The 56,994-nt window shown below is 59.9% G+C and carries 54 protein-coding genes (1 of these 54 only partly in view); 27 read left to right on the forward strand and 27 right to left on the reverse strand.

Features of this window, described 5'->3' with window-relative positions:
- Positions 1–219: 219 nt before the first annotated feature.
- Positions 220–1,911 (reverse strand): long-chain-fatty-acid--CoA ligase FadD1, encoded by a 1,692-nt coding sequence (fadD1, locus tag AC6CIA_RS24470; RefSeq protein ID WP_498315686.1) that lies wholly within the window; start codon positions 1,909–1,911, stop codon positions 220–222.
- A 385-nt stretch (positions 1,912–2,296) separates the two neighbouring features.
- Positions 2,297–3,985, reverse strand: coding sequence for a long-chain-fatty-acid--CoA ligase FadD2 (gene fadD2 / locus AC6CIA_RS24475; RefSeq protein ID WP_498315687.1), 1,689 nt, complete (start codon positions 3,983–3,985; stop codon positions 2,297–2,299).
- Between the two features lie 210 nt (positions 3,986–4,195).
- Here fadD2 and AC6CIA_RS24480 point away from each other — a divergent pair, with 210 nt between their 5' ends.
- Both AC6CIA_RS24480 and AC6CIA_RS24485 read left to right on the forward strand, forming a co-directional pair.
- Complete coding sequence (locus AC6CIA_RS24480) at positions 4,196–5,140, forward strand: alpha/beta hydrolase (protein ID WP_498315688.1); 945 nt, start codon at positions 4,196–4,198, stop codon at positions 5,138–5,140.
- Positions 5,141–5,205: 65 nt separating this feature from the next.
- The gene (locus AC6CIA_RS24485; RefSeq protein WP_498315689.1) at positions 5,206–5,676 is read left to right on the forward strand and encodes a MaoC family dehydratase; all 471 of its coding nucleotides are present in this window, start codon (positions 5,206–5,208) and stop codon (positions 5,674–5,676) included.
- 56 nt (positions 5,677–5,732) lie between these two features.
- On the opposite strand, the gene AC6CIA_RS24490 is transcribed toward AC6CIA_RS24485, so the two are convergent.
- A complete protein-coding gene (locus AC6CIA_RS24490; RefSeq protein ID WP_498315690.1) occupies positions 5,733–6,200 on the reverse strand; it encodes a ferritin-like domain-containing protein in 468 nt (155 codons plus the stop codon).
- A gap of 207 nt (positions 6,201–6,407) precedes the next feature.
- Here AC6CIA_RS24490 and AC6CIA_RS24495 point away from each other — a divergent pair, with 207 nt between their 5' ends.
- Positions 6,408–6,644: a DUF3820 family protein gene (locus AC6CIA_RS24495; RefSeq protein ID WP_005790761.1), complete on the forward strand. Its 237-nt coding sequence runs from the start codon at positions 6,408–6,410 to the stop codon at positions 6,642–6,644.
- An 11-nt stretch (positions 6,645–6,655) separates the two neighbouring features.
- On the forward strand, positions 6,656–7,831 hold the full coding sequence (locus tag AC6CIA_RS24500; protein ID WP_498315691.1) for an aminotransferase class V-fold PLP-dependent enzyme: 1,176 nt from the start codon (positions 6,656–6,658) through the stop codon (positions 7,829–7,831).
- 204 nt (positions 7,832–8,035) lie between these two features.
- Here AC6CIA_RS24500 and AC6CIA_RS24505 read toward each other — a convergent pair whose 3' ends face one another.
- The 3 genes from AC6CIA_RS24505 to zwf are packed head-to-tail and all read right to left on the reverse strand — an operon-like array spanning position 8,036 to position 10,885.
- On the reverse strand, positions 8,036–8,701 hold the full coding sequence (locus AC6CIA_RS24505) for a bifunctional 4-hydroxy-2-oxoglutarate aldolase/2-dehydro-3-deoxy-phosphogluconate aldolase (protein WP_498315692.1): 666 nt from the start codon (positions 8,699–8,701) through the stop codon (positions 8,036–8,038).
- A 17-nt stretch (positions 8,702–8,718) separates the two neighbouring features.
- Positions 8,719–9,432, reverse strand: coding sequence for a 6-phosphogluconolactonase (gene pgl / locus AC6CIA_RS24510; protein WP_498315693.1), 714 nt, complete (start codon positions 9,430–9,432; stop codon positions 8,719–8,721).
- Positions 9,419–10,885, reverse strand: a complete 1,467-nt coding sequence (zwf, locus tag AC6CIA_RS24515; protein WP_498315694.1) for a glucose-6-phosphate dehydrogenase — start codon at positions 10,883–10,885, stop codon at positions 9,419–9,421. Before zwf ends, pgl begins: the two co-directional genes overlap by 14 nt.
- Before the next feature lie 218 nt (positions 10,886–11,103).
- Between zwf and AC6CIA_RS24520 the strand changes: the two genes are divergently transcribed.
- Positions 11,104–11,964 carry a MurR/RpiR family transcriptional regulator gene (locus AC6CIA_RS24520; RefSeq protein WP_339530898.1) on the forward strand — a complete coding sequence of 287 codons (861 nt, stop codon included), beginning with the start codon at positions 11,104–11,106 and terminating at the stop codon, positions 11,962–11,964.
- Between the two features lie 123 nt (positions 11,965–12,087).
- On the opposite strand, the gene AC6CIA_RS24525 is transcribed toward AC6CIA_RS24520, so the two are convergent.
- The 10 genes from AC6CIA_RS24525 to AC6CIA_RS24570 form a co-directional block, all read right to left on the reverse strand.
- Positions 12,088–12,933: a D-hexose-6-phosphate mutarotase gene (locus tag AC6CIA_RS24525; RefSeq protein ID WP_498315695.1), complete on the reverse strand. Its 846-nt coding sequence runs from the start codon at positions 12,931–12,933 to the stop codon at positions 12,088–12,090.
- Positions 12,934–13,161: 228 nt separating this feature from the next.
- A complete protein-coding gene (locus AC6CIA_RS24530) occupies positions 13,162–14,511 on the reverse strand; it encodes a carbohydrate porin (RefSeq protein ID WP_339530807.1) in 1,350 nt (449 codons plus the stop codon).
- 76 nt (positions 14,512–14,587) lie between these two features.
- Complete coding sequence (locus AC6CIA_RS24535; RefSeq protein WP_339530805.1) at positions 14,588–15,745, reverse strand: ABC transporter ATP-binding protein; 1,158 nt, start codon at positions 15,743–15,745, stop codon at positions 14,588–14,590.
- Positions 15,746–15,747: 2 nt separating this feature from the next.
- Positions 15,748–16,590, reverse strand: a complete 843-nt coding sequence (locus AC6CIA_RS24540) for a carbohydrate ABC transporter permease (protein ID WP_498315696.1) — start codon at positions 16,588–16,590, stop codon at positions 15,748–15,750.
- Positions 16,583–17,491 (reverse strand): carbohydrate ABC transporter permease, encoded by a 909-nt coding sequence (locus AC6CIA_RS24545; RefSeq protein WP_498315697.1) that lies wholly within the window; start codon positions 17,489–17,491, stop codon positions 16,583–16,585. The genes AC6CIA_RS24540 and AC6CIA_RS24545 overlap by 8 nt, the downstream gene beginning before the upstream one ends.
- 165 nt (positions 17,492–17,656) lie before the next feature.
- Positions 17,657–18,943 (reverse strand): ABC transporter substrate-binding protein, encoded by a 1,287-nt coding sequence (locus AC6CIA_RS24550; RefSeq protein ID WP_498315698.1) that lies wholly within the window; start codon positions 18,941–18,943, stop codon positions 17,657–17,659.
- Between the two features lie 104 nt (positions 18,944–19,047).
- Positions 19,048–20,307: a D-mannose isomerase gene (locus tag AC6CIA_RS24555; protein ID WP_498315699.1), complete on the reverse strand. Its 1,260-nt coding sequence runs from the start codon at positions 20,305–20,307 to the stop codon at positions 19,048–19,050.
- A gap of 122 nt (positions 20,308–20,429) precedes the next feature.
- Positions 20,430–21,269 carry an ATPase gene (locus tag AC6CIA_RS24560; RefSeq protein WP_498315700.1) on the reverse strand — a complete coding sequence of 280 codons (840 nt, stop codon included), beginning with the start codon at positions 21,267–21,269 and terminating at the stop codon, positions 20,430–20,432.
- A 116-nt stretch (positions 21,270–21,385) separates the two neighbouring features.
- On the reverse strand, positions 21,386–22,384 hold the full coding sequence (locus AC6CIA_RS24565; protein WP_498315701.1) for an NAD-dependent epimerase/dehydratase family protein: 999 nt from the start codon (positions 22,382–22,384) through the stop codon (positions 21,386–21,388).
- Between the two features lie 105 nt (positions 22,385–22,489).
- Positions 22,490–23,380: a LysR family transcriptional regulator ArgP gene (locus AC6CIA_RS24570; RefSeq protein ID WP_498315702.1), complete on the reverse strand. Its 891-nt coding sequence runs from the start codon at positions 23,378–23,380 to the stop codon at positions 22,490–22,492.
- 95 nt (positions 23,381–23,475) lie between these two features.
- Between AC6CIA_RS24570 and AC6CIA_RS24575 the strand changes: the two genes are divergently transcribed.
- The 5 genes from AC6CIA_RS24575 to AC6CIA_RS24595 all read left to right on the forward strand — a co-directional run bounded on the left by AC6CIA_RS24575 (position 23,476) and on the right by AC6CIA_RS24595 (position 30,508).
- Positions 23,476–24,087, forward strand: coding sequence for a LysE/ArgO family amino acid transporter (locus AC6CIA_RS24575; RefSeq protein ID WP_498315703.1), 612 nt, complete (start codon positions 23,476–23,478; stop codon positions 24,085–24,087).
- 177 nt (positions 24,088–24,264) lie between these two features.
- Entirely contained in the window at positions 24,265–24,861 is a 597-nt protein-coding gene (locus AC6CIA_RS24580; RefSeq protein ID WP_084381081.1) for a superoxide dismutase, read from the forward strand.
- Positions 24,862–25,220: 359 nt separating this feature from the next.
- Positions 25,221–27,272, forward strand: coding sequence for a putative bifunctional diguanylate cyclase/phosphodiesterase (locus tag AC6CIA_RS24585; protein ID WP_498315704.1), 2,052 nt, complete (start codon positions 25,221–25,223; stop codon positions 27,270–27,272).
- A 161-nt stretch (positions 27,273–27,433) separates the two neighbouring features.
- Positions 27,434–28,771 carry an imelysin family protein gene (locus AC6CIA_RS24590; protein ID WP_498315705.1) on the forward strand — a complete coding sequence of 446 codons (1,338 nt, stop codon included), beginning with the start codon at positions 27,434–27,436 and terminating at the stop codon, positions 28,769–28,771.
- 282 nt (positions 28,772–29,053) lie between these two features.
- Positions 29,054–30,508 carry a TrkH family potassium uptake protein gene (locus tag AC6CIA_RS24595; protein ID WP_498315734.1) on the forward strand — a complete coding sequence of 485 codons (1,455 nt, stop codon included), beginning with the start codon at positions 29,054–29,056 and terminating at the stop codon, positions 30,506–30,508.
- Here the strand turns inward: AC6CIA_RS24595 and AC6CIA_RS24600 are convergent.
- On the reverse strand, positions 30,465–31,523 hold the full coding sequence (locus tag AC6CIA_RS24600; RefSeq protein ID WP_498315706.1) for an AraC family transcriptional regulator: 1,059 nt from the start codon (positions 31,521–31,523) through the stop codon (positions 30,465–30,467). The genes AC6CIA_RS24595 and AC6CIA_RS24600 overlap by 44 nt on opposite strands.
- Before the next feature lie 172 nt (positions 31,524–31,695).
- Here AC6CIA_RS24600 and AC6CIA_RS24605 point away from each other — a divergent pair, with 172 nt between their 5' ends.
- The 4 genes from AC6CIA_RS24605 (at position 31,696) to AC6CIA_RS24620 (ending at position 33,974) form a co-directional block, all read left to right on the forward strand.
- Entirely contained in the window at positions 31,696–32,007 is a 312-nt protein-coding gene (locus tag AC6CIA_RS24605; protein WP_498315707.1) for an Mpo1-like protein, read from the forward strand.
- A gap of 206 nt (positions 32,008–32,213) precedes the next feature.
- The gene (locus AC6CIA_RS24610; protein WP_255313284.1) at positions 32,214–32,342 is read left to right on the forward strand and encodes a hypothetical protein; all 129 of its coding nucleotides are present in this window, start codon (positions 32,214–32,216) and stop codon (positions 32,340–32,342) included.
- Positions 32,343–32,423: 81 nt separating this feature from the next.
- Complete coding sequence (locus tag AC6CIA_RS24615; RefSeq protein WP_084381087.1) at positions 32,424–32,606, forward strand: hypothetical protein; 183 nt, start codon at positions 32,424–32,426, stop codon at positions 32,604–32,606.
- A gap of 168 nt (positions 32,607–32,774) precedes the next feature.
- On the forward strand, positions 32,775–33,974 hold the full coding sequence (locus AC6CIA_RS24620; RefSeq protein ID WP_498315708.1) for an MFS transporter: 1,200 nt from the start codon (positions 32,775–32,777) through the stop codon (positions 33,972–33,974).
- Here the strand turns inward: AC6CIA_RS24620 and arfB are convergent.
- From arfB to AC6CIA_RS24665, 9 genes are all read right to left on the reverse strand, one after another.
- Positions 33,971–34,384: an alternative ribosome rescue aminoacyl-tRNA hydrolase ArfB gene (gene arfB, locus AC6CIA_RS24625; protein ID WP_339530897.1), complete on the reverse strand. Its 414-nt coding sequence runs from the start codon at positions 34,382–34,384 to the stop codon at positions 33,971–33,973. The two genes, AC6CIA_RS24620 and arfB, sit on opposite strands and share 4 nt — an antisense overlap.
- 97 nt (positions 34,385–34,481) lie before the next feature.
- Positions 34,482–35,645 carry a hypothetical protein gene (locus AC6CIA_RS24630; protein WP_498315709.1) on the reverse strand — a complete coding sequence of 388 codons (1,164 nt, stop codon included), beginning with the start codon at positions 35,643–35,645 and terminating at the stop codon, positions 34,482–34,484.
- 297 nt (positions 35,646–35,942) lie between these two features.
- The gene (locus tag AC6CIA_RS24635; protein ID WP_498315710.1) at positions 35,943–37,364 is read right to left on the reverse strand and encodes an amino acid permease; all 1,422 of its coding nucleotides are present in this window, start codon (positions 37,362–37,364) and stop codon (positions 35,943–35,945) included.
- 547 nt (positions 37,365–37,911) lie between these two features.
- Positions 37,912–39,156: a 23S rRNA pseudouridine(2605) synthase RluB gene (gene rluB / locus AC6CIA_RS24640; RefSeq protein WP_339530773.1), complete on the reverse strand. Its 1,245-nt coding sequence runs from the start codon at positions 39,154–39,156 to the stop codon at positions 37,912–37,914.
- Between the two features lie 144 nt (positions 39,157–39,300).
- Complete coding sequence (locus tag AC6CIA_RS24645; protein WP_498315711.1) at positions 39,301–39,492, reverse strand: DUF1289 domain-containing protein; 192 nt, start codon at positions 39,490–39,492, stop codon at positions 39,301–39,303.
- Positions 39,493–39,623: 131 nt separating this feature from the next.
- The gene (gene scpB, locus AC6CIA_RS24650) at positions 39,624–40,553 is read right to left on the reverse strand and encodes an SMC-Scp complex subunit ScpB (protein WP_498315712.1); all 930 of its coding nucleotides are present in this window, start codon (positions 40,551–40,553) and stop codon (positions 39,624–39,626) included.
- Positions 40,554–40,565: 12 nt separating this feature from the next.
- The gene (locus tag AC6CIA_RS24655; RefSeq protein WP_498315713.1) at positions 40,566–41,384 is read right to left on the reverse strand and encodes a segregation and condensation protein A; all 819 of its coding nucleotides are present in this window, start codon (positions 41,382–41,384) and stop codon (positions 40,566–40,568) included.
- Positions 41,385–42,014, reverse strand: a complete 630-nt coding sequence (locus AC6CIA_RS24660) for an L-threonylcarbamoyladenylate synthase (RefSeq protein ID WP_090221361.1) — start codon at positions 42,012–42,014, stop codon at positions 41,385–41,387.
- A gap of 13 nt (positions 42,015–42,027) precedes the next feature.
- Positions 42,028–42,891, reverse strand: coding sequence for a PHP domain-containing protein (locus tag AC6CIA_RS24665; protein WP_498315714.1), 864 nt, complete (start codon positions 42,889–42,891; stop codon positions 42,028–42,030).
- Positions 42,892–42,978: 87 nt separating this feature from the next.
- Between AC6CIA_RS24665 and AC6CIA_RS24670 the strand changes: the two genes are divergently transcribed.
- From AC6CIA_RS24670 to AC6CIA_RS24700, 7 genes are all read left to right on the forward strand, one after another.
- Entirely contained in the window at positions 42,979–43,575 is a 597-nt protein-coding gene (locus AC6CIA_RS24670; RefSeq protein ID WP_498315715.1) for a septation protein A, read from the forward strand.
- A gap of 1 nt (position 43,576) precedes the next feature.
- On the forward strand, positions 43,577–43,876 hold the full coding sequence (locus AC6CIA_RS24675; RefSeq protein ID WP_498315716.1) for a YciI family protein: 300 nt from the start codon (positions 43,577–43,579) through the stop codon (positions 43,874–43,876).
- Positions 43,877–43,982: 106 nt separating this feature from the next.
- Entirely contained in the window at positions 43,983–44,390 is a 408-nt protein-coding gene (locus AC6CIA_RS24680; RefSeq protein ID WP_498315717.1) for an SH3 domain-containing protein, read from the forward strand.
- A 7-nt stretch (positions 44,391–44,397) separates the two neighbouring features.
- Entirely contained in the window at positions 44,398–45,075 is a 678-nt protein-coding gene (locus tag AC6CIA_RS24685; RefSeq protein ID WP_339530762.1) for a response regulator transcription factor, read from the forward strand.
- 190 nt (positions 45,076–45,265) lie between these two features.
- On the forward strand, positions 45,266–45,718 hold the full coding sequence (locus AC6CIA_RS24690) for a Spy/CpxP family protein refolding chaperone (protein ID WP_339530760.1): 453 nt from the start codon (positions 45,266–45,268) through the stop codon (positions 45,716–45,718).
- Positions 45,719–45,782: 64 nt separating this feature from the next.
- Positions 45,783–47,126, forward strand: a complete 1,344-nt coding sequence (locus AC6CIA_RS24695) for a sensor histidine kinase (RefSeq protein ID WP_498315718.1) — start codon at positions 45,783–45,785, stop codon at positions 47,124–47,126.
- 40 nt (positions 47,127–47,166) lie between these two features.
- Positions 47,167–48,516, forward strand: a complete 1,350-nt coding sequence (locus AC6CIA_RS24700; RefSeq protein ID WP_498315719.1) for a CoA transferase — start codon at positions 47,167–47,169, stop codon at positions 48,514–48,516.
- Between the two features lie 41 nt (positions 48,517–48,557).
- Here the strand turns inward: AC6CIA_RS24700 and arcD (AC6CIA_RS24705) are convergent, their stop codons facing one another.
- Positions 48,558–49,985: an arginine-ornithine antiporter gene (gene arcD / locus AC6CIA_RS24705; protein WP_498315720.1), complete on the reverse strand. Its 1,428-nt coding sequence runs from the start codon at positions 49,983–49,985 to the stop codon at positions 48,558–48,560.
- Positions 49,986–50,435: 450 nt separating this feature from the next.
- Here arcD (AC6CIA_RS24705) and arcD (AC6CIA_RS24710) point away from each other — a divergent pair, with 450 nt between their 5' ends.
- The 6 genes from arcD (AC6CIA_RS24710) to gcsR all read left to right on the forward strand — a co-directional run.
- The gene (gene arcD, locus AC6CIA_RS24710; RefSeq protein WP_498315721.1) at positions 50,436–51,863 is read left to right on the forward strand and encodes an arginine-ornithine antiporter; all 1,428 of its coding nucleotides are present in this window, start codon (positions 50,436–50,438) and stop codon (positions 51,861–51,863) included.
- 24 nt (positions 51,864–51,887) lie between these two features.
- Complete coding sequence (arcA, locus tag AC6CIA_RS24715; protein WP_498315722.1) at positions 51,888–53,144, forward strand: arginine deiminase; 1,257 nt, start codon at positions 51,888–51,890, stop codon at positions 53,142–53,144.
- 69 nt (positions 53,145–53,213) lie between these two features.
- On the forward strand, positions 53,214–54,224 hold the full coding sequence (locus AC6CIA_RS24720) for an ornithine carbamoyltransferase (protein ID WP_498315723.1): 1,011 nt from the start codon (positions 53,214–53,216) through the stop codon (positions 54,222–54,224).
- 147 nt (positions 54,225–54,371) lie between these two features.
- Complete coding sequence (arcC, locus tag AC6CIA_RS24725) at positions 54,372–55,301, forward strand: carbamate kinase (RefSeq protein WP_498315724.1); 930 nt, start codon at positions 54,372–54,374, stop codon at positions 55,299–55,301.
- A gap of 59 nt (positions 55,302–55,360) precedes the next feature.
- Positions 55,361–55,723: a DUF5064 family protein gene (locus tag AC6CIA_RS24730; protein WP_498315725.1), complete on the forward strand. Its 363-nt coding sequence runs from the start codon at positions 55,361–55,363 to the stop codon at positions 55,721–55,723.
- A gap of 195 nt (positions 55,724–55,918) precedes the next feature.
- Positions 55,919–56,994, forward strand: the 5' portion of a protein-coding gene (gcsR, locus tag AC6CIA_RS24735) for a transcriptional regulator GcsR (protein WP_339530744.1). The gene runs 433 nt beyond the window's last position; only the first 1,076 of its 1,509 coding nucleotides appear in the window; its start codon is at positions 55,919–55,921; its stop codon lies off the right edge, out of view.

A 56,994-nucleotide genomic window follows, 5' to 3' on the forward strand; every position in this document is an offset into this window, starting at 1 on the left:
GTCCTGTGGCGAGGGGGCTTGTCCCCCGTTGGGCTGCGCAGCAGCCCCTAAAAGGCCTCTCCGGTCCTCCAGTCAAACCCAGGCGGCAGGTTTCAGGGCTGCTAGCGCAGCCCAACGGGGGACAAGCCCCCTCGCCACAGAACAAGCCCCTCGCCACGGATTACTTGGCCTTGACTGAACAGTATTACCGGCGGTGCGGGGCTTTTGTTTAGGATCGGATTACTTTTTCAGCCCGAGCTTTTTCAGTTCTTCGTCGCGCAACTCACGGCGCAGGATCTTGCCGACGTTGGTGGTCGGCAACGCATCGCGGAACTCAACGGCCTTCGGCACCTTGTAGCCGGTGACGTTGGCGCGCATATGTTCCATCACTTGCTCCTTGGTCAGCGTCGCACCCGGTTTGACCACGATGAAGAGCTTGATGTGCTCCCCCGATTTCTCGTCCGGCACACCAATGGCTGCGCATTGCAGTACGCCCGGAAGCCCCGCCAGTACATCTTCCAGCTCGTTGGGATAGACGTTGAAACCGGAGACCAGAATCATGTCCTTCTTGCGGTCGACAATGCGCATGTAGCCGTCAGGCTGGATGATCGCGATATCCCCGGTCTTCAACCAGCCTTCGCTGTCGAGGATTTCGGCGGTGGCATCTTCACGCTGCCAGTAGCCCTTCATCACTTGTGGGCCCTTGACGCACAGCTCGCCGATTTCGCCCAGTGGCAACTCGGCACCGTCATCGGAGATGACTTTGCACAGGGTCGACGGCACCGGAATACCGATGGTACCGATCTGGATATGCTGGATCGGGTTGACGGTGGCCACCGGGCTGGTTTCGGTCATGCCGTAACCTTCGCAAATGGAGCAGCCGGTGACCGCTTTCCAGCGCTCCGCCGCTGCCAATTGCAGGGCCATGCCGCCCGACAGAGTGACTTTCAGCGCCGAAAAATCCAGCTTGCGGAAGGCGTCGTTGTTGCACAGGGCCACGAACAAGGTGTTCAGCCCGACAAACCCGCTGAACTTCCACTTCGACAGTTCCTTGACCATCGCCGGCAGGTCGCGCGGGTTGCTGATCAGGATGTTGTGGTTGCCGATCAACATCATCGCCATGCAATGAAAGGTGAAGGCATAGATGTGATACAGCGGCAACGGCGTGATCAGGATCTCGCACCCTTCGTGCAAGTTGGAGCCCATCAGCGCCTTGCACTGCAGCATGTTCGCCACCAGGTTGCGGTGGGTCAGCATCGCGCCCTTGGCCACGCCGGTGGTACCGCCAGTGTATTGCAGCACTGCGACATCATCGCTGTCGGGATTGGCTTCGTTGATGGGCTTGCCATGTCCCTTGGCCAGGACATCATTGAACTTGAGGGCCTGGGGCAAATGATAGGCCGGGACCATTTTCTTCACGTACTTGATGACACTGTTGATCAACAACCGCTTGAGCGGTGGCAACAGGTCGGCTACTTCGGTGACGATCACATGCTTGACGGAGGTCTTGGGAACGACTTTTTCAGCCAGATGCGCCATGTTCGCCAGACAGACCAAAGCCTTGGCGCCGGAATCATTGAACTGGTGTTCCATTTCCCGCGCGGTGTACAGCGGGTTGGTGTTAACCACGATCAGGCCGGCACGGATAGCGCCGAATACCGCAACCGGGTATTGCAGGACGTTGGGCAATTGCACCGCGATTCGATCACCGGGCTGCAAGTCGGTATGCTGTTGCAGATACGCGGCAAAAGCGCCGGACAACTCAAACAACTCACCGTAGGTGATTGTCTTGCCCAGGTTGCTGAAAGCCGGTTTGTTGGCGAAGCGCTGGCAGGACTGTTTCAGTACCGCCTGAATATTTGGATACTCGTCTGGATTGATCTGTGCAGCAATCCCGGCGGGGTACTTATCCTTCCAAAAGTCTTCGATCATGGAAGCCCACTCCTCAGCGACGCGAATTCGTTCACCGCATTTGATGCGATTATTATTTGTTTGTCTTTTTCAGGGTGATTCCGGCTGTTTCAAGCAAGCCGAGAGGTCACAAAGCGCGCCGAGAGTAGCAGCTTTGCCAGGAGCCGCCTAGAGCCAAAAGAAGCCCCCACAGTCATAAACATGACTCAAGAATATTTAGTAGTCATTTTTAGAGCAAAAATTCTATATTGCTGAAATCCGCTCTGGAATGGGCCTTACTGGGCGAAAAACCACACATGTGGGAGCGAGCTTGCTCGCGAATGCGCTGAGTCAGTCACCCGATATATCGACTGAACCAACGCATTCGCGAGCAAGCCCGCTCCCACACTTTTGACCCTATTTCACTTCAGGCGATGTCGCGTAGCTCGCGGCGCAGAATTTTCCCCACCGGCGTCATCGGCAACGATTCTCTTAACACAATGTGTTTGGGCACTTTGTAACCGGTGAAGTTGGCCTTGCAGTAAGCCTTTAACTCTTCAAGGCTCACACCTTCGGCGCGAGGTACCACAAACAGCTTCACCGCTTCGCCGGTACGCTCGTCAGGCACGCCAATCACCGCGCAGTTGGCAACAGCCGGATGGCCCATCACCACGTCTTCGATCTCGTTGGGATAGACATTGAAGCCCGAGACAATGATCAAGTCCTTCTTGCGGTCGACAATGCGTACAAAGCCGTCCGGGTCGATCACCGCGATATCACCGGTCTTGAGCCAGCCTTCGGCATCCAGGGTCTCGGCAGTGGCGTCCGGTTGCTGCCAGTAGCCCTTCATCACCTGTGGCCCCTTGATGCACAATTCGCCGCGTTCCCCCAAGGGCAACTCGCTGCCGTCATCATCGATCACCTTCATCGCCGTGCCCGGCACCGGAATGCCGACCGTCCCCAGGCGTGACTGACTGCCGTAAGGATTGGTGCTGGCCACCGGCGATGTTTCGGTCAGCCCATAGCCCTCACCGATGGAGCAACCGGTGATCTGCTCCCAGCGCTCCGCGGTAGCCTTGACCAGGGCGGTGCCCCCGGAATTGGTAATCTTCAGGCTGGAAAAATCCAGGGTCTTGAAGTCGGGATGATCCATCAGCGCGACGAAAAGCGTGTTAAGCCCCAGCAGCGCGGAGAAACGCCATTTCTTCAGCTCCTTGATAAAGCCACCAATGTCGCGGGGATTGGTGATCAGCACGTTGTGGTTACCCGTCACCATCATGCACATGCAATTCGCGGTGAATGCATAGATGTGATACAGCGGCAGCGGTGCGATCATCACCTCCTGCCCTTCCTTGATCAACGAATGACCGTTCTCGTCGACCTGCGACATGCAGGCTCGAACCTGTTGCATGTTGGCCACCAGGTTACCGTGGGTCAGCATTGCTCCCTTGGCCAGCCCGGTTGTGCCGCCGGTATACTGCAGCACGGCGATATCATCCAGGGTCACTGGATGCCGCGTGATGCTCAGGCCTGCGCCCATCCGCAACGCCCGCTTGAACGATACCGCCCGGGGCAGGTTGTAGGCCGGAACCATTTTCTTCACCTTGTCGACCACGGTGTTGATCAGCCAGCCTTTGGCGGCGGGCATGAAATCCCCCATCCTGGCTTCGATCAGGTATTCGATCTCGGTGTCAGCCGCCACCTCCTCGACCCGCGAACCGAACAGATTGAGGTAGACCAGCGCACGAATGCCAGCATCCCTGAACTGATGACGCATCTCCCGCGGGGTGTACAACGGATTGGTATTGACCACGGTCAGTCCGGCACGCAGGGCGCCAAACACAGCAATCGGATAGTGCAAAACGTTGGGCATCTGCACCGCAATGCGATCGCCCGGTTTGAGATCGGTCTGGTGTTGCAGGTAACCGGCGAACGCTGCACTTTGGCGTTCAAGGTCGGCATACGTCAGGGTGATCCCCATGTTGCTGAATGCCGGACGGTCGGCAAAGGCTTTGCAGGAACGCTCGAAGACTTCGATCACCGACTTGTACGCCGTCAGGTCAAGCTCGCTGGAAACACCCTTCGCGCGTTTGTCATTCCAGAAATCAGGTTGCATTATTCTTGTCCTCTTACCTGAATGTGCCCGGCCGCCTCCTGCTACTTAGAGGAAGCGGAGCTTCAGGGACGTTAGCAGCTATGACTAAACAGGCAAATACACAGAACCGTGTCATTGATTGTATGAATCTTGCGCCTGAGGCCAGGGCTGATCAGACGCCTGCCCAAGGATGAGCTATACACTGCAACGACCCTGAGCAAAGGAAGCGCCATGAACCACACCACTTTCTGGCTGGCCGCCAACGACCACAGTCGTCTCTACGTCAACCAATGGCTGCCGGATGCGCCACCCAAGGCGTTGATCATGCTGGCCCATGGCATGGCCGAACACAGCGGTCGCTACGCACGCCTGGCGCAGGCCCTGTGCGACGCGGGTTATGGCCTGTACGCCATGGACCAGCGCGGCCACGGACGTAGCGCCGACGCAGGCACCCTCGGATTGTTTGCCGAGCGTGATGGCTGGAACAAAGTGGTCGGCGACCTGGCCAGCCTCAACCAGCATATCGGCCAGCAAGCGCCTGGGGTGCCGATCATCTTGCTGGGCCACAGCATGGGCAGCTACATCGCACAGGCTTATCTGCTGCACCACAGCGCAAGCCTGCATGGAGTGATTCTCAGTGGTTCGAATTTCCAGCCGGTGGCGCTGTACCGCGTGGCGCGCCTGATCGCCCGCGCAGAGCGTCTGCGCCAAGGGCCCAGGGGCCGAAGCGCGCTGATCGAGTTTCTGTCGTTCGGCTCGTTCAACAAAGCTTTCAAGCCCAACCGCACCGCATTCGACTGGCTCAGCCGCGACCCGGACGAGGTCGACAAGTACATCAACGACCCGTTGTGCGGCTTCCGTTGCACCAACCAGTTGTGGATCGACCTGCTGGGCGGCTTGCAGCAAATCAGCAAAGCGTCCAATCTCGTCCAGATCGATCACGGCCTGCCGATCCTGGTGATGGGCGGCGAATGTGATCCGGTCAGTGAGGGCAAGCGTCTCAAGAGTCTCGTCGAGGCATTGCGTGATGCCGGTTGCCAGAATCTGCAACTGAACATTTACCCGCAGGCGCGCCACGAAGTGTTCAACGAGACCAACCGCGACGCGGTGACCGCCGATGTGCTGGCATGGCTGGCACAGGCCGTGACCCGTGGCAGGCCGGCGCGCTGCGAATGAACGTATGTTTTTTGTTTAGAATCAACAAATTAAGATTATCGATTAGCCACAGGATGTACCCATAGATGACCCAGGTTACCAACACCCCGTATGAAGCCCTCGAAGTTGGCCAGAAAGCCAGCTACAGCAAAACCGTTGAAGAGCGCGATATCCAACTGTTCGCCGCCATGTCCGGGGACCACAATCCGGTACACCTGGATGCCGAATTCGCCAAGGCCAGCATGTTCAAGGAGCGTATTGCCCACGGCATGTTCAGCGGCGCCCTGATCAGTGCCGCCGTGGCGTGCGAGCTGCCTGGGCCCGGCACCATCTATATCGGTCAACAGATGAGCTTCCAGAAACCGGTAAAAATCGGCGACACCCTGACCGTGCGTCTGGAAATTCTCGAGAAGCTGCCAAAATTCCGTGTGCGGATTGCCACGCAAGTCTTCAACCAGCGCGATGAGCTGGTGGTGGACGGCGAGGCGGAGATTCTCGCGCCGCGCAAGCAACAGGTGGTGACCTTGACCGAGCTGCCAGCCATCAGCATCGGCTGATCCGGCGGCATGAAAAAGCCCCGCATCAGCGGGGCTTTTTTATTTCCAGCGACGACTCAAGACTGAGCGCGCGCCTGGTTACGCAGGGCCTTGACTTGATCATGGTTGCGTTGCGCGCCGTGGAACTGACGCTCGACCAGATCACGGATGCCGACCAGATTGTGCTTGTTGATCTTCTCGATCGCTTCCTTGTAAGCCTTCAGTGCGTGGTCTTCACCGCGCTCGGCTTCGTTCAGCACAGCTTCTTCGTCTTTACCGGTCACCATCGACTTCACGTCGACCCAGCCACGGTGCAGTGCACCCGCGACGCTGCCGGAATCTTCCGGATCGCCGCCCATGGCGCGCACGGCAGCCTGCAGTTCAGCAGCCGCGGTAGCGCAGTCAGCGGCACGTTTTACGAAAAGCTCTTTGAGTTGCGGATGCTTGATGTCTTCAGCACATGTCTTGAAGCCTTCCTGACCGTCTTTGCTGGTCTGGATCAGGTCGTTCAGAACAGAGATCGATTCTTTGTTGATGTCAGTCATTTTTCAATTCCTTATGCAGGTTGATGAAGGTTGCAATAGAGATTGCAGCACCCGTGCCAGGTTTTTTAAAAACAACTAACCCATAAAAATCAATGAGTTAAAAATAATCGAAAAATCTGTATGCGCGCTATTTGCATGATCTGTCATTTGGCCTTCATGCAGAATGCCTGTATTTTTGAAGTCCTCGACTCAAACGCCTGAAGTCCCATGAATCCCGAAAAACTTGAACTGCTGATCACCCGCGAAATGCCGTTCGGCAAATACAAGGGCCGAATCATTGCCGACCTCCCCGGCCCGTACCTGAATTGGTTCGCTCGCGAGGGGTTTCCCCATGGCGAGCTGGGCGGCCTGCTGGCGTTGATGCAGGAAATCGATCACAACGGCTTGGCCGAGCTGCTGGAACCGTTGCGCGCCAAACACGGCAAGCCCGCCCCTCGTCACTAAGAGCGCACTTCATGCCATGCAATGCAGACAATGAGCGTCACTGGCAGGCCATCGCCCAGGGTTATGACGTTGAGCCCGGCCCGATCAACCTGGAGAACGGTTACTTCGGGCGCATGAGCCGTGAGGTGCTGGCGCACTATCAAGCACACGTTGCCTTTATCAACCGCAGCAACTCGGTGCATGTACGCCAACGTTTCGAGCAAGGGGAAAATGTCGCGATCCGCAGACTGCTGGCGCAAATGCTGGATACCGAGCCGGACGCTGTCGCGTTCACCCGCTGCGCGTCCGATGCCTTGCAATCGCTGATTCGCAACTACAATCGCCTGCAGCCCGGCGATCAGGTCCTGATCAGCGACCTCGAATACGACACGGTCAAAGGCGCCATGCGCTGGCTGGCCCGTCATCGTGGGGTGGAAGTCATCGAGCTTGCCCACGCCCATCCCGCCAGTTTCGAGAGCTTGCTGCAGACCTACCGTGACGCCTTCACCCGCTATCCACGCCTCAAGCTCATGGCGCTGACTTACGTGACTCATCGCACCGGCCTGGTGATGCCGGTGGAAGCCATTGCCACCGCAGCCCGGGAACACGGGGTCGATATCATCCTGGATGGCGCCCACGCGCTGGGCCAGATCGAGTTTAACCTTGCGCGGCTGGGCATCGCGTTTGCCGGCTTCAACCTGCACAAATGGATTGGCGCGCCCCTGACCCTGGGCTTTATCTACATCGCACCTGAACGGTTGGAGGACATCGATCCGGACATGGGTGAGTTCCATTACCCAGCCACCGATGTTCGCGCGCGCACGCCCTACAGCACGCCCAATATCCCTGCATTGATGACCTTGCCGCAGGTATTCGAAGAGCACCGGGCCTTGGGTGGCGCGGCGGCCAAAGGTGCGCGGATGAACTACCTGCGCAATCTTTGGGTGAGCCAGGTGCGGGCATTGCCTGGGGTTGAGGTGCTGACCTCGGATGATCCAAGGCTGTATTGCGCGATTACGGCGTTCAAGTTTGTCGGGCGGGATCAGCAGGTGATGGCCCAGCGTTTGCTCGAGGATTACAACCTGTTCACCACTACTCGCGTCGGCGCGGCGTTCGGCACCTGTATACGGGTGACGCCGGGGTTGCTGACCTCTGCTGCGGACATCAATGCACTGGTTAACGCCATTACCGAGTTGAACACTGGTTGAACATGTGGGAGCGGGCTTGCTCGCGAATGCGGTGGTTCAGTTGAATCATCTGTGGCTGACACACCGCATTCGCGAGCAAGCCCGCTCCCACATTCAGTTGTGGAGTGGTCTCAGGCTTTCTATAGGCAAAAAAAAGCGGTACACCGACCAAGTGCACCGCAAAAAATGCCGTTAAGCACAGCACCAACGATTCGGTAAATCCAATCAGTCCAGCAGCGCCAGCGCCTCGGCGGTGACTTCCTGGATGCGCGCCCAGTCGCCGTTCCTGATCCATTCGGGATCCAGCATCCAGCTACCGCCCACGCACATCACGTTTTTCAACGCCATGTAGCTCTTGATGTTGGCCGGGCCGACGCCGCCAGTCGGGCAGAATTTCACTTCGCCAAACGGACCACCCAAGGCCTTGATCGCGGCCACGCCACCGCTGACTTCCGCCGGGAACAACTTGAAACGACGATAGCCCAGGCCATAGCCTTCCATGATGCCGGAGGCATTGCTGATGCCGGGCAACAGCGGGATCGGGCTGTGCACCGAAGCTTCCAGCAGGTCACGGGTAATGCCTGGGGTAACGATAAATTGCGAACCGGCCACCTCCGCCGCTTCCAGCATGTGACGATCCAGCACGGTGCCGGCGCCGGTGCACAGCTCAGGGCGTTGCTCGCGCAGCACTTGGATGGCCTTGAGGCCGAACTCCGAGCGCAGGGTCACTTCCAACGCGGTCAAACCACCGGCTGCCAAGGCGTCGGCCAACGGCAGAATGTCCTGTTCGCGGGCAATGGTGATCACCGGCAGAATTCGCGCCTTGGCGCAGAGACTGTCGATCAGGGCAACTTTGTCCGCCATGGAAACGGTCGATTGGGGGCTTTTCATAGCGGCTGATCCTTGGCTCATGGGCACCAGTAAATCTCTAAAGTAGGTTGCAAAAACGCGCGAATCGGCATGGCAGCGACATCGTCACTGGCCAGCGCGGCGCTCAAGGTGGTCAATTTCGAACTGCCGGAGATCGACAGCACGGTGTAATTGGCACTCGCCAGCAGCGCGCGACTCATGGTCAGGCGCTGGTGCGGCACGGTGGGTGCCAGCATTGGCCAGCAACGGCGGGTACCGTCGACCTGCAAGGCTTCGCCCAGGTTCGGGCTATTCGGGAACAGCGATGCGGTGTGGCCGTCATCGCCCATGCCCAACACCAGCACATCAATCGCTGGCAGTTCGGCCAGCAGGCGATCGGCCTGCTCGGCTGCATCTTCCACACTCGCGCTGGCACTGTACAAGCTGAGGAACCTGGCGTTGGCCGCCGGACCTTGCAGCAGATGCTTCTTCAGCAAGCCAGCGTTGCTGTCGGCGTGCTCTACCGGCACCCAGCGCTCGTCGGCCAGGGTGATCGTCACGTTGGACCAGTCCAGGCCTTGTTTGGCCAGATGCTGGAAGAACGCCACCGGACTGCGTCCGCCGGACACCACCAAGGTCGCTTCGCCACGCGCACTGATGGCCGCGCGCAGTTGTTCGGCCACGTCACTGGCCAAGCCTTCAGCCAGCAGCACGGGAGAACGGTACTCATGGGCCGTTACGCCCTGGGGCAGTTTCAATTCAGATATCGCCATACCACGACCTCCCATCCCGCGTGATCAGTGCAATGGAACTCATTGGCCCCCAGGACCCCGCCGCATACGGCTTGGGCGCATCACCGGACTTCTTCCACCCGGCGATCAACTGGTCACACCACTTCCACGCGGCTTCGATTTCATCTTTGCGAACAAACAGGTTCTGATTGCCGCGCATCACTTCCAGCAACAACCGCTCGTAGGCATCGGGAATCCGCGCGCTGCGATAGGTGTCGGAAAAATTCAGTTGCAGTGGGCCGCTGCGCAGTTGCATGCCCTTGTCCAGGCCTTGTTCCTTGGTCATCACCCGCAAGGAAATACCTTCGTCCGGTTGCAGGCGGATGATCAGCTTGTTGCTGATCTGCAAGCGCTGCTCGGGGGCAAAGATGTAGTGGGACGGTTCCTTGAAGTGGATCACGATCTGCGACAGCTTCTGCGGCATGCGCTTGCCGGTCCGCAGGTAGAACGGCACTCCGGCCCAACGCCAATTGCGAATATCGGCCCGCAGGGCGACGAACGTCTCAGTGTCGCTCTGGGTGTTGGAGTTCTCTTCGTCGAGGTAACCCGGCACCGGTTTGCCGGCGCTGTAGCCGGCGATGTACTGGCCGCGCACAACCTGCGTGGTCAAGCCTTCCGGGCTGATGGGCGCCAAGGCCTTGAGCACTTTGACCTTTTCGTCGCGAATACTGTCGGCGGACAGATCGGCGGGCGGGTCCATGGCGATCAGGCACAGCAGCTGCAGCAGGTGATTCTGGATCATGTCGCGCAGTTGCCCGGCCTTGTCGAAATAACCCCAGCGCCCTTCGATGCCGACCTGCTCGGCCACGGTGATTTCCACGTGGGAAATGTAGTTCTGGTTCCACTGGGTTTCGAACAGGCTATTGGCAAAACGCAGGGCGATCAGGTTCTGGACGGTTTCCTTGCCCAGGTAGTGATCGATGCGGTAGGTGCGATTTTCCGGGAAAAACTGCGCCACGGCGTCGTTGACCTTGCGCGAGGACTCCAGGTCCGAACCGATGGGTTTTTCCAGTACCACCCGGGTGTTTTCCGCCAGGCCAACCTTGGACAGGTTCTCGCAGATCGCGCCATACACCGCCGCAGGTGTGGCGAAGTAGGCAATCAAAGGCTGTTCGGCGGACACCTGTTCGGCCAGGGCGACATAATCGTCAGTCTTCAAAAAGTCGACATGCAGGTACGTCAGGCGCGCCAGGAAGCGTTGGGCGACGGCTTCGTCGAGTTCTTGACCGACATACTTGCGCAGTTCTTTCTCGATGAAACTCAGGTGCTGCTGCTCGGAACCGGCTTCGCGGGCCAGGGCCAGGATGCGCGTGTCGTCGTGCAGGAGCCCGGCGCCATCGAGTTGATAGAGGGCAGGAAATAACTTGCGCAGCGCCAGATCACCCAAGGCGCCGAACAGGGCAAAGGTGCAGGGTTCTACGGTTATCGAAGGCATGATGTTTGTTCTTTTATCAAGTTAAGCTACAAATACCTTTTTTCAAGGCATCACTCAAGGAAAAATGTAGTAATAACCACAACATTTTGCCGAAATGCGCATTCCGTGTGGTGGTGTTCAGCTACGCTCAGTAGGATAGGCCACCTTAAAGGGCCGCTCATCGATTGGTTACCGGCCTTATTTGCATCGTCGCCCGAAGGAAAGACTGAATGGACCGCGTGCGAAATCTTCTGGAACAGATCCAGAACCGCCTCGAAGAATTGAACAAGGCTGAGCGAAAAGTCGCCGAGGTCATCCTGCTCAACCCGCAGCAGGCCACCCGCTTCTCTATCGCCGCCCTGGCCCAGGCTGCCTCGGTCAGTGAACCAACGGTCAACCGCTTCTGCCGCTCGTTCGGTGTCAGTGGGTACCCGGAACTCAAATTGCAACTGGCGCAAAGCCTCGCCAGTGGCGCCGCGTATGTCAGCCGTGCGGTGGAGGCCGATGATAACCCGGAGGCCTACACCCAGAAGATCTTCGGCAGCGCCATCGCGTCGCTGGACAGCGCCTGCCAGGCCCTGGACCCGAACCTGATCAGCAAGGCCGTGGATCTGTTGATCCAGGCCCGGCAGATCCACTTCTTTGGCCTGGGCGCTTCAGCGCCGGTGGCCATGGACGCCTTGCACAAGTTTTTCCGCTTCAACCTGTCGGTGACCGCCCATGCCGATGTGCTGATGCAGCGGATGATTGCCTCGGTGGCGCATACCGGCGAGCTGTTCGTGATCATTTCCTACACCGGACGCACCCGCGAGCTGGTGGAGGTGGCGCGCATCGCCCGTGGAAACGGCGCATCGGTGCTGGGCGTGACCGCCGAGAACTCGCCACTGGCCAAGGCCAGCACCGTGAGCCTGAACATTCCGCTGCCCGAAGACACTGACATCTATATGCCGATGACCTCGCGGATCATTCAACTGACGGTACTGGATGTGCTGGCAACGGGCATGACCTTGCGTCGGGGCGTGGATTTCCAGCCGCATTTGCGCAAGATCAAGGAGAGTCTGAATGACAGCCGGTACCCGGTGGGGGATGAGTTCAACTAAGCCTGGAATCTTTACCAGCAGGGCCGGCGCTTTCGCGAGCAAGCCCGCTCCCACATTCGGCCGCCTTTCACGGTAAGGCATGTGGAAGCCGGCTTGCTCGCGAAGAAGTCATCAGCAATACCGCTAAACCCCAGCCCGAGCCTGCAAACTCAAATGCGCCCTCTCCCCCGGCGCCAGGCTGGCGCCCGCCATTGCCGACTCGACACACACAAACCCCGACGCCTCGTTAAAACTCACCCCCAGCAATGGCCGACTGCCCGGATGCCACACCACCGTGTCCGCGCTGTCACCCGTATCAATGCACAACTCACGCTGCCAGGCGTGATCCTTGAGCTGCAATTCGCCCTCGTGCTGGAACACCCGTTGGCAGCCGCCATCGACCCGCAATTCACCCTCCTGCTGACAAGCCTGTCGACTCAACTGATCGTAGCCCTGCGCCCCGTCCAGTCCGGACAGCGCTATCTCACCGACGTGACCAATGCGCCAATAAGCGTGCAATGCATGGCTCAGTTGGCAAGGCAGTTCGTCTTGATGCTCGGTACACAGGCGCAACTCCAGGCTTTCACCCAAATGCGCATGCAGGTCCACTTGCCAATCGCATAACTGCAATCGCCAGTGCAGATACACACCTTCGTCGTCGGCACTGCTGTCCAGCAGTTTCCAATCAATCAGCCGCGCCCAGCCATGGGACGGCCAGGCATTTTCGCTGGGATGGCGGCCGTACCACGGCCAACACACCGGCACACCACCACGAATCGCCCCCACCTGCGGCCATTTCGCCGCGCACCACAACCAGGGTTTTTGCCCCCTGGGCTGAAAGTGCAGCAACTGCGCGCCCTGGCGACTGAACACCGCTTGGCACAGCGGATGGTCAATCACCAACACGTCGCGCATTTGAAAGCGCTCCCAAGCGAACACCGGACGCTCCCGCAGGGATTTGAAAAAGCGTTGCAGCGGATGCTCATGCATGTGCCACGGTCCTGTAAATCATGTCGCGCAAATGCGCATCTCACTGTAGGAGCGAACTTGCTCGCGGAGGCCGTAAACGAAAACGCGGGAGGCCTGTTTCAACGCGGCGCTCTCAGGTTCTTCGCGAGCAAGCTCGCTCCTACAGTGAGATGCCCCACCCGAAAAAAAAGCGGATAGCCAAGGCTATCCGCAAAATGCGCACAGAGAGAAGAGCTTATCGCAACCGCGTTAGAACACCGACTGAATTTTCAGGCCGGCGACCAAGGCGTTGTCGACTTGTTCCACGCCACCCGGATGGGTGATGTATTGCAGGTTGGGACGCACGGTCAGCCAGTTGGTCACGTGGAAGCCGTAGTTGATTTCGTAGTTGTACTCAGTGTCACGCAGCGGCGAGTACAGCACGTTGTCATAGTCGGAGACACCAATGGCGGCGTTGGCCAACTGGGCGTTTTTCTTCACGTCATCGTTGACATGGATACGCGAGAAACCGATACCGACATCATCCTTCGGACGTGCGTCGAATGGCCCCTTGTACACGAACATCAGCGACTGGTAGTTGTCGACGACGTTGGTGTCCTTGTCGTGGAAGGTGGCGTTAGCCGCGATATTCAGGCCGCGGGTAGCGTCGCCGTTATGCGTGGTGAGTTGTTGCTGAGCCACGAACCAGTAACCGCTCTTGCTATCGTGGGAACGATAAGCGGCGCCGGTGGTTGCCGCATCGCCACCATTGATGTCCTCACGGACGTCATCGGCCTTGGCGGTGCTTTTGTAGTAACCCACGCGGTATTCGCCCGGCAGGTTGTTGACCTTCGGCGACCAGACCAGCTCGACTGGCAGCACGGTGCCCTTGGTACCGCTGCCGCTGAGTTTGAAACCGTTACCGTGTTCGGTTTGCGACGGGTTCTGGTTGTAGGCACCGATCTGCGCATACAGCTCGGGATTGATGTGGTACTTCACACGCAACGCAGCCTGCATGACCGGCCAGTTGTACCAGATGTTGGTTGCCCAGTTACCCACTTGTGAGCCGCAGAACGCCAGGTTCTGGAACTCGCAGGGGAAGGTATTGAAGTCTTCGCCTTCGCCGAAGTAACCGGCCTTGACGTCCAGCTTGCCGTCGAGGAACTGGTGCTGGATCCACAATTGGGTCAGACGCACCATGTGGCCACGACCCCAGACTTCCTGGGAGGAACTCAAGGTGCCGGCACGCGGATCGCCAACGCGGTCGTTGGAGATGTTGTAGCCGTTACGATTGGTCAGCTGGATCTTCGCCTGGGTGTTATCCCAGCCCCAGAGTTTTTCCAGGTCCAGCGCCACGCCCAGGCCAAACTGATCGGCGTAACGACCGGTCTTGTCGTCGTTGTAGCCGCCGTGCAGATTGGCGCCCATTTCCCCGACATAATCCGCCTTGATGTCGATACCTTGCTCGATCAGCTTGGTCCGCTCACCACCCCAATCGCCCGTCATCCATTTGGAATCGGCGCTGAATGCTTCGTCAGCCATCGCATTGGCGGACAAAACCAGAGCTGCTACTGCTGACAGTTGGCAGAGCAGCCGAGTGTTGTTGTGTTGCTTTTTCATCCCTACATCCTCGTCTTTATTGTTATTAAACTGTTTTTATCTAACGCGGTTTACTTTTTTTATCTAAAACAACAACTTAATTTACTTCACCAACTTGGGAACGGGCTGGCGCACTGGCCGGCGATGCAGCCTGTGTGCCCAGTCGCTCACCGGTCTTGGCGTCGAACAGCAACACTTTGGCCGGATCGAACTGCAGGGTCAGGGTCTCGCCCACTTGCGGTGCCACATCGGGCGCCAGGCGGCAGCAGACCTTGGTGTCATTGAGCTGGACGAATACCAACGTGTCCGGCCCGGTAGGTTCGGTGACCTGGACTTCGGCACGAATGCTCGAAGAGCCGTCGCCTTCACCCGCCGCCAGGGCGATTTGCTCCGGGCGCAGGCCAAGGATCACGTCACGCTCTTCAAGACCTGCGTCGTTCATGCTCAATGGCAATTCACAACGCCCCTGGCCGCTGTCGAGCAGCGCCAGCAGGCGGCCTTCCTTGCGCTGCAAACGCAGCGGAATGAAGTTCATCGGCGGCGAACCGATGAAGCTGGCGACAAACTGGTTGGCCGGGTTGTTGTAGATCTCTTTCGGCGTACCGAACTGTTGGATGATGCCGTCCTTCATCACCGCCACTTTGTCGCCCAGGGTCATCGCTTCGATCTGGTCGTGAGTCACGTAGACCGTGGTGGTTTTCAGGCGCTGGTGCATCAGTTTCATTTCGGTGCGCATCTCGACCCGCAGCTTGGCGTCGAGGTTGGAGAGTGGCTCATCGAACAGGTAGATCTTCGGTCGCCGCGCCAGGGCACGGCCCATTGCCACGCGCTGTTGCTGACCGCCCGAGAGTTGGCCCGGCTTGCGATTGAGCAGGTGTTCGATCTGCAATAATTTGGCGACCCGCGCCACTTCCTCATCAATGGCCGACTGGCTCATCTTGCGGATCTTCAAGCCGAACTCGATGTTCTCGCGCACGCTCATGGTCGGGTACAGCGCGTAGGACTGGAACACCATGGCGATGTCGCGATCCTTGGGGCTCATGCCGCTGACGTCCTGATCACCGATCATGATCGCGCCGCCGGTGATGTTTTCCAGGCCGGCGATGCAATTCATCAAGGTCGACTTGCCGCACCCTGAGGGGCCGACGAGGATCAGGAACTCACCGTCCTTGATCGACAGTTCAATGTTCTTCAAGGTGTCCGGCAGGGCGGAACCGTAGGACTTGTTTACATTGCGAAGTTCGAGCGTTGCCATGATTACCCCTTGACCGCGCCGGCCGTCAGGCCGCGCACGAAATACTTGCCTGCGACCACATAGACCAGCAGGGTCGGCAGCCCGGCGATCATCGCCGCCGCCATGTCCACGTTATATTCCTTGGCCCCGGTGCTGGTGTTGACCAGGTTATTCAGGGCCACGGTGATCGGCTGGGAGTCACCGCTGGAGAACACCACACCGAACAGGAAGTCGTTCCAGATCTGGGTGAACTGCCAGATCAGGCAGACCATGATGATCGGCGTCGACATCGGCAGAATGATCCGGCGGAAAATCGTGAAAAAACCGGCGCCATCGAGGCGCGCAGCCTTGACCAATGCATCCGGAATACTGACGTAGTAGTTACGGAAGAACAGCGTGGTAAACGCCAGGCCATACACGACGTGTATGAACACCAGGCCGGTGGTGGTGCTTGCCAGGCCCATCTTGCCAAGGGTGAACGAAGCCGGCAGCAGCACCGTCTGGAACGGCAGGAAGCAGCCGAACAGCAACAGGCCGAAGAACAACTGCGAACCGCGAAAGCGCCACATCGACAGCACATAGCCGTTCAACGCGCCGATGGTGGTCGAGATCAGGACTGCCGGAACGGTGATCAGGATCGAGTTCCAGAAGTAACCGTTGACCGTGGCCCAGGCCTTGACCCAGCCAATACCGCTGACCACCGTGGGCCAGCTCAGCAGGTTGCCGTTGCTGATGTCTTGCGGGGTCTTGAAGCTGGTGAGCAGCATGACCACCAGCGGCACCAGGTACAGCAGCACAGCCACGAACAGCACGCCGTGGATCGCGAGGCGACTCAGGCTGATCGAGGGTTTGGCGAGACTAGTCATTACGCTTGGTCCTCAGCTCGGAATACAGGTAAGGCACAATGATCGCGAGGATCGCACCGAGCATCAGAATCGCACTGGCCGAACCTATGCCCATCTGGCCGCGACTGAAGGTGAAGGAATACATGAACATCGCTGGCAAGTCAGACGAATACCCCGGCCCACCGGCCGTCATCGCCGCCACCAGGTCAAAACTCTTGATCGCGATGTGCGCGAGGATCATCACCGCACTGAAGAACACCGGACGCAGGCTTGGCAGCACCACTTTCCAGTAAATGCGCGGCAGGCTCGCGCCGTCGATCTGCGCGGCGCGGATGATCGATTGATCGACACCCCGCAGGCCGGCCAGGAACATCGCCATGATAAAGCCGGAGGCTTGCCAGACGGCGGCGATCACCAGGCAATACACCACACGATCCGGATCGATCAGCCAGTCGAGGCGAAAGCCTTCCCAACCCCAATCGCGCATCAGTTTGTCCAGGCCCATGCCCGGGTTGAGCAGCCATTTCCAGGCGGTACCGGTGACGATCATCGAGAGCGCCATCGGATACAGGTAAATAGTGCGGATAAACCCTTCGCGGCGGATGCGCTGGTCGAGGAACACCGCCAACAGCACGCCGATCACCAGGGTAATGCCGATAAACATGCCGCCGAACAGCGCCAGGTTTTTACTCGCCACCCACCAGCGATCGTTGTTTAACAACCGCTCGTATTGCGCCAGGCCGACCCATTTGTAGGTCGGCAGGAACGTCGAGTTGGTGAACGACAGAACGAACGTCCACAGGATGTAGCCGTAAAAGCCCACCAGAACGATGAACATGCTGGGTGCCAGTACCAGTTTGGGTAGCCAGCGCTGCAGTGCATCTAACGGCGAGGCCTTGCTGAACACAGCAACAGAACTCATGGGAAAATCCAATACAGTGAAAAAAGACTAGCGAATGAACATTGTGAAGCTGGCTTTATGTGGGAGCGGGCTTGCTCGCGATGCAGGCGCTGCGGTGTATCAGTTACACCGCAGTGACGCTTTCGCGAGCAAGCCCGCTCCCACACAAGCCCACCCTCACATGTGTTACATAGCCGACTTGATCGCCGCGCCGAGTTGTTTGGCGGTCTCGGCAGGATCGGCTTTCGGGTCGTTGATGTAGTTGGTCACGACGTCAAAGAACGCGCCCTGGACAGCCAGTGTGGTTGCCATGTTGTGCGCCATGCTCGGCTGCAGGCCACCCGTCTTGGAATCCGCGAGGAAGTCCTTGGCAGCGGTCTGGGCGCAGCTGTCGAAGCCGTATTTACCCATGTCGGCCAGCATGTCGTTGCGAACCGGGATCGAGCCTTTGTTGATGCTGAAGACTTTCTGGAAGTTCTCACCCGACACGACTTTGGCGATGTCCTGCTGACCCGCGGCGGTGCCTTTGTCTTTCTGCTTGAACACCGCCAGGGAGTCGATGTTGTAGGTGAAGGCTTTATCGGTGCCCGGGAAGGCTACGCACTGGTAGTCCTTGCCCGCGATTTTCTTGGCCGCGGTCCACTCGCTCTTGGCCCAGTCACCCATGATTTGCATGCCGGCCTTGCCGTTGATGACCTTGGCCGCTTCCAGGTTCCAGTCCTGGCCCTTGCCGTCGGGGTCCATATAGGTCGCGACTTTCTTCAGTTCGGTCAGCGCCTTGACCATTTCCGGACCGGTCAGGGTGGCATTGTCCAGGTCCACAAGGGCTTTCTTGTAGCCGTCCACGCCCATGACCGAGAGCACGACCGCTTCAAACACGGTGCTGTCCTGCCACGGCTGGCCACCGTGGGCCAACGGAATGAAACCCGCGGCCTTGAGCTTGTCGGCGGCTGCGTAGAATTCTTCGAGGGTGGTCGGGTTCTTCTCGATACCGGCTTTCTTGAAGACCTCAGGGTTGATCCACAGCCAGTTGACGCGGTGAATGTTCACCGGCACGGCGACGTAATCACCCTCGTACTTCACGGTATCGGAGACTTTCTTGTCGAGCAGGCTGTCCCACTTCTCGGCTTTGGCTACGTCCTTCAGCACTTCGGTGTCGAGCAGTCCGATGGATGCCCATTCCTGGATGTCGGGACCTTTGATCTGGGCAACGCCGGGCGGGTTGCCGGCGACCGCGCGGCTTTTCAGCACGGTCATGGCGGTGGCGCCACCGCCACCTGCGACGGCACCGTCTTTCCAGGTGAAGCCGTCTTTCTCAACTTGGGCCTTCAGGACATCTACTGCCGCTTTCTCACCGCCCGAGGTCCACCAATGCACAACTTCAACCGTCCCTTTCGAGTCGGCGGCAACAGCACTGAGGGGAAACAACGAGGCAATGGAAATAGCAACGGCGAGGCGATTAATCGCGTTCATCTGAGTACCTTTTTTGTTGTTATGCATGCAAGTCTAGAGCTTGCGCTGCACGGGATTTTAAACAGGGATCTTTGACTGACAGGTAACAAAGGGACGGGCAAATGTCACCAGGTGGTGACATAAGCACCTGCAGCCAGGGCGCTGGTCATGCTCGGTGCCAAGGGCAGCCCGGGCAGGACCACCGCTTGCCAGGCGTGGTACAGGTCCGGCTTGCCACCCCAGATTTTGCTGCTGGGCTGGTTCTGCGCGCTGAGCTCGTGGTGCCAACTGCCGTGGATGCGGTCGATAAAATGGGTCTCGCAAAACTCCCAGAAACGCCGGTACCAGGTTTCGTAATGCCGCTCGCCGGTGCGCTTGAGCAGGGCCTGGGCAGCGGCGCTGGCCTCGGCATGAGTCCAGTGCAGACGCTCGCGTACCACCGGGCGCTGATGCCAATCCAGGGTGTAGACGATGCCGGGGGCGCCATCCACGGCCCAGGCGTATTCACAAGCGCTGGCGAACAAGCCCTTGGCATCGCTCAGCAGCCATTGCGGTGTCGCCAGTCCGGCGTGCAGGCGCGCGGCTTCCAGGTGCAGCAACAGCCGCGCCCACTCGAAACCATGGCCGGGGGTGATGCCATAAGGACGAAAGCCATCGGCGCGGTTGTCCTCGTTGTAACCCGGCAGCGGCTGCCATTGACGGTCGAAATGCTCGATCACCATGAACTGATTGCCTGCCGCATGGCTGTGGATCAGGCGTTCCACAATGCGCAGCGCACGTTCCAGCCAGCGGGTATCCCCCGTGACATCAGCCAGGGCGAGAAAGGCTTCGGTGGCGTGCATGTTGCTGTTGGCCCCGCGATAAGCCTCTTCGCCAGTCCAGTCTCGCGCGAAGGACTCGAGCATCACGCCCTCCTCCTCGCTCCAGAAGAACTGCTCGATGATGTGGATCGCGTCATTCAACAGCGTCTGCGCACCGGGCGCGCCGGCCACCACCGCCGAACTCGCGGCCAGGGCCACAAAGGCGTGCAGGTACGCCGCCTTGCCGCTGTTGCCGTCGCGGGCCTGGGCCACGGCGAACCAACCACCGTGCTCGCTATCACGCAACGGACCGCCGAGTGCCGCCACGCCGTGCTCGACCAACTCGGCATAGCCTGGCAACCCCATGGCATGGGCCATGGCAAAACTGTGGGTCATGCGGGCGGTGTTCATGGTTTCGGCACAGGCATCGGCTGGGAGGCGGCCTTGTTCATCCAGATTGCCGAAACCGTCTGGCAGCCTGGCGGACTTGGCGAACATCAACAGGCGCTGCCCTTCGGCGGCAAGCCAAGTGTGATGGGCAGGTGCGTTCAGCCAACTGCTGGCAGGCAGTGGTTGCATGGTCATGGTCGGCCCTTTTTGTTTTTGTGGGATGACGGGAGTCTAAACAAGGGCCAGGGCGGCACACGTAACGAAGGGCAAGGGAAATGTCACCGAGCGGTGACATTTCCCGCATTGCAGCGGCGCGATCATTGCGCGGGCGGTGTGGCTCCCACCTGCGCGCCAAGCTTGCGCTGCAAGGTCTGCATCTGCGTCTGCAAGGTGGTGATGTTGCGCGTGGTCTGGATCCGGAACACATCAAATTCCTTATTGGTCGGCCCTTCGCTGGCGGCGCGATTGTCCAGCTCGCTCTTGACCACCAACAGATCCTGCTCCAGACGGGCGATGGCCGACGCCGGATTGCCTTGCTTCTTCAAGGCCGCCACGTCGGTTGCCAGGCCCTTGACCTCGGCATCCAGCTTGGCCGCTTCGGCCTGTGCGGCCTTGAGCGTCGCCAATTCACTGGTGAGTGCCTGGACCTGCGCTTGCAACTGCGTATTGACGGTCGCCAGTTCCGTGGTGCTGGCACTCATTTGTGCCAGGCGCTTGTCCAGGTCCGAAGCCTGGCCCGCCACGCCCACCTGCTGTTTGCCTTGCTCAAGCAATTGGGCCTGCAACTGCTTGATCTGCATTTTCAACGCTTCACTGCCGGTATTGACGCTGGCCTCACTGGCCACCACCTTGCCGGAAATAGCCTGCAAACGCCCAGCGGCTTCCTCGCTGATACGGGCGAAGCTTTCCTGAGTCGCCACCAATTGCTGCCCCATCAGGGAAATCTGCTGGAAACTCCACCAGGCCAGGCCGGCGAAAGCAAACAGCAGCGCGCCCACCAAGGCCCACAAAGGCCCGGTGCTGGCGCCCTTGGCCTTGACCACCGGCGCCGGGCGCGAGCGCACGGAGGTTGCGGAGGTCGGCACAAAGTCATCGTCGCCAAGGTCGGCGCGAAGGCTCGGCACTGTGTCGAAGTCGTCGTTAGCATCGTTACGCATGAATCAACCTTAAATCCTGAGGTAGCCACATGAAAAGCCAAGCGGCGCGAGTATAAACCCCTTGCCTGTCGCGGTGATTGATCCGAACACGGAAAAACCGGTTCCGCCCGCCGATTCTATCGATTGCCCGGGTCCTGGGCCTTCCACCAATGGCAAAATTCATCGAGGGCCGCCCACAGGCTGACCGTGGGCTGATAGTCGAGATAATGCCGGGCACGGCTGATATCGAGGGTAAAGTCCTTGTTCATCACCTGCATCCCCAACCGTGACAGCGACGGCTCCGGGCGCCCCGGCCAGAGGGCGCAGAAGGCTTCGTTGAGCGCTGCGACACTGTAGGACAAACCGTAGGAGCGGTAACGCCTGACCTCAGGCATCTGCATGTGCCGCATGACGTAGTTGACTACATCCCACACCGGCACCGGCGCGCCGTTACTGATGTTGTAAGCCTTGCCCAACGCGGAACCGGTGGCCAGCAAACTGCTGAGCAATGCCTCGTTGAGGTTGTGGATGCTGGTGAAATCGACCTTGTTCAAACCGTCGCCGACAATTGCCAGACGATTCTTGCGCTGCATGTTCAACAAGCGCGGAAAGATGCTCATGTCACCGGCACCCGTGACAAAACGCGGGCGCAGGGCCAGCACCTCCAAACCAAACTCCTGGGCACCGAAGACCTTTTGCTCGGCCAGGTACTTAGTCGCGGCATAAGGATGCCTGAAGCGCTTGGGGACTTGCTCCTCGGTCAATCCAAGGTGGTCACGCCCATCAAAATAGATCGACGGCGACGACAGATGCACCAGGCGCCCGACACGTTGTTTGAGACAGGCTTCGACGACGTTCTCTGTCACCAGCACATTGCCTTGGTGAAAGTCCTGGTAACGCCCCCATAACCCCACGGCGCCGGCACAATGCACCACGGCGTCAACGTCGCGGCAGAGGTTGCGCACCAGGTCCGGATCATTCAGATCCCCCTGAATAAACTCGGCGCCGCGCCGTACCAGGTGCTCGACCCCTTCTGCCCGCCGCCCGTTGACCCGCACATCCAGGCCTTGCTCCAGGGCAAAACGCGCAAAGCGCCCGCCGATGAAGCCGCTTGCGCCGGTGACCAGAATTTTCATGCAGCCTCCTACGGGTGCAGCCTTGAGCGTCAGGCCTCAAGCTGCAAGTTAAAAACAATCTGCCGCCTCTTTAGCTTGCAGCCTGGAGCTTGACGCTCGAGACGGCTAGAACGGCACCAACAACTGGCCGGTTGCCCGCGCCAGGTGTTCGGTCAACAAACCGAGCAATTGCCCGCCACTGCGCCAATGATGCCAGTACAACGGCACATCGATGGGTTTATCTGGCAACAGCTCAACCAGAATGCCCGCCTGGAGTTGGTCGCGGACCTGGAGTTCCGGCACCAGCCCCCAGCCCAACCCGGCTTCCGTCAAACGGATAAAACCTTCGGACGACGGGCATAAATGGTGCTGAAAACCTCCATCGACGCCCAGCGATGCCAAATAGCGGTGTTGCAAAAAGTCATCGGGACCAAACACCAGCGCGGGTGTACGCGCCACTTGATCCGCTTGCACTCCGTGCGGAAAGTGGCGGGCGATAAACCCCGGGCTGGCCAGCGCACGGTAGCGCATGGCGCCGAGCAGCAAGCTCCGGGCCCCGGCGACAGGCCGCTCGCTGGCGCATACGCAGGCGGCCACTTCGCCAGCCCGCATGCGCTTGAGGCCCACAGTCTGGTCTTCCACCACCAGGTCCAGCAACAAGTGCTGATCAGCGCAAAAGTCACTCACCGCCTGCGCCCACCACGTCGCCAGGCTGTCGGCGTTCAAGGCGATGCGCAGACGTTCGGGCACGCCCTCCTCATCCAGGGCCGGGACCTGGCTTTGCAGATCGCGCTCAAGCAACCGTACCTGTTGCACATGGTTAAGCAGCCGCCGGCCGATTTCCGTCGGCGTCGGCGGTGTCGCGCGCACCAACACTGGCTGACCGATTCGTGCCTCGAGCAATTTGATGCGTTGGGAGATCGCCGATTGCGACACGCCGAGTACCTGGGCGCCGCGTTCGAAACCGGCCTGCTCCACCACCGCCGCCAGGGCAGAAAGCAACTTATAGTCAAACATCAGTTTTCCTAATGAGCGATCAGCAATATTTGTTTTTCTTATACAGCTTCAACCGCGACAATCGCCAGTATTGATCGACAGGTAGAGTAAATTTCATGTGGCAGAGTTATGTAAACGGCTTGCTGGTGGCCCTTGGACTGATCATGGCTATCGGCACGCAAAACGCGTTTGTCCTGGCCCAGAGTCTGCGTCGCGAACACCACCTGCCCGTGGCGGCGTTGTGCGTGGTATGTGATGCATTGCTGGTGGCCGCCGGGGTGTTCGGCCTGGCAACCGTGCTGGCGCACAACCCGCTGTTGCTGGCGATTGCGCGCTGGGGCGGCGCAGCCTTCCTGTTGTGGTATGGCGCCCTGGCGCTGCGCCGCGCCTGCTCGCGGCAAAGCCTGGGGCAAGGCGAGGGGCAAAATGTGCGGTCGCTGCGCGCGGTGATGCTCAGCGCGCTGGCCGTTACCCTGCTCAATCCCCATGTGTACCTGGACACGGTGTTGTTGATCGGTTCCCTGGGCGCCCAGCAAACCGAGCCAGGCGCCTATGTCGCAGGCGCCGCCAGTGCTTCATTCCTGTGGTTCTCCACGCTGGCCCTCGGCGCCGCCTGGCTCGCACCGTGGCTGGCGCGCCCGGCGACCTGGCGTCTGCTGGATTTGCTGGTGGCGGTGATGATGTTCTCCGTGGCTTACCAATTAATACGCATCCCTGAACTTATTTGAAGAACCGGCAAAAGACTCTGGAACCTCTTTCCCACACAGTTGTTGCGTGGTTTTGCCGCACCCCCGGTGCTATGATCCAGCCCCTGCGCCGCAAAGAGTACAAACTCCCCGGCGCATGTTTGGCCGCCCGTGATCGGCCTTGCGCTCACCGCAACTGACCTGATTAGGAGAATTATCATGGCTTTCGAATTGCCGCCGCTGCCGTACGCACACGATGCCCTGCAGCCGCACATCTCCAAGGAAACCTTGGAATATCACCACGACAAGCACCACAACACCTATGTCGTGAACCTGAACAACCTGGTGCCAGGCACCGAGTTCGAAGGCAAGTCCCTGGAAGAGATCGTCAAATCCTCTTCGGGCGGCATCTTCAACAACGCCGCTCAGGTCTGGAACCACACCTTCTACTGGAACTGCCTGGCGCCAAACGCCGGTGGTCAACCGACCGGCGCACTGGCGGAAGCCATCAACGCCGCGTTCGGTTCGTTCGACAAGTTCAAGGAAGAGTTCACCAAGACTTCGGTCGGGACCTTCGGTTCCGGTTGGGGCTGGCTGGTGAAAAAAGCTGACGGTTCCCTGGCCCTGGCCAGCACCATCGGCGCCGGCAACCCGCTGACCAGCGGCGACACCCCGCTGCTGACCTGCGACGTCTGGGAGCACGCCTACTACATCGACTATCGCAACGTGCGTCCAAAGTATGTGGAAGCGTTCTGGAACCTGGTCAACTGGAAGTTCGTTGCCGAGCAATTCGAAGGCAAGACCTTCACTGCTTAAGCACGCCTTGCAGTAGAAAAAGCCCGGCCCTTGCCGGGCTTTTTCATGGGCGCAATTCGGCAAAAAACACCGCGACGCGGGATTCAAGCAACGGCCGCGCGCCTCATGGCACAAGCGGAACCACCCTGCGGAGTGAATAGTGGAGAGCGACTGAATTCGCCGCCAGCGCGATTCAGCAGGCGAAAACACCAAGTCGACGCTGCTTCCCGCCCCGCACCACTATCGACTCGGCCACACCGAAGTGCATCCCTCCATGACAGCAAATTATCAACACCGATAATGTCCCTTTGACTGCCATCACGGGATTGCCAATACTCATGGCATCTTGAGGCTACCCGAATGGAACAAGGAATGACCCTTTGAAGCTGGAACTCAAAAACAGCTTGTCGGTGAAGTTGCTCCGGGTTGTGCTGCTTTCGGCACTCATAGTCGGGGTGGTACTGAGTGCGGCCCAGATTGTCTTTGACGCCTATAAAACCCGTCAGGCGGTGGCTGGGGATGCCCAGCGCATCCTCGACATGTTTCGCGACCCATCCACTCAGGCGGTCTACAGCCTGGATCGTGAGATGGGCATGCAGGTGATTGAAGGCCTCTTCCAAGATGAATCCGTGCGCATGGCTTCCATCGGTCATCCCAACGAACCGATGCTCGCCGAAAAGAGCCGCGCCCTGCAGCACTCTTCCAGCCGCTGGCTCACCGACCTGATCCTCGGCCAGCAACGCACCTTCACCACACCGCTGGTGGGGCGTGGGCCGTACAGCGAATATTACGGCGACCTGAGCATCACCCTCGACACCGCCATTTACGGCAACAGCTTCATTGTCAGCTCGGTGATCATCTTCATCTCCGGCGTATTGCGCGCCCTGGCCATGGGCCTGGTGTTGTACCTGGTCTATCACTGGCTGCTGACCAAGCCGCTGTCGCGGATCATCGGGCACCTGAGTTCGATCAACCCCGACCGCCCGAGCGAACACAAGATTCCGCTGCTCAAAGGACACGAAAACAACGAGCTGGGACATTGGATCAACACCGCCAACCAGTTGCTGGCCTCCATCGAGCGCAACACCCACCTGCGTCACGAAGCCGAAAACAGCCTGCTGCGCATGGCTCAGTATGACTTTCTGACCGGGCTGCCGAATCGCCAGAAACTCCAGGAGCAGTTGGACAAGATCCTCATTGATGCCGGTCGCCGGCAACGTCGGGTCGCGGTGTTATGCGTCGGCCTGGACGACTTCAAAAGCGTCAACGAGCAGTTCACCTACCAGGCGGGCGATCAGTTATTGCTGGCCCTGGCCGACCGCCTGCGCGCTCACAGTGGCCGCCTCGGAGCCCTCGCCCGCCTGGGAGGCGACCAGTTCGCCCTGGTCCAGCCCGACATCGAACAGCCCTACGAGGCGGCCGAACTGGCCCAGAGCATCCTTGATGACCTGGACGCCGAATTCGCCCTCGATCACCAGCAAATCCGCCTGCGGGCCACCATTGGCATTACCTTGTTCCCGGAAGACGGCGACAGCACCGAGAAGCTGCTGCAAAAAGCCGAGCAAACCATGACGCTGGCCAAGAGCCGCTCGCGCAGTCGCTACCAGTTCTATATCGCCAGCGTCGACAGTGAAATGCGCCGTCGCCGCGAACTGGAGAAAGACCTGCGCGAGGCCTTGAACCGCGATCAACTGCACTTGGTGTATCAACCGCAGATCAGTTACCGCGACCACCACGTGGTCGGCGTCGAGGCGCTGCTGCGCTGGCAACATCCGGAACACGGCCTGGTGCCGCCGGACCTGTTCATTCCCTTGGCTGAACAGAACGGCACGATTATCAAGATTGGCGAATGGGTACTGGACCAGGCCTGCCGGCAACTGCGCGAATGGCATGACCTGGGGTTCCCCGCGCTGCGGATGGCCGTCAACCTGTCCACGGTGCAACTGCACCACGCCGAGCTGCCACGGGTGGTCAACAATCTGCTGCAGATTTATCGCCTGCCGCCCGGCAGCCTCGAGCTGGAGGTCACTGAAACCGGTCTGATGGAAGACATCAGTACCGCCGCCCAGCACCTGCTGAGCCTGCGGCGTTCCGGTGCGCTGATCGCTATCGATGACTTCGGTACCGGGTATTCCTCCCTCAGCTACCTGAAAAGCCTGCCCCTGGACAAGATCAAGATCGACAAGAGCTTCGTCCAGGACCTGCTGGAGGACGACGACGATGCGAGCATCGTGCGTGCGATCATCCAACTGGGCAAAAGCCTGGGGATGCAGGTGATCGCCGAAGGCGTGGAAACCGTCGAGCAGGAAGCCTATGTCATCGCCGAAGGTTGCCATGAAGGCCAGGGCTATCACTACAGCAAACCGCTGCCGGCGCGCGAGTTGGCGGCGTACCTGAAGCAATCCGCACGCAATAACGCCGCGATTCTGTAGCACGATGATGGCCACCCGAGGCGCGGTCTTGGGCGGTCGGCATCCTAATGTTAAATTTTTACCGCGCCAACCCTTTACAGAAAATGCAAATCTTTCGCATTATGTTGCAGTTTTGCGCGCCACGGTGCGCCCCAGTCATCTACCGAAGCAGGATGTTCGCCATGATTCGTATGCCCCTGGCCACCGCCAGTCTGCTGGCCATCGCCATTTCTCTCGCCGGTTGCGGCGAGGGCAAGGACAAGGCCGCCGCTCCTCAGGCACCTACGCCCGCTGCCAGCACTCCAGCTGCCGCCGCTCCCGCTGGCCAGGTCGACGAGGCCGCCGCCAAGGCGGTCGTCGCGCATTACGCAGACATGGTGTTCGCTGTCTACAGCGATTCCCTGGACACCGCGAAAACCCTGCAGACCGCTATCGACACGTTCCTCGCCAACCCCAACGACGAGACGCTGAAGGCCGCCCGTACCGCCTGGATCGCGTCCCGCGTGCCTTACCTGCAGAGCGAAGTGTTCCGCTTCGGCAACACCATCATCGATGACTGGGAAGGCCAGGTGAATGCCTGGCCGCTGGACGAAGGCCTGATCGACTATGTCGACAAATCCTACGCCCATGCACTCGGCAACCCGGGCGCCACCGCCAACATCATCGCCAACACCGAAATCCAGGTCGGCGAAGACAAAATCGACGTCAAGGAAATCACTGCTGAAAAACTCGCCAGCCTCAATGAGCTGGGCGGTTCCGAAGCCAACGTCGCCACTGGCTACCATGCCATCGAATTCCTGCTCTGGGGCCAGGACCTGAACGGTACAGGCCCTGGCGCCGGTAACCGTCCGGCTTCGGACTACCTGCAAGGTGAAGGCGCCACCGGTGGCCATAACGAGCGTCGCCGTGCCTACTTGAACGCCGTGACCCAACTGCTGGTCAGCGACCTGGAAGAAATGGTCGGCAACTGGAAACCCGACGTCGCAGACAACTACCGCGCCACGCTGGAAGCAGAACCTGCCACCGACGGCCTGCGCAAGATGCTGTTCGGCATGGGCAGCCTGTCCCTGGGCGAACTGGCGGGCGAGCGCATGAAAGTATCCCTGGAAGCCAACTCGCCAGAAGACGAGCACGACTGCTTCAGCGATAACACGCATAACTCGCAGTTCTACGACGCCAAAGGCATCCGCAACGTGTACCTGGGCGAATACACCCGCGTTGATGGCACCAAGATGACCGGCGCCAGCCTGTCGTCCCTGGTAGCCAAGGTCGATCCGGCCGCCGACGCAGCCCTCAAGGCTGACCTGGCTGCCACCGAAGCCAAGATCCAGGTCATGGTTGACCACGCCGACAAGGGCGAGCACTACGATCAACTGATCGCCGCCGGCAACGAAGCGGGCAACCAGATCGTGCGCGACGCCATTGCTTCGCTGGTCAAGCAGACCGGCGCCATCGAACAGGTGGCCGGCAAGCTGGGGATCGGCGACCTGAACCCGGACAACGCTGAACACGATTTCTGATCAGCGCGGTTCGAGTGAGTCAATGAGGCGGCCTTCGGGTCGCCTTTTTTATAGCGATCATTTGCAGTCGCACACATACCGCAAAACCCTGTGGGAGTGGGCTTGCTCGCGATTACGCTGGGCCCGCCAATACATCCGGGCCTCACCCACTGCAATCGCGAGCAAGCCCGCTCCCACACAAGCCCGTTCCACATTTCCACCGTAGAGCCTTTACAGCCCCCGGTTTACAAGACCTGTACCGCAGGTAGAATGGCGCCTCTTCCTGTCACCCGAGCGGACTTCATGGCGCTGCCGACCTTACGGATCATTGGTTTCATCATCGGCATCTTCCTGATCACCCTCGCGATCGCCATGGTGGTACCGATGGCGACCCTGGTGTTTTTCGAACGCACCAGCGACCTGCCGTCCTTTCTCTGGGCAAGCATGATCACCTTTGTCGCCGGCGTGGCCCTGGTAATCCCCGGCCGCCCGGAACATGTACACCTGCGCCCCAGGGACATGTACCTGCTGACGGTCAGCAGTTGGGTGGTGGTGTGCATCTTCGCCGCGCTGCCATTCCTGCTGACCCAGCACATCAGCTACACCGACTCGTTCTTCGAAAGCATGTCCGGCATCACGGCCACCGGCGCCACCGTGCTCAGCGGCCTGGACACCATGTCACCGGGTATTCTGATCTGGCGCTCACTGCTGCACTGGCTCGGCGGCATCGGCTTTATCGCCATGGCGGTGGCAATTCTGCCGCTGCTGCGGATCGGTGGCATGCGCCTGTTCCAGACCGAATCCTCGGACCGCTCGGAGAAAGTCATGCCCCGCTCCCATATGGTGGCGCGGCTGATCGTGGCGGCGTATGTCGGCATTACCATCTTCGGCAGCCTGGCATTCTGGTGGGCCGGCATGGGCTTGTTCGATGCGATCAACCACGCCATGTCGGCGATTTCCACCGGTGGGTTCTCCACCTCGGACCAATCCCTGGCCCACTGGAACCAGCCGGCGGTGCACTGGGTGGCCGTGGTGGTGATGATTCTGGGCAGTTTGCCATTTGCCCTGTATGTCGCCACCTTGCGTGGCAATCGCAAGGCACTGATCAAGGACCAACAGGTACAAGGCCTGCTCGCCCTGCTGCTGGTCACCTGGCTGGTACTCGGCAGTTGGTATTGGTGGACCACCAACCTGCATTGGCTCGAAGCCTTGCGTCATGTCGCGCTGAACGTCACGTCCATTGTGACCACCACCGGCTTTGCGCTCGGGGACTACAGCATGTGGGGCAACTTCTCACTGATGCTGTTTTTCTACCTGGGCTTTATCGGCGGTTGCTCGGGTTCCACCGCAGGCGGGATCAAGATATTTCGCTTCCAGGTCGCCTACATCCTGCTCAAGGCTAACTTGAATCAACTGATTCACCCGCGGGCGGTGATCAAGCAGAAGTACAACGGTCATCGCCTGGATGAAGAAATCGTCCGCTCGATCCTGACCTTTTCGTTCTTCTTCGCCATTACCATCTGCGTGATTGCCCTGGCGCTGTCGCTGCTCGGCCTTGACTGGATGACCGCCTTGACCGGCGCCGCCAGTACCGTCTCCGGCGTCGGTCCCGGCCTGGGCGAAACCATTGGCCCGGCCGGCAACTTCGCCACATTGCCGGACGCGGCCAAGTGGATTCTGTCGCTTGGCATGCTGCTGGGACGTCTGGAGATCATTACGGTGTTCGTGTTGTGTATCCCGGCATTCTGGCGTCACTGAGAGCCGCGCCCTTGAGCATCCGCGCCCGGTACACACCGGGCGTGGCATCGAACCAGCGACGGAACGCGCGGAAAAAATTGCTCGGGTCGGCGAACCCCAGCAAGTAGGCAATTTCCAGCAGCGTCATGCTCGGCTGCGCCAGGTATTGCTCGGCCAATTCGCGGCGTGTGTCATCGAGCAAGGTCTGGAAGCTGGTGCCCTCCTCGTGCAGACGCCGCTGCAAGGTGCGTTGGGACAAGTGCAGCGTCTGCGCCACCACCTCGCGCTTGGGCTCGCCCTGGGGCAACAGTCGACACAGCACCTGACGCGCCTTGTGGGTGACCCGACTCTCAGAAAAGCGCGCCAGGTACTCTCCGGCAAAACGATCATGCAGCAACGCCATCGCCTCATTTGCCGTCGGCAATGGTGCTTCCATATCCGCATGCTCGAAAATCAGCGCGTCATAGGGCGCGTTGAACACCAACGGTGCATGGAAGGCTTGCCTGTAGGGCTCCAGGTCCGCCGGCTGGTCGCCCTGCACCAGCACTTTGTGCGGTTGCAGGGTGCGACCGGTCAACCAGCCGCACAACGCCAACGCGCTGGCCAGAGAGGCCTCGGCGCTTTGCCGGGTGGGTGGCAGATGGTCACCATGCACGGTCAGGATCAACGCATAGCCTTCGGGTAACAGGCGAAAGCTCAATTCGGCGCTTTCGGCGATGATTCGCTGATAACGGACCAGACGCATAAACCCCTCGGCGAGCGTACGACTGGACATCAAGGCATAGCCCACCACATGAAAGGACGCCGGGCGCGCCACCTTACCCATGTTCAGGCCAATCGCCGGGTTGCCCGACAACTCCACCGCCCGCTGCCAGAGCCGGGTCATCGAATCCTGGGGGAAGCGCGCGTCCGGGTCATTCAGGGCCGCGTAATCCAGGCCGATCTGCTTGAACAAGGCTCGGCAATCCAGGCCCTCCATCTCCAGCGCCCTGACTATCCCCATCGCCCAGCTTGCAGAAGTCGTTCGTTCGCTCATGACGTTTTCTTGGCTTGCGTTCTATAAAGGGAAGGCCGAAACCGCAGCCAGGCATCAAAGGATACTAAAGTGGCATCTATTGTCACTGGCCGTTAGAGCTGATGACTCTAGACTCAAATAAGCTCCCCACCGAACACCGATTCGATGGAACAACAACAGAGGGCCGGCTATCATGGAAAATGTAAGAAAATTCAATAGCTTCGCTGAGTTCTATCCGTATTACCTGAGCGAACACGGCAACAGCACCTGCCGACGCCTGCACTTTATCGGCACCAGCCTGGTAATTTTCATTTTCGCCTTGGCCGTCGGCAAAGGTGCCTGGTGGCTATTGCTCGCACTGCCGCTGGCTGGCTACAGCTTTGCGTGGGCCGGGCATTTCTTTTTTGAAAAAAATCGTCCGGCGACTTTTCAGCATCCGTTCTACAGCCTGCTGGGAGATTTCGTCATGTATCGCGACATGATTCTAGGCAAAGTGCCGTTTTGAGCCCTTCACGTCAAAACAATAAAAGCCACGCCGATGAGCAGAGCGCCGCAGTGTGACGTTATGTCCCTTGCTTCTCGGCCATCAAGGTTTATCCATTCGGGGAATAAAAGTCTTTTTGTCATTTACAGTGCTGTATGCTGCCCGGGCTTTGTTAAAAGCGTGGAATACCTGCAATTCATCAACAGACCTTGCGAGGAGCGACGACGATGCACGAGATCCCTAATCTCCCCTTCCCAAGCCTGCACGAGACCGAGCAGCCAACCCCGCAACAGGCCGGCAGCGACAAGGCCGAGCCCAAAGAAGCAGCACCTGTCGACAGCGAAAGCCAAGACTGACGCAATACCCAGACCGTGTGGAAAGCGTGACATTGCGCGCTTTCCACACTGCCTGAAATACCCGTAGCAGAGATTCGCAACATGACCGATCGCCCCCAGCCCGACCCTGACGACGCCTTGCTCGGCGCGGCCATGCAAATGGTCGACGTGTGGAGTCGCCTCAGCCCTGAAAAACAAGCGTTGCTGCTCAAGCGCTTCGGCACCCAGGAAAATGCCCTGGCCGCCCTGGTAACGACCCGCCTGCTCAACCCCGCCGATAGCTGATCGCCTTCCTGGCTCATGCGTGGCGCAGCGGCTCGATAAGCGTCGGTGTCTCGTCCTTCCCCTGACACCACTGATCCAGAGTTTTGTGTTTTGCCGCCCTACGTGAGCCAAAGCACCGGTATCATAAGCAGGCTATCTTTTTTTTGCCGCGACAGTGGATCTCTTCCCATGCCAGAAACCCAGCGCCCCATGGCGGTCACGCTGCAAGTCGTTTCCATCGTTTTGTTCACCTTTATCGGTTACTTGAATATCGGCATTCCCTTGGCCGTACTGCCGGGCTACGTCCACAGCGAGCTGGGATTTGGCGCGGTCGTCGCCGGGCTGGTGATCAGCGTGCAATACCTCGCCACCCTGCTGAGCCGGCCTTACGCCGGACGTATCATCGATAACCGGGGCAGCAAGCGCGCGGTGATGTACGGCTTGGCAGGCTGCGGCTTGAGCGGCGTATTCATGTTGCTCTCGACCTGGCTGACACACCTGCCCGTCCTGAGCCTGACCAGCCTGTTGATCGGCCGCCTGGTGTTGGGCAGCGCCGAAAGCCTGGTAGGTTCAGGCTCGATCGGCTGGGGCATCGGGCGGGTCGGCGCGACGCACACCGCCAAAGTCATCTCCTGGAATGGCATCGCCAGCTACGGCGCCCTGGCCATTGGCGCACCGTTGGGGGTGTGGCTGGTCAATCGACTGGGGCTGTGGAGCATGGGCCTGAGCATTATTTTGCTGGCGCTGCTGGGGTTGCTGCTGGCCTGGCCGAAACGCGCGGCGCCAGTGGTCGCAGGCGAACGCTTGCCGTTCATGCATGTGCTGGGCCGCGTTCTGCCCCACGGCTGCGGGTTGGCGCTGGGCTCCATTGGCTTTGGCACCATCGCGACCTTTATCACTCTGTATTACGCCACCCAGCATTGGGACAACGCCGTACTGTGCCTGAGCCTGTTCGGGGCGAGCTTTATCGGCGCACGCCTGCTGTTTGGCAACCTGATCAACCGGATAGGTGGCTTTCGCGTGGCGATCGCCTGCCTGGCGGTGGAAAGCCTGGGCCTGTTGTTGCTGTGGCTGGCGCCGAACGCCGAATGGGCACTGGCCGGCGCAGCGTTGAGCGGGCTCGGTTTTTCCCTGGTGTTTCCCGCGCTTGGCGTGGAAGCGGTCAACCTGGTGCCAGCCTCCAGCCGGGGGGCGGCGGTGGGCGCATATTCGCTGTTTGTCGACCTGTCGCTGGGCATCACCGGGCCGCTGGCAGGAGCGATTGCAGCGGGTTTCGGCTTTGCCTCGATCTTTCTGTTCGCCGCGCTCGCTGCCTTCGCCGGGCTGCTGCTCAGCCTGTATTTATATCGACAGGCCCCCAAATACCGCGAAGAACGCAACGCAGGCTAGAAATCCACCTTGCCACGCCCGGCCTTGATACTGCCGCGCTTGGTCTTCGATTCCAGGCGTCGCTTTTTCGAGCCCAGGGTCGGTTTGGTGGGGCGGCGTTTTTTCTCCACCTTGGTCGCGCTGAGGATCAACTCCACCAAGCGTTCCAGGGCATCGGCGCGATTCTGCTCCTGGGTCCGATATTGCTGGGCCTTGAGTACCAGCACCCCTTCGCTGGTGATACGACTGTCGCGCAGCGCCAGCAATCGTTCCTTGTAGAACGGCGGCAGGGACGAGGCCGGGATGTCGAAACGCAGATGCACGGCACTGGAGACCTTGTTGACGTTCTGGCCACCGGCGCCTTGGGCACGGATGGCGGTCAACTCGATCTCGGCGTCGGGCAGATGCACGTTGTTGGAAATCACCAGCATGGAAAGCAAGGTCCGCGATTCGAGGGGGTCACTCAGGATACGCGAATGCATCACTGCCATGTACCGGCTTGCCATGGGCGTTACTTATCCAGGACTGTCAGGCATCTCTATCGGCAAAGGCCTTGTCCAGCAGCACTTTGGCAAGCTGTGTCGACCTGATCATCGCGTCACGCTCGGTTGGCTTTTCGTTGTTCAGGGTCATCTCCACACCGGTCACCACTTCAGGGAACGAGTGGGAGAAAATCAGCGTCGGCTCGACCTTCTTGGAAGGCAGGCCATGCAAGTCACGTCTCATCTTGTCGTAAAACGCCTGGGCATTGTCTGTCACCTGATGGCGCATCAGGTGAAACACCAATCCCATCATGGCTTCCCGCCCCTGGTTCTCGCTCATTGCGCCTGGCCACATGGATTGCTGTTGCGACTCGGCGGCATGCCGCAGCGTGGAAGCCACATCCGAAGCACCACCCGAGGTTCCCAGCATGACCGGCACGCCCGACTGGTCGCGAATTTGCGTGCCCAGGTCGTTACGCAGGTCCGTGCCGTGGGGACTGGTGAAATGGTGGGTCTTCACCCCATCGACGACACGGTTGGAGCCGACTCGATGTTTGGCGGTGTAGGCCTCGAGCCCCGCAAGCATCGAATCCTGACTGCTCATCGCCTCGGCCATGGCTTTTATGCCAAACGCCATTTCGGCCCCCTGCTGCGCGTCTTCACGGGTCAACGGGCCTTGCTCGCCGTTGACCAACATGGCGTGCAGGTGCTTCATTCCCAGGTACAGCCCACCTTTGCCCTCACCCGTCAGTAAAACGCGATCGGGGTCGTTGCTGGGAGCCAACAGTTCTTTATGCAGTTGCTCGCGAAAAGCCCGGTCACTTTGGGCATTCATCCACAAACCGCGAACCAGATGTACCATATGCGAAGACAGTTGCGAGACCGGGGAGTCGTCACGTTGCAAGTCCTTTTCAACGCCCAGGCAAATAGCCATTTCGGACTCGATGTGCTTAAAAAAATTCTTCGCCCGCCGCTCCAGGTTCTCTTTATTTTCATAGTTTGAATTTTGCAGGGTGTCTTTGACGAAGGCCCTTACCAGCGCGCTCGCCTCGGCCGGAGAGTAATTTTTCCCGGCAACGGACACGCCTGTATGCGGTATTTCTTGCGCCTTCTCGGTTTCGAGGCTTTTGCACTGGGCACGCGTGTCTGACAAGGAATCAGCACCGTTTAACAGACCAGACGGATTCAACGCGCCAACAGGAACACGCATAACTCAACTCCCAAGCTATCAGATAGGAAAAATCGGCTGACAACGCCAGCCATCCTATGTGGTTCACTTCGCCACCCGGTTCCCTGTCCCACGGTGCAAGCTGTAACAACCGACGCCAGATCCGCATAACGTCTTCTGGCAGACCAAAAAAACCCGGAACATGTCCGCAATGCCGTTCAGTTAAGGCTGAAACTCTCCCGTGGCGAGGGGGCTTGCCACAAGCGGGTGTTCGGCACGCGACTTTCTTAACTGAATAGCATTAGGAACATGTCCGGGTTTTTCTTCAGCGGCAGCGAATTACTTTACCGCCGGGCTCTGCACGCGGGTATAGGCGGAAGCCTTGCGCTTGTTCTTGAAGTAGTAGCACACCCCCATGAACACCAGCCACACCGGGATCGCATACACCGACACCTGAATGCCCGGAATCATCAGCATGACGCCCAGGATAAACACCACGAATGCCAGGCAAACATAGTTGCCATAGGGATACCACAACGCCTTGAACAACGACACCTGGCCGGTACGGTTCATGTGCTGGCGGAACTTGAAGTGGGAAAAACTGATCATCGCCCAGTTGATCACCAACGTGGCCACGACCAGGGACATCAGCAGTTCCAGCGCGTGCTGCGGAATCAGGTAGTTCATCAGCACCGCCACCACCGTGATCGCCGCCGATGCCAGGATCGACCGCACCGGCACGCCACGCTTGTCGATCTTCGCCAACGCCGCCGGCGCATCGCCTTGTTCGGCCATGCCCAGCAACATGCGGCTGGTGCAGTACGTCCCGCTGTTGTACACCGACAGGGCCGCCGTCAACACCACGAAGTTGAGGATGTGCGCGGCGGTGTTGCTGCCCAGCATCGAGAACACCTGGACAAACGGGCTGCCGCTGTAAGCATCGCCGGATGCGTTCAAGGTTACCAGCAGGCTGTCCCAAGGTATCAGCGAGAGCAACACCACCAGGGCGCCGATGTAGAAGATCAGGATCCGGTAGATCACCTGGTTGATGGCCTTGGGGATAACAGTACGTGGCTGGTCCGCTTCCGCGGCGGTAAAGCCAAGCATTTCCAGGCCACCGAACGAAAACATGATGAACGCCATGGCCATCACCAGACCGCCGACGCCGTGGGGGAAGAACCCGCCATGCTCCCACAGGTTGCTCACCGAGGCCTGGGGCCCGCCGCTGCCGCTGACCAGCAGGTAACTGCCCAGGGCAATCATGCCGACGATGGCCACGACCTTGATGATCGCAAACCAGAATTCAGCCTCGCCGAACACTTTGACGTTGGTCAGGTTAATCACGTTGATCAGCACGAAAAACGCCGCGGCCGAGACCCAGGTCGGAATCTCCGGCCACCAGTAATGCACGTACTTGCCGACGGCCGTCAGCTCCGACATGCCCACCAGAATGTACAGGATCCAGCAGTTCCAGCCCGACAGGAAACCCGCGAAACCGCCCCAATACTTATGGGCAAAGTGGCTGAAGGAGCCAGCCACCGGCTCTTCCACGATCATTTCGCCCAATTGGCGCATGATCATGAACGCAATGAAACCGCAAATGGCGTACCCCAGGATCATTGACGGGCCAGCTGACTTCAGCACCCCCGCCGAGCCCAGGAACAAGCCGGTACCGATTGCGCCACCGAGGGCGATCAATTGAATATGACGATTTTTAAGGCCGCGCTTCAGTTCACCTGAATGCGAATGGGGTCCACTCATGAAAAGGGTCTCACGCAAGGTTTGATGATGTTCATTGCACGTTGCTGCTTTGTCAGTCGACTCAAGCAGCGCCGATCAAACCCCAGCGCAGGCACCAGGAGTTCAGCGTTTTTCTAACGGTCATGCGTCACCTGTTTGTTTTTATCTGTGACGAAATCGAACCCGTCCGGCTTTTGGCCGGGCGGAGTTAACAAGGCGGATAGCCTTGAAGGTTGGCCTATTGCGTGGATACGCAAGGGGGTCACAGTAAAACGCGGCGCATTGTACACCGCTCGACCGGTTCGGACCGAGCGCGGACACACTCGCCCACCTGCTGTCAGGTAACTTTTACACTACACACGACAGCAGATTGACCGAGTGATCCCAGGCAGTAATCGTCAGCTTTGCGTTACAGCCAGGCAAAAAAACCTGCCAACAGCCAGCAGCCCGCAAGGGTATCGGACGAACGTACAGGTGCTGAAACACTGCTGTCCGCTGCAAAAAAAACGCCGACCCATGAGAGTCGGCGCTTTTCTTGTGGCTCGCAGCTTAAAACTTGCGGCTGCCCTTAAGGCTTCTTGCGACCAAAGCCCGGACGCTGACCCGAACCGGCTGGCGCGCCTCGGCGCTTGCCCGATGGCTCGTCGTCCACCAACTTCAGGCCTGGGCGCTTTTTCGGCGCGGGCTTGGCTGGGCGCTTGGTATTCGCACTATCAGCCGGACGATCCGACGCCGGTGCGCCACGGCCAGATTCGCCACGGTTGCCGCGACCCGCGCCTGGCGCCTCGCCACGACCCGCAGGGCGTGGCGTGCGTGGCGCACGTTCGCCGTCCTGACGCGCGGGCGCCGATGGACGACGCTCACCTTCCAGCTGCGGTTCGCGGGAGATGCGGCCACCGGAAGCCGGTGCATTCAACGCCGGGCGCACGGTGCGCGCCACGCGTTCAGTACGGGCCACCGGACGCGACGATTTGCGCTGCATACGCTCCAGCTTGTCTTTGCTCTTGGCGTTCATCTGCGGCATGGCCACAGGCGTCAGGCCAACTTCAGCACTCAGAATGTCAACTTCGTACTGGCTCATTTCGCGCCAGCGGCCCATCGGCAGGTCGGAGTTAAGAAACACCGGACCAAAACGCACGCGCTTCAGGCGGCTGACCACCAGGCCCTGGGATTCCCACAGGCGACGCACTTCACGGTTACGGCCTTCCATCACCACGCAGTGGTACCAATGGTTGAAACCTTCGCCGCCGGGCGCCTGCTTGATGTCGGTGAAGCGCGCCGGACCATCTTCCAGCACAACACCGGCCTTGAGACGCTCGATCATCTCGTCGTCGACTTCGCCACGCACACGCACCGCGTATTCGCGGTCCATTTCGTAGGACGGGTGCATCAGGCGATTGGCCAGCTCACCGTCAGTGGTGAACATCAGCAAACCGGTGGTGTTGATATCGAGACGGCCGATGTTGATCCAGCGCCCCTCTTTCGGGCGCGGCATCTTGTCGAATACGGTTGGACGCCCTTCCGGGTCGTCACGGGTGCAGATCTCGCCGTCCGGCTTGTTGTACATGATCACGCGGCGCACCGATTCGGCGGCCTCTTCACGCTTGATGACCTTGCCATCAATGGTGATCGCATCATGCAAGTCGACGCGCTGCCCCAAGGTGGCTTCGACGCCGTTGACCTTGATGCGCTTCTGGGTGATCCAGGCTTCTACGTCACGGCGCGAGCCGACGCCGATACGGGCGAGGACTTTCTGCAGTTTTTCGCCTGCCGGGCCGATTTCCTGGGTGTCGTTCTGGTCTTGCTCATTCATCTTAAGCACCTCCCGGTGTGTCGATTCAGGCGTGGCCTGAAGAGTGTTCAACGCTGGGTCTTGGGCGAACGTATCGCCAAAGGGTCGCGAATCATACGCGCATGACGCACGTAGCGCATCAGAGAGTAGTCGATAAGTGCCTGCTCATTTGCTTTTCCGCCGACCGGTGGCGCCCAGCGCGATCAACCGCAACTGGGCTTCGGCGAGCACGGCACGCTTGTCGATCTTGTCGAGCTTCTTCCAGGCGCGGATCTCACGCTTGCTGCGGCCGCAGCCGACACAGATATCGTCGCTGAATCGACAGATGCTGATACACGGATCCTTGGTGGAACTCATAGGCATTCTCCCAGGCGACGATAATCAAATGTGGGAGCGGGCTTGCTCGCGATGGCGGTGAATCAGTCGAGGCATTCGGTGACTGAACCACCGCCATCGCGAGCAAGCCCGCTCCCACATTCTGGCTTGTGTCAGTCGTCGAACTGACGGCGTTCGTTTTCGATGGCTTCGGCCAGCGCCCGCGCTTCGTCTTCCTCGTCGCTCAACGGCGCCTGTTCGAGGGCCGCGACGGCGGCCAGGAGTTTCTCGCGGGCCTGCGCCACGCCGAGACTATCTTCCTCGGGTTCGGCTTCCGGGACCGTTGGCAGCGTCTCGACGTGCGTCTGCGCGTCGGGTTCGGCCACCCCATCACGCAACACGTCATCAAAGTCAGTCTTGATCCCCTGCTCCATATCATCCAGTTCCAGCAACAAGGTGTGGAAGCTGGTTTCGTCCTTGGGTTCTTCCGGCTCGGCGCTGGCGTCGGCCAACGCCTGAAGGCCCGGCGGCACCGGCACATCGTCGAAATCCAGGACCGGTTCGGCCTCGATCTCCCGCAGTTCGGCCAATGGCGGCAGATCGTCGAGGTTTTTCAGGTTGAAGTGATCGAGAAACACCTTGGTAGTCGCGAACATCGCCGGCTTTCCGGGCACATCGCGGTAGCCGACGATGCGGATCCATTCACGTTCAAGCAGCGTCTTGACGATATGACTGTTGACCGCCACGCCCCGCACGTCTTCGATTTCGCCGCGGGTAATGGGCTGGCGATAGGCGATCAATGCCATGGTTTCCAGCATCGCCCGTGAATAGCGTTGCGGGCGCTCTTCCCACAAACGGCCCACCCACGGCGAAAACTTCTCGCGGATTTGCAGGCGATAGCCCGAGGCAACTTCTCTCAACTCAAAGGCCCGGCCTTCGCAGGATTTGCGCAGGGTTTCCAGCGCTTTCTTGAACACCGCGGGTTCCGGACGCTCGGCCTCTTCGAACAGTTCGTACAAGCGCTCCAGCGATTGCGGTTTACCCGAGGCCAAGAGGAAAGCTTCCAACAACGGAGCCAGTTCGCGGGGTTCAGTCAGATTCATCGATTCAGCTCTTTATTCGGCTCGCGCCCGCACGTGGATAGCCGCGAAAGGCTCATTCTGCACCAGCTCGACCAAGGACTCCTTGACCAACTCAAGGATTGCCATAAACGTCACCACCACGCCAAGACGGCCTTCCTCGGCCGTGAACAGCTCGACAAACGGCACAAAACCGCCGCCTTTGAGACGTTCCAGCACATCGCTCATGCGCTCGCGAGTGGATAAGGCTTCGCGACTGACCTGGTGGCTTTCAAACATGTCGCCACGGCGCAGCACTTCGGCCATGGACATCAGCAATTCCTCCAGACTCACGTCCGGCAACAATTTACGCGCACGCGCTTCGGGCGCGTCGAGTTTGGGCACCACCACATCTCGGCCGACCCGGCTCAAGCCGTCGATACCTTCGGCGGCAGCCTTGAAACGCTCGTATTCCTGCAAGCGGCGGATCAGTTCAGCGCGGGGATCGTCTTCTTCAGCCTCGACAGTCTCGGAGCGCGGCAACAGCATCCGCGACTTGATCTCCGCCAGCATGGCGGCCATTACCAGATATTCGGCGGCCAGTTCCAGACGCACCGTTTGCATCAATTCGACATAGCCCATGTACTGGCGGGTGATTTCGGCCACCGGGATGTCGAGGATGTTGATGTTCTGCTTGCGGATCAGATACAGCAGCAAGTCCAACGGGCCTTCGAACGCTTCGAGAAAGACCTCCAGGGCGTCCGGCGGAATGTACAAGTCCAACGGCATTTCCATGACCGCCTGGCCATAGACCATGGCGAATGGCAGCTCCTGCTGGGCGCCCGCCTGGCTGTCGACGGTTTCCACCACCGACATTCAGGCCTCAACCATGAACGGTGCCGGATCACCGCAACCGACCCGCACCACTTCCGGCTCGCCATCGGCCAGGTTGATCACGGTGGAGGCTTTGCCGCCGCCGAAACCGCCGTCGATGATCAGGTCCACCTGTTTTTCCAGCAACTGGCGCATCTCGTAGGGATCTTCGAGTGGCTCGGCGTCACCGGGCATGATCAGCGACACGCTCATCAGCGGTTCACCCAACTCAGCCAGCAACGCCAAGGCGATGGGATGCTCCGGCACGCGCAGACCAATGGTACGTTTCTTGGGGTGCAGCAGCAGGCGCGGCACTTCGCGGGTGGCGTTCAGGATAAAGGTGTAAGGTCCCGGCGTGTGGGCCTTGAGCAGACGGAAAGTGCCGGTATCGACCTTGGCGAACAGGCCCAACTGCGACAGATCGCTGCAGATCAACGCGAAGTTATGGTTCTTGTCCAAAGCTCGCAGACGCCTTACGCGCTCCACCGCATTTTTGTCACCGATCTGACAACCGATAGCGTAGGAGGAGTCCGTGGGATAGATCACCACACCACCGGCGCGAATGATTTCCACCGCCTGTTTGATCAGGCGCGCCTGCGGGTTTTCCGGATGAATCTGGAAAAATTGACTCACGTTTTCTACCTGTTCAAACGCTGGAAGTAATGGGGTCATGCTTGAATCGCCCCGACAAGAGCGGCAGATCTTCCGGGACCGGGCGATACTCGCCGATCTCGGACCAGCCGCCCGGGCCATGAAAATCACTGCCGGCGGTCACCAGCAGACCAAATTCGCGGGCCAATATCGACAGGCTGCCGACCTGTTCGGCAGGTTGATGCCCGTTGACCACTTCAATCGCGTGGCCGCCCGCTTCAATATAGTCGCCAATCAGCTTGCGACGCTTGCTGCGGGTGAAATCGTAATGCCACGGATGCGCCAGGCTGACCCAGGCACCCGACGCTCGCAAGGTAGCGACGGTGTCCTCCAAGGTCGGCCAGTGCAACTTGACGTCCCCCAACTTGCCGGCACCCAGCCATTTACGAAACGCTTCGGCCCGATCCTTCACATGCCCGGCACGCACCATCCAGTCCGCGAAATGCGGGCGCGCCGGGGCGTTGCCGCTGTCACCCAGTTCCTGCTGAACCGCCCGCGCGCCCTCGAGCGCGCCGGGCATGCCCTTGAGGGCCAGCTTGCGGCTTATTTCCTCGGACCGCAGCCAGCGGCCATCGTGCAATGTGGCAATGGCCTCCACCAGCGGCGGGGCCTGGACGTCGAAGCCGTAGCCGAGGACATGAATGGTTGCGCCGCCCCAGGTGCAGGACAACTCAACGCCATTGACCAGTTGCATGCCCAGTCCGGTGGCGGCAATGCGTGCCTCTTCCAGGCCTTCAAGGGTGTCGTGATCGGTCAACGCCAAGACTCGCACGCCTTTTTCATAGGCACGCGCAACCAGAACCGCTGGCGCCAGGGCGCCGTCGGAGGCCGTGCTGTGGCAGTGCAGATCAACATTCACGGAAGTGTGTAACCTCAAGTCAGCTGGCGCTTTCGCTACCAAGGATGTTTGGTATTATGCCGCCACATCCAGCTTCTGGCTCTTACTGTGAAACAATTCATCGACTTCATCCCGCTGTTGCTGTTTTTCATCGTTTACAAACTCGACCCACGGATCATCGATATTGGCGGCCATGAGCTGTCGTTCGGCGGTATCTACAGTGCCACGGCGATGCTGATCATCAGCTCCCTGGTGGTCTACGGTGCGATCTTCATCTCCCAGCGCAAGCTGGAAAAAAGCCAATGGCTGACCCTGATCGCCTGCCTGGTCTTTGGCAGCCTGACCTTGGCGTTCCACAGCGAAACCTTCCTCAAATGGAAAGCGCCGGTGGTCAACTGGCTGTTCGCCCTGGCCTTCATCGGCAGCCACTTCATCGGTGATCGCCTGCTGATCAAGCGGATCATGGGCCATGCGCTGACACTGCCGGAGCCCGTGTGGACTCGCCTGAATATCGCCTGGATCGCGTTTTTCCTGTTCTGCGGCGCGGCCAATCTGTTCGTAGCCTTTACCTTTCAGGACTACTGGGTCGACTTCAAGGTCTTCGGCAGCCTGGGCATGACCGTGGTCTTCCTGGTTGCCCAGGGCATCTACCTGTCGCGCCACCTGCATGACACCGACGCAACCACGCCAAAAACCGAGGACTGACATGCTCTACGCCATCATTGCCACCGACGTCGCCAACTCTTTGGAAAAACGCCTCGCCGCACGCCCGGCTCACGTGGACCGGCTCAAGGCGCTGCAAACCGAAGGACGCGTGGTGCTTGCGGGACCGCACCCGGCCGTCGACAGCAATGATCCGGGAGAGGCCGGTTTCACTGGCAGCCTGATCGTCGCCGAGTTTGCGTCCTTGGCGGATGCCCAGGCCTGGGCCAAGGCAGACCCGTATGTGGCGGCAGGTGTCTATGCCGATGTCGTGATCAAACCGTTCAAACAAGTCTTGCCCTGATCCGGCTGGCGCTGAACCTATCCGGCCGGGCGCACGCCTAATCGCTCAATATTCTCGGTAACCTGCCGACAACATTCTGAATATTCGTGTGGAATCAGGAGTTCCGATGCGCTTAAGTCAGTTGTGTCTGTTGGCAGTGTTAACAATCGGGGCTACGGCCCACGCTGAAGAAGCCTCAAGCACCGGCAGCTCCACGCCCCTGTCCTTGAGCGATGGCGCCCAGATCACCGAGCTGCAGCAACGCTTGAAAGAAAGCGAACGGCTGCGTGCGGAATTGAGCAAACAGTTGCAAAGTGCCGAAGCGACCCGCGAAAGTACCCAGGTGAGCAGGCTGCGCCAGGAAAACCAACGTCTGGCCCTGCAGCTCAAGCAGACTCAGAACCGCGTCTTGCCGGGCTGGCTCACTGATCAACAACAATGGTTTGTGATAGGCGCAGGTGTGGCGCTGATCGCCCTGCTGTGCGGTATCTTTGCCAGTGGCGGGCATCGGCGCCGTCGACAATGGCTAAATTGAGTAAGTCATGAGCGAGCTGTTACTGATAGATGATGACCAGGAGCTCTGCGAGCTGCTGACCAGTTGGTTGCACCAGGAAGGTTTCCAGGTGCGCGCCTGCCATGACGGCATAAGCGCCCGCAAGGCCCTGGCCGACGCCGCTCCGGCGGCCGTGGTACTGGACGTGATGCTGCCCGACGGCAGCGGCCTGGAATTGCTCAAGCAATTGCGTGGTGATCACCCGGAATTGCCGGTGCTGATGCTATCGGCCCGTGGCGAACCGCTGGACCGGATTCTCGGCCTGGAACTGGGGGCTGACGATTACCTGGCCAAGCCGTGCGACCCTCGCGAACTGACTGCGCGTTTGCGGGCCGTATTGCGCCGTAGCCACCCGACCGCCGTCTCGACCCAGCTGGAGCAGGGCGACCTGTGCTTCAGCCCGGTGCGCGGCGTTGTCACTATCGATACCCGGGAACTGACCCTCACGCTCTCCGAAAGTCGCCTGCTGGAAGCCTTGCTGCGCCAACCGGGCGAGCCGCTGGACAAACAGGAACTGGCGCAGATTGCCCTGGGCCGCAAGCTGACCCTGTACGACCGCAGCCTGGACATGCACGTCAGCAACCTGCGCAAAAAGATCGGCCCGCACCCCGACGGCCGCCCGCGCATCATGGCGCTGCGCAGCCGCGGTTATTACTACTGTCTTTGAAGCAGCTGCAAGGCTCAAGCTGCAAGCGGCAAGTTGGAGCTACCGGCTTGTAGCTTGAAACTTGAAGCGTGCAACTTGCCGCTGCTCCCCTCCCTTACCAAAACTTTACGCTGCGCTGACGGCGGCTGACCTTGACCTCCTTAATCTACTCACATCCGGACTCACCGGAATCGAGACAAGGAGAAACACCATGCGCAAGACCCTGATCGCTCTAATGTTCGCTGCAGCCCTGCCGACTGTTGCCATGGCCATGCCGGAAGGCCCTGGCCCCATGGGCGGCCCTGAAGGCCATATGATGGGTGGCCCGGGCCACGCGGGTGAACACGGCATGCGCGGCAAAGGCGGCCCCTTCGGCCAACTGGACCTGAGCCGCGAACAGCGCCAGCAGATCGGCAAGTTGATGGGCGAACAACGTGAAACTCGCCAGCAACTGGTCAAGAAGTACCTGGACAAACTGCCGGCCGCCGAGCAGAAGGCTATGAAAGACGAAATGGCCGCCGCCAAGCAGAAAACCCACACCGACATTCGCGCCCTGCTCAAACCCGATCAACAGAAGAAATTCGACGAGATCGCCAAGAAACGCGCCGAGCGTCGGGCCGAATGGCAGGAATTCCAGGCCTGGAAGGCGCAAAAAGCGCAATAATGCATTAGCTATCTCCCAGCCCAGCGGCCCGAGCCGCCGGGCTTTTCCTGTTTGAGGGTTTTCCGTGCGTTCACTTTTCTGGCGCATCCTTGCCAGCTTCTGGCTGGCCATCGCCCTGGTTGCCGGGTTGTCGATCCTGCTGGGGCACATGCTCAATCAGGACGCCTGGATCCTCAGCCGCCATCCTGGCCTGAAAAACCTGGCCGAAGAGTGGACGCAGCGGTACGAAACCCAAGGTGAAGAGGCCGCGCAGGATTTGCTGCGCCAACGCAAACGCCAATACCACGTCGATGTGCAGGTGCTTAACGAAAGCGGTGATCCGGTGGTGCGCGGCACCTTCCCGCGCCGGGCCGCCGCACTCGAGGCCCGACGGGGCGACAGCCATGACCGGAGCCTGCCCTGGCGGCGCCTGACGGCTGAGTACACCAGTGAAAAAACCGGTGAAACCTACTTGCTGATCTATCGCATTGCGCACCCGGAGCTGGATGCCTGGCACCGTAGCAGCCTGCTCTGGCCGCTGAGCGCCCTGGCCATTGCCTTGGTGGTGCTGACCTTGTTCAGCTTGTTGGTGACACTCTCCATCACCCGCCCTCTCAGCCGTTTGCGCGGCGCGGTCCACGACCTTGGCCAAGCCACTTATCAGCAAAACAGCTTGGCGCGCCTGGCTAACCGGCGCGACGAATTCGGAGTCCTGGCCACCGACTTCAACCGCATGGGCGCTCGCCTGCAAAGCCTGATCGGCAGCCAGCGCCAGTTGCTGCGGGATGTCTCCCACGAACTGCGCTCGCCCCTGGCGCGCTTGCGTATCGCCTTGGCCTTGGCGGAACGTGCCACGCCCGAGGCGCGGGAAAAACTCTGGCCGCGTTTGACCCTTGAATGTGATCGCCTGGAGGCCTTGATCAGCGAAATTCTAGTGCTCGCGCGGGTTGACGCCGACAACGCCAGCGCCGAAGACGTTGACCTGCACCTGCTGCTCAAGACCCTGCAAAAAGACGCCCGGCTCGGCGCTCCGGACCAGGTTATACAGCTTCACAGCGAGCCGGCGCTGGCACTCAAGGGCTGGCCGCACATGCTCGAGCGGGCGCTGGACAACCTGCTGCGCAATGCCCAGCGTTTCAACCCACCCGACCAACCGATTGAACTCCACGCCCAACGCCAGGGCGAACGCATCGTGATCAGCGTGCGCGACCACGGTCCGGGCGTCGACGCCACGCACCTGAGTCAATTGGGCGAACCGTTTTACCGCGCGCCCGGGCAAACCACCCAAGGTCATGGTCTCGGCCTGGCCATCGCACGACGAGCGGCGGAGCGCCACGGCGGTAATCTGATTCTGGCCAACCACATCGATGGCGGCTTTATCGCTACCCTGGATCTGCCGCTGGAGCCGGGGGTTGCAGTACAACCCTGAAGATCTTCTATGATGGTCCTTCTCTGACGGAGGGCCTCTGATGACCGATCTGCTCACTCCCATCCAAGTTGCACTCGATTTGCCAAGCGCCCCGCTGACCACTACCGAGGCCGGCGCCCTGCCATCGACGTTTGCCGTTACCGAACTGGCCAGCGCCAGTATCGGGGCGGCGGGCCAGGCGGTTGCCCAACTGCTGCATCAGGAAACCGGACGTTTACCCAGCGTCTCGGTGGATCGACGCCTGGCCTCATTCTGGTTCTCCAGTTCGCTGCGTCCGCTTGGCTGGACGCCGCCGCCACTGTGGGACCCGATCGCCGGCGACTACGCCAGCGCCGATGGCTGGATTCGCCTGCACACCAACGCGCCGCATCATCGCGCCGCCGCCGAACAGGTGCTCGGCGCCGTCGCTGATCGTGAAGCCATGGCGCACCAGGTTGCCCAATGGAACGCCGCCGAGCTGGAACAGGCGATCATCGATGTCGGTGGCTGTGCGGCGCAGATGCGTACATGGCAAGACTGGCAGACTCATCCGCAAGGACGGGCGGTCAACCAGGAACCGTTGATTGCGCGGCAAACCTTTGATGCCCTCCGTGAACAGCCCTGGCAGGGTTCCGTGGCACGGCCTTTGGCCGCAATCAACGTGCTGGACCTGACCCGCGTATTGGCCGGCCCCGTGGCCAGTCGTTTCCTCGCCGGCCTTGGCGCCAATGTGCTGCGCATCGATGCTCCCGACTGGAACGAACCGGGCGTGGTGCCGGAAATGACCCTGGGCAAACGCTGCGCCCGCCTGGACCTTAAACATCCAGACGACCGCAAGACCTTCGAAGACTTGCTCAAGAACACCGACCTCCTGCTCCACGGCTATCGCGCCAATGCCCTGGAGCAACTGGGTTACGACGCGAGCCGATTACAGCAGATCGCTCCCGGCCTGATTGACATCAGTCTGAATGCCTACGGCTGGAGTGGTCCGTGGCGCAATCGCCGGGGCTTCGACAGCCTGGTGCAGATGAGCAGCGGCATTGCCCAAGCGGGCATGCAATGGAAGCGCACCGATAAACCGCTGCCATTGCCAGTGCAGGCGCTGGACCACGCCACCGGCTACCTGATGGCCGCCAGTGCGCTGAGAGCACTGGCCGAACGCTTGAAAAGCGGACGTGGCGGTTCAGCGCGGCTGTCACTGGCGCGCACCGCGAAGCTGTTGCTGGAGGCCGGACAGGGTGTGGAACAACCGACGCTGCGCGCGGAGGACCCGGCCGACCAGGGCGTGCTGGTGGAGCAGACCGCCTGGGGCCCCGCCCACCGCCTGCTGGCACCGGTAACCATGACCGGCACGCCGCTGCAGTGGGATTTGCCAGCGGGCGAACTGGGTTCACACCGACCGCAGTGGTGACCGCGTTCAGTCATAAGCTGGCCCGTCGCCCAACTGCAATTTCACCAGCTCAATACCCCGCTGTACAGCCCGTACGCCGCCAGGCACGCCCCGGCGATCACGCAGCTGAAAATGCCTTTTTCCAGCGCGGTAAACAACGGTTGGCCTTGCTCGCGCTTGGCCTGGGCAAACAGCAGCACGCCCGGCGCGTACAGCAAGGCCGACAGCAGCAAGTACTTCAAGCCACCGGCGTAAAGCAGCCAAACCGCATAAGCGAGCGCGATTACGCCTATCAACAAGTCCTTGAGCCGCTCGCCATGGGCGTTTTCGTAGGTTTCACCACGTCCGCAGAGCAGCACCGCATAAGCCGCCGACCATAAATACGGCACCAGAATCATCGATGAGGCCAGATAGATCAGTGTGGTGTAGGTGCTCGCCGAAAACAGCGTAATGACCAGGAAAACCTGGATCATCGCATTGGTCAGCCACAACGCATTGACCGGCACATGGTTGGCGTTGGCCTTTTTCAGAAACGCCGGCATGGTCTTGTCGTGGGCCGTGGCGTAGAGAATTTCGGCGCAGAGCAACGCCCAGGACAACAGCGCGCCGAGCAGCGACACCGCCAGGCCGATGCTGATCAGCAACGCTCCCCACGGCCCGACAATATGTTCCAGGACCCCGGCCAGGGACGGATTTTGCAGAGTGGCCAACTCCGGCTGGCTCATGATCCCCAACGACAGCACGTTGACCAGTACCAGCAGCGCCAACACCCCGAGAAAACCGATCAGCGTGGCCCGCCCGACATCCGCGCGCTTTTGCGCCCGCGCCGAATAAACACTCGCACCCTCGATACCGATGAAGACGAACACCGTGACCAACATCATGTTGCGTACCTGGTCCATCACCCCACCAAAATCCGGGTTGCCCAAGCCCCAGATATCGCGGGTGAATACCTCGGCCTTGAAGGCCACGGCAGCGATGACGATGAACATCAGCAGCGGCACGATCTTGGCCACGGTAGTGACCTGGTTGATAAACGCCGCCTCCTTGATCCCGCGCATCACCAGAAAATGCACGGCCCACAGCAGCAACGAGGCGCACCCGATGGCCACCGGCGTATTGCCCTGGCCGAACACCGGGAAGAAATAGCCCAGCGTGCTGAACAGCAGCACAAAATAACCGACGTTGCCCATCCAGGCGCTGATCCAGTAGCCCCAGGCCGAGGAAAAACCCATGTAATCGCCGAACCCCGCCTTGGCATAGGCGTACACGCCAGAATCAAGGTCCGGTTTGCGATTGGCCAGGGTCTGGAACACAAACGCCAGGGTCAGCATACCGACGGCGGTGATTGCCCAGCCGATCAACACCGCACCGACCTCCGCCCGAGCGGCCATGTTTTGCGGCAAGGAGAAGATCCCGCCACCAATCATCGATCCCACGACCAAGGCGACCAGAGCACCCAGTCGAAGCTTTTGAGTCGGTTGCGACATCGGAACTCCTGCGATTAATGACAGTAATTTAATTAGCAACGTTGCGTGTGCGCCAACTTATAGAAAATACCCGGGATTTATCAGTCGTCGCGAATAAAACGCTCTGTCTCATAACTGAATGGCATTTCACTTAGCGGAGTTTAGACAAATTTAAAATTTAAATATGCAACTTCCGGTTTTCCTGCGATGTCATTGGCAACGCGCACATGAAAAAAGTTGCATCTTGTGGAAAGCGGACTAGCGTCAATTCTCCAAACATTCAGTAAATCGATCTGACGGCATCGGTACAAGGCTCTGCAATAAGCTTTTCCAAGCGTTTCCCGATACTCGCTCTTTAACCGCAAGTTATTAATTCACAATGGAATGTGCCAATAAAGTGATCTGAGTCAGGTAGTTGAATAGCACACGGATTTACTCTATGGCCTCTCTCTCCTGCAATGGAGTCATGCGATGTCTGATTCTCCCGGAAAACTTCGATTAGGCGCTCTAGTAGCACTTGTCGTGGGTTCGATGATTGGCGGCGGGATCTTCTCCCTACCACAAAACATGGCGGCGAGTGCCGATGTGGGCGCGGTACTCATCGGTTGGGTGATTACCGCCGTTGGCATGTTGACCCTGGCGTTCGTGTTCCAGACCCTGGCCAATCGCAAACCGGATCTGGACGGCGGCGTGTATGCCTACGCCAAGGCCGGTTTTGGCGACTACATGGGCTTTTCTTCAGCCTGGGGTTACTGGATCAGCGCCTGGTTAGGCAACGTCGGCTACTTCGTGCTGTTGTTCAGTACCTTGGGCTACTTCTTCCCGATCTTCGGCGAAGGCAACACCCCGGCGGCGGTGATCGGTGCCTCGCTGCTGTTGTGGGCCGTGCACTTTCTGGTACTGCGCGGGATCAAGGAAGCCGCGTTCATCAACCTGGTCACCACCGTTGCCAAGGTCGTACCGCTGGTTCTGTTTGTCCTGATCGCGATCTTTGCGTTCAAACTGGAGATTTTCACCGCCGACATCTGGGGCCTGAAAAATCCGGACCTGGGCAGCGTGATGAACCAGGTACGCAACATGATGCTGGTCACCGTCTGGGTGTTTATCGGCATCGAAGGCGCGAGCATTTTCTCCTCGCGTGCTGAAAAACGTTCCGACGTCGGCAAGGCCACAGTCATTGGTTTCATTACCGTGCTGTTGTTCCTGATGCTGGTGAACGTGTTGTCCCTGGGGATCATGACCCAGCCGGAGCTTGCCAAGCTGCAGAATCCGTCGATGGCCGCCGTGCTGGAGCATGTGGTTGGTCACTGGGGGGCGGTGCTGATCAGCGTCGGCTTGATCATCTCGCTGCTGGGTGCGTTGCTGTCGTGGGTGCTGCTGTGCGCGGAAATCATGTTCGCCGCCGCCAAGGACCACACCATGCCGGAATTCCTGCGCAGGGAAAACGCCAATCATGTGCCGGTCAACGCCCTGTGGCTGACCAACGCGATGGTGCAGATTTTCCTGGTGATCACCCTGTTTTCCGCCAGCACCTACCTGTCGCTGATCTACCTCGCCACCTCGATGATCCTGGTGCCCTACCTGTGGTCGGCGGCTTACGCACTGCTGCTGGCAGTACGCGGCGAGACCTACGAAACCGCGCTGGCGGAGCGCAAGAAAGACTTGCTCATCGGTGGCATCGCGCTGATCTACGCGATCTGGCTGCTGTACGCCGGCGGCACTAAATACCTGCTGCTGTCCGCCCTGCTCTACGCCCCCGGCGCGATCCTGTTTGCCAAGGCCAAGCATGAGCTGGGCAAACCGATTTTCACCCCCGTCGAGAAGCTGATTTTCGCCGCAGTGGTCATGGGCGCCCTGGTGGCGGCCTATGGGCTCTACGACGGCTTTCTGACTCTATAACTCTCGTTCACTGGAGGATCTGTAATGACCACCGAAAAAGTTAAGTACGGCGTACATTCCGAAGCCGGCAAACTGCGCAAAGTCATGGTGTGTTCCCCAGGCTTGGCCCATCAGCGGCTGACCCCCAATAACTGCGACGAGCTGCTGTTCGATGATGTGCTCTGGGTTGCCCAGGCCAAGCGCGACCATTTCGATTTCGTGACCAAAATGCGCGAGCGCAATATCGATGTGCTGGAGATGCACAACCTGCTGACCGATATCGTCGCCCTCCCCGACGCTCTGGACTGGATCCTGGAGCGCAAGATCACCGCCGACAGTGTCGGCCTGGGCCTGGTCAACGAAGTGAGTGCATGGCTGCGCAGCCTGGAACCACGCAAAGTCGCCGAGTTTTTGATCGGTGGCGTTTCGGCTGATGACCTGCCGGACAGCTTTGGTGGCAAGACCATCGAGATGTTCCGCGACTTCCTCGGCCACTCCAGCTTCATTTTGCCGCCGCTGCCCAACACTCAGTTCACCCGCGACACCACCTGCTGGATCTATGGCGGCGTGACGCTCAACCCGATGTACTGGCCGGCGCGACGCCAGGAAACCCTGCTGACCACCGCCATCTACAAGTTCCACCCCGAGTTCACCCACGCCGACTTCCAGATCTGGTACGGCGATCCCGACCAGCAGCACGGCAATGCCACGCTCGAGGGCGGTGACGTGATGCCGATCGGCAACGGCGTGGTGTTGATCGGCATGGGCGAACGTTCGTCGCGCCAGGCCATCGGCCAGCTCGCGCTTAACCTGTTCAAGAACAAAGCCGTGGAACGCGTGATCGTCGCGGGTTTGCCAAAATCCCGCGCGGCCATGCACCTGGACACCGTGTTCAGTTTCTGCGACCGCGACCTGGTCACCATCTTCCCGGAAGTGGTCAACCAAATCGTCGCCTTCAGCCTGCGCCCTGACGAAAGCAAACCCGGCGGTATCGACGTGCGCCGCGAAGACGCGAGTTTCCTCGACACCGTGGCCGCCGCGCTGAACCTGAAAACCCTGCGCGTGGTGGAGACCGGCGGCAACAGCTTCGCCGCCGAACGCGAGCAGTGGGATGACGGCAACAACGTGGTGGCCCTGGAGCCTGGCGTAGTGATCGGCTACGACCGCAACACCTACACCAACACCCTGCTGCGCAAGACCGGCGTGGAAGTCATCACCATCAGTGCCGGCGAACTGGGCCGTGGTCGGGGCGGCGGCCACTGCATGACCTGCCCGATCATTCGCGACCCGATCGATTATTAATTTTCAGGCCTTGGTCGCCGCTCATAAGGCGCCGACCAAGGGGATAACCTAAACAGAAGGAGATCCACCATGGCGTTCAATATGCGTAACCGCAGCCTGCTGTCGCTGATGCACCACACCACTCGCGAGCTGCACTACTTGCTGGACTTGTCCCGCGACCTCAAACGCGCCAAATACACCGGCACCGAGCGTCCACACCTGCAAGGCAAGAACATCGCGCTGATCTTTGAAAAAACCTCGACCCGTACCCGCTGCGCGTTCGAAGTCGCGGCTCACGATCAGGGCGCACACGTCACCTACATCGACCCGGTGTCGTCGCAGATCGGCCACAAGGAGAGCATGAAAGACACCGCCCGCGTTCTCGGCCGGATGTTCGATGCCATTGAGTACCGCGGCTTCGCCCAGGAAATCGTCGAAGAGCTGGCCACGTTCGCCGGCGTGCCCGTATTCAACGGTTTGACCGCCGAGTTCCACCCGACCCAAATGATCGCCGATACCCTGACCATGCGCGAGCACAGTGACAAGCCGCTGCATGACATCAGCTACGCGTACCTCGGCGACGCGCGCTACAACATGGGTAACTCGCTGCTGATGATCGGCGCCAAGCTGGGCATGGACGTGCGCATCGGCGCGCCGAAAGCCCTGTGGCCACAAGAGGACTTCATCAAGCAATGCCAGGCCTTTGCCGAGGAAAGTGGCGCGCGCATCACCCTCACCGAAGACCCGGCAGAGGCGGTCAAGGGCGTGGACTTCATCCATACCGATATCTGGGTGTCCATGGGTGAGCCCGTGGAGGCGTGGGACGAGCGCATCGAGCAACTGCTGCCGTATCAGGTCAATGCCAAGATGATGAAAGCCTCGGGCAACCCTCGAGTGAAGTTCATGCACTGCCTGCCGGCGTTCCATAACAGCGAAACCAAGGTCGGCAAGGACATCGCCGCGCGGTATCCGCACCTGGCCAATGGCGTGGAAGTGACAGAAGAGGTGTTTGAGTCCCCGGCCAACATCGCCTTCGAGCAGGCGGAAAACCGCATGCATACCATCAAGGCCATTCTGGTCTCGGCACTCGCGGATATCTAACCCCAACCGCGATCCCCCTGTAGGAGCGGGCTTGCTCGCGAAAAACTCAAGGACACCGCGCTCGTTCAGGATGAGCGCGTTATCCTTGACCTCCTTCGCGAGCAAGCTCGCTCCTACAGCGGACCGCGAGCTTAGAAGGAATGCATTATGCGTATCGTCGTCGCACTGGGCGGTAACGCCCTTCTGCGCCGTGGTGAACCCATGACGGCAGACAACCAACGCGCCAATATCCGAATCGCCACCGAACAGATCGCCAAGATCCACGCCGGCAACGAACTGGTCATCGCCCACGGCAATGGCCCGCAGGTCGGCCTGCTGTCGTTGCAGGCGGCCGCCTACACCAGCGTTTCAGCGTACCCGCTGGATGTGCTGGGCGCCGAAACCGAAGGCATGATCGGCTACATCATCGAACAGGAACTGGGCAACCTGCTGGAGTTCGAAGTACCGTTCGCCACCTTGTTGACCCAGGTGGAAGTGGACGCCAACGACCCGGCTTTCAAGCACCCGACCAAGCCTATCGGCCCGGTCTATTCGAAAGCCGAAGCCGAACAACTGGCGGCTGAAAAAGGCTGGGCGATTGCCCCCGATGGCGATAAGTACCGCCGCGTGGTGGCCAGCCCGCGGCCCAAACGCATCTTTGAGATCCGTCCGATCAAGTGGCTGCTGGAAAAGAACAGCATCGTGATCTGCGCCGGCGGCGGCGGGATTCCGACGATGTATGGCGAGGACGGCAAACTCAAGGGCATTGAAGCAGTCATCGACAAAGACCTGTGTTCCGCGTTGCTTGCCGAACAATTGGAGGCCGATCTGCTGGTGATCGCCACTGATGTCAGCGCGGCCTTTATCGACTTCGGCAAGCCTACCCAGAAAGCCATCGGCCAGGCGCACCCCGACGCCATGGAAAAACTCGGCTTCGCCGCCGGCTCCATGGGCCCGAAGGTCCAGGCCGCCTGCGAGTTCGCCCGCCACACTGGCAAAACCGCAGTGATCGGTTCACTCTCGGACATCGAAGCCATCGTCCAGGGCACCGCCGGCACGCGGATCAGCACGGCGAAATCCGGCATCAGTTACCTATAAAAATTCCCAGGGTGGGACTCAGGCCCACCCTGCTCCAATGCCTTGAAGGAGAAATGCCTATGGCCACTTTTGAACCCGGTCACTTGCACATTGAACGCCATGCACTGAACAAGGCGGACTACAGCTACAACCTGTGCATCGATTATGAAGTCAGCCAGGATCCCCAGGAAGGCAAGGGGATGCTGTTCAAGATGCACGGCTCGGTACAGGGCAAGGACCTCAAGGAAGAGTTCTTCCTGCCCAAGGACCAAGCCTTCGATTTTGCCCGGCACGCGATGAACATTGCACAGAAGTACGGCATGCCGAAGCTCGCGGTGTTGAATGGCTCGATGCACAAGCAGTACGACCTGATGTTTGAGGATGTGCGTCATCAGTTGGATGTGAAGCCGGGCGATCCGGTCAAACCCGAACACCTGGAGTAAGCGCAACGTATATCCCTTGTGGGAGCGGGCTTGCTCGCGATTGCGGTGTATCAGCCACCTGATGTATCAACTGATACACCGCATTCGCGAGCAAGCCCGCTCCCACATTGTGCTCTGCATCACCTGCCAGATTTCACCTGTCCCCTCCCACAAGGCATACTGCCCACCCTCCGCACTCCAGAATCAAAACTGTCCATGCGTATCCACGTCAGCTTCATCGACCGCGTCGGCATCACCCAGGAAGTCCTGGCGTTGCTCGGTGGGCGCAATCTCAATCTGGATGCGGTGGAAATGGTCCCGCCCAACGTCTACATCGACGCGCCGACCCTGAGCGCGGCGGTCCTGGAAGAGCTGCGCGACGCGCTGTTCAGCGTGCACGGGGTGCAAGCGGTGACGGTGGTGGACATCCTTCCCGGCCAACGTCGGCACCTGCAACTCGACGCCCTGCTGGCGGCCATGACCGATCCGGTGTTGGCCCTGGACAGCGCCGGCAAAGTGCTGTTGGCCAACCCGGCGTTGATTGCCCTCTACGGTCGCGAGCCTGCCGGAGAAAGCCTCGCCGAACTGTTTGACGATCCCGCGCTGCTGGACGCGTTGCTGGAACACGGTTTCCGTCTGCCGCTGCGCGAGATCAATGTCAACGGCCAGACCTTGTTGCTCGACGCCACGCCGATTACTGACGCCGGCGCGCTGCTCACTCTGTATCCACCCAACCGCATCGGCGAGCGGCTGTCGGCGCTGCACCACGACCATGCCGAAGGGTTTGACGCGCTGCTGGGCGAATCCCCGGCGATTCGCACGCTCAAGGTGCGCGCGCAACGGGTCGCGGCGCTGGATGCCCCGTTGTTGATCCAGGGCGAAACCGGTACCGGCAAAGAATTGGTGGCCCGCGCCTGTCACGCCATCAGCGCGCGCCACAGCTCGCCCTTCCTGGCGCTGAACTGTGCGGCACTCCCGGAAAACCTGGCCGAGAGCGAACTGTTCGGCTACGCCCCCGGCGCCTTTACCGGAGCCCAACGCGGCGGCAAACCAGGGCTGATGGAACTGGCCAACCAAGGCACGGTATTTCTCGATGAAATCGGCGAGATGTCGCCCTATTTACAGGCCAAGTTGCTGCGTTTTCTCAACGACGGCAGCTTCCGTCGCGTGGGCGGCGACCGTGAGATCAAGGTCAATGTACGCATCCTCAGCGCCACGCATCGCGACCTGGAAAAGATGGTCGGCGAAGGCACCTTCCGCGAAGACCTGTTCTATCGCCTGAACGTGCTCAA

The organism is Pseudomonas sp. GQ91 (assembly GCF_059758795.1).

Excerpts from the sequence above, each read along its gene's own strand:
- scpB (WP_498315712.1), bottom strand. The coding sequence starts at position 40,553 with ATGAATCTGACTGAACCCCGCGAACTGGCTCCGTTGTTGGAAGCTTTC.
- AC6CIA_RS24530 (WP_339530807.1), bottom strand. The coding sequence starts at position 14,511 with ATGAAAAAGCAACACAACAACACTCGGCTGCTCTGCCAACTGTCAGCA.
- AC6CIA_RS24550 (WP_498315698.1), bottom strand. The coding sequence starts at position 18,943 with ATGAACGCGATTAATCGCCTCGCCGTTGCTATTTCCATTGCCTCGTTG.
- AC6CIA_RS24610 (WP_255313284.1), top strand. The coding sequence starts at position 32,214 with ATGCACGAGATCCCTAATCTCCCCTTCCCAAGCCTGCACGAGACCGAG.
- AC6CIA_RS24595 (WP_498315734.1), top strand. The coding sequence starts at position 29,054 with ATGGCGCTGCCGACCTTACGGATCATTGGTTTCATCATCGGCATCTTC.
- AC6CIA_RS24645 (WP_498315711.1), bottom strand. The coding sequence starts at position 39,492 with ATGAGTTCCACCAAGGATCCGTGTATCAGCATCTGTCGATTCAGCGAC.
- AC6CIA_RS24580 (WP_084381081.1), top strand. The coding sequence starts at position 24,265 with ATGGCTTTCGAATTGCCGCCGCTGCCGTACGCACACGATGCCCTGCAG.
- AC6CIA_RS24600 (WP_498315706.1), bottom strand. The coding sequence starts at position 31,523 with ATGAGCGAACGAACGACTTCTGCAAGCTGGGCGATGGGGATAGTCAGG.
- fadD2 (WP_498315687.1), bottom strand. The coding sequence starts at position 3,985 with ATGCAACCTGATTTCTGGAATGACAAACGCGCGAAGGGTGTTTCCAGC.
- AC6CIA_RS24560 (WP_498315700.1), bottom strand. The coding sequence starts at position 21,269 with ATGCGTAACGATGCTAACGACGACTTCGACACAGTGCCGAGCCTTCGC.
- arcD (WP_498315720.1), bottom strand. The coding sequence starts at position 49,985 with ATGTCGCAACCGACTCAAAAGCTTCGACTGGGTGCTCTGGTCGCCTTG.
- rluB (WP_339530773.1), bottom strand. The coding sequence starts at position 39,156 with ATGAATGAGCAAGACCAGAACGACACCCAGGAAATCGGCCCGGCAGGC.
- AC6CIA_RS24685 (WP_339530762.1), top strand. The coding sequence starts at position 44,398 with ATGAGCGAGCTGTTACTGATAGATGATGACCAGGAGCTCTGCGAGCTG.
- AC6CIA_RS24575 (WP_498315703.1), top strand. The coding sequence starts at position 23,476 with ATGTGGCAGAGTTATGTAAACGGCTTGCTGGTGGCCCTTGGACTGATC.
- AC6CIA_RS24620 (WP_498315708.1), top strand. The coding sequence starts at position 32,775 with ATGCCAGAAACCCAGCGCCCCATGGCGGTCACGCTGCAAGTCGTTTCC.
- AC6CIA_RS24605 (WP_498315707.1), top strand. The coding sequence starts at position 31,696 with ATGGAAAATGTAAGAAAATTCAATAGCTTCGCTGAGTTCTATCCGTAT.
- arcA (WP_498315722.1), top strand. The coding sequence starts at position 51,888 with ATGACCACCGAAAAAGTTAAGTACGGCGTACATTCCGAAGCCGGCAAA.
- AC6CIA_RS24635 (WP_498315710.1), bottom strand. The coding sequence starts at position 37,364 with ATGAGTGGACCCCATTCGCATTCAGGTGAACTGAAGCGCGGCCTTAAA.
- AC6CIA_RS24570 (WP_498315702.1), bottom strand. The coding sequence starts at position 23,380 with ATGTTTGACTATAAGTTGCTTTCTGCCCTGGCGGCGGTGGTGGAGCAG.
- AC6CIA_RS24545 (WP_498315697.1), bottom strand. The coding sequence starts at position 17,491 with ATGAGTTCTGTTGCTGTGTTCAGCAAGGCCTCGCCGTTAGATGCACTG.
- AC6CIA_RS24535 (WP_339530805.1), bottom strand. The coding sequence starts at position 15,745 with ATGGCAACGCTCGAACTTCGCAATGTAAACAAGTCCTACGGTTCCGCC.
- AC6CIA_RS24495 (WP_005790761.1), top strand. The coding sequence starts at position 6,408 with ATGAATCCCGAAAAACTTGAACTGCTGATCACCCGCGAAATGCCGTTC.
- AC6CIA_RS24655 (WP_498315713.1), bottom strand. The coding sequence starts at position 41,384 with ATGTCGGTGGTGGAAACCGTCGACAGCCAGGCGGGCGCCCAGCAGGAG.
- AC6CIA_RS24690 (WP_339530760.1), top strand. The coding sequence starts at position 45,266 with ATGCGCAAGACCCTGATCGCTCTAATGTTCGCTGCAGCCCTGCCGACT.
- AC6CIA_RS24565 (WP_498315701.1), bottom strand. The coding sequence starts at position 22,384 with ATGAAAATTCTGGTCACCGGCGCAAGCGGCTTCATCGGCGGGCGCTTT.
- arfB (WP_339530897.1), bottom strand. The coding sequence starts at position 34,384 with ATGCTGGTGATTTCCAACAACGTGCATCTGCCCGACGCCGAGATCGAG.
- AC6CIA_RS24480 (WP_498315688.1), top strand. The coding sequence starts at position 4,196 with ATGAACCACACCACTTTCTGGCTGGCCGCCAACGACCACAGTCGTCTC.
- AC6CIA_RS24485 (WP_498315689.1), top strand. The coding sequence starts at position 5,206 with ATGACCCAGGTTACCAACACCCCGTATGAAGCCCTCGAAGTTGGCCAG.
- AC6CIA_RS24540 (WP_498315696.1), bottom strand. The coding sequence starts at position 16,590 with ATGACTAGTCTCGCCAAACCCTCGATCAGCCTGAGTCGCCTCGCGATC.
- AC6CIA_RS24525 (WP_498315695.1), bottom strand. The coding sequence starts at position 12,933 with ATGCATGAGCATCCGCTGCAACGCTTTTTCAAATCCCTGCGGGAGCGT.
- AC6CIA_RS24505 (WP_498315692.1), bottom strand. The coding sequence starts at position 8,701 with ATGAAAAGCCCCCAATCGACCGTTTCCATGGCGGACAAAGTTGCCCTG.
- zwf (WP_498315694.1), bottom strand. The coding sequence starts at position 10,885 with ATGCCTTCGATAACCGTAGAACCCTGCACCTTTGCCCTGTTCGGCGCC.
- AC6CIA_RS24700 (WP_498315719.1), top strand. The coding sequence starts at position 47,167 with ATGACCGATCTGCTCACTCCCATCCAAGTTGCACTCGATTTGCCAAGC.
- AC6CIA_RS24615 (WP_084381087.1), top strand. The coding sequence starts at position 32,424 with ATGACCGATCGCCCCCAGCCCGACCCTGACGACGCCTTGCTCGGCGCG.
- arcC (WP_498315724.1), top strand. The coding sequence starts at position 54,372 with ATGCGTATCGTCGTCGCACTGGGCGGTAACGCCCTTCTGCGCCGTGGT.
- pgl (WP_498315693.1), bottom strand. The coding sequence starts at position 9,432 with ATGGCGATATCTGAATTGAAACTGCCCCAGGGCGTAACGGCCCATGAG.
- arcD (WP_498315721.1), top strand. The coding sequence starts at position 50,436 with ATGTCTGATTCTCCCGGAAAACTTCGATTAGGCGCTCTAGTAGCACTT.
- AC6CIA_RS24675 (WP_498315716.1), top strand. The coding sequence starts at position 43,577 with ATGCTCTACGCCATCATTGCCACCGACGTCGCCAACTCTTTGGAAAAA.
- AC6CIA_RS24730 (WP_498315725.1), top strand. The coding sequence starts at position 55,361 with ATGGCCACTTTTGAACCCGGTCACTTGCACATTGAACGCCATGCACTG.
- AC6CIA_RS24630 (WP_498315709.1), bottom strand. The coding sequence starts at position 35,645 with ATGCGTGTTCCTGTTGGCGCGTTGAATCCGTCTGGTCTGTTAAACGGT.
- AC6CIA_RS24720 (WP_498315723.1), top strand. The coding sequence starts at position 53,214 with ATGGCGTTCAATATGCGTAACCGCAGCCTGCTGTCGCTGATGCACCAC.
- AC6CIA_RS24500 (WP_498315691.1), top strand. The coding sequence starts at position 6,656 with ATGCCATGCAATGCAGACAATGAGCGTCACTGGCAGGCCATCGCCCAG.
- AC6CIA_RS24555 (WP_498315699.1), bottom strand. The coding sequence starts at position 20,307 with ATGACCATGCAACCACTGCCTGCCAGCAGTTGGCTGAACGCACCTGCC.
- fadD1 (WP_498315686.1), bottom strand. The coding sequence starts at position 1,911 with ATGATCGAAGACTTTTGGAAGGATAAGTACCCCGCCGGGATTGCTGCA.
- AC6CIA_RS24680 (WP_498315717.1), top strand. The coding sequence starts at position 43,983 with ATGCGCTTAAGTCAGTTGTGTCTGTTGGCAGTGTTAACAATCGGGGCT.
- AC6CIA_RS24590 (WP_498315705.1), top strand. The coding sequence starts at position 27,434 with ATGATTCGTATGCCCCTGGCCACCGCCAGTCTGCTGGCCATCGCCATT.
- AC6CIA_RS24490 (WP_498315690.1), bottom strand. The coding sequence starts at position 6,200 with ATGACTGACATCAACAAAGAATCGATCTCTGTTCTGAACGACCTGATC.